Source organism: Rhizobium sp. 01N447_2, from assembly GCF_056399245.1.
Map to the genome: position 1 here is coordinate 1 of NZ_JBFTQY010000016.1, position 56,142 is coordinate 56,142.

Genomic DNA, 56,142 nt, shown 5'->3' on the forward strand with positions numbered 1-56,142 from the left:
GTCGAAAAGTGCCCAACGGAATAGCTGAACCGGAGTCGTCATCGGATTGAGGTAGTAAAACCATTGATATCGTTCGGGAACCTGGCTGAAAGCGTAGACGACGGGTGTCGCATACATCCAAAGCTGCGTAACGAAACCGACGGCATAAACCAGATCACGATATCTAACTGTCAGCGCGGAAACCAAGAGTCCCATTCCCACACCAAGCGTTGCAACATATAGCAAAATCAATGGTGTCGCGAAAACGAAACGCAAGCTGATCACTATAGCATCCTGGCTAAGCCAGAGAACAAAAGAGATCGTAAGTAGAAGCGTGAATTGGATAGCAAATGCGACCAGGCCGCTCATCGCAACTGCGAGTGGTACGACTAGCCGGGGGAAATACACTTTTCCAAACAAGTTCGAGTTTTTCGAAAATGTTTCTGAGTTATTGGTGAGGCAAGCTGAGAAATAATTCCAGATAATGGTGCCGGACATATAAAAGACAAGCGGGGAAATTCCATCGGTGGAGAGATTGGCAATCTTTCCGAAGACGATGTAATAGGTGATTGTCGTCAGTATCGGTTGTATAAGATACCAAACCGGCCCAAGCACGGTTTGCTTGTAGAATGTCGTGAAATCCCTTTTGAAGAACATCCAGATAAGTTCACGATATTTCCACGCGGTCGTCAGCCCGACGCTGATGGTGCCGGACGGCTTGATGACTATATCCCAGGGTTCGGTGCCGCTTTCCCTTTCCTGTTTTGTCACGTGACCTGTCATATTAATGCGCTCAAACTCTCCGTTAGCCGTTGCTCGTGCCATATTTTCTACGGCCTCAGGGGGCTGCATGGACCAACGCCATGTATCATGCGACTCGATCGAGGACACGCCCCAAAATTTCTCTCAGACGGTGGTCGAAATCTTCTTGCTTCCACAAGGAGGCTCTTTCAAGCCCCTTTTTGATCAAAGAGGAACGTAGGTCTTCATCTTCCCACAGGCGGCTCATTGCCCCTTGAATTTCCTCGACGGACTGCGGCGAGAAATAGAGAGCCGCGTCGCCGCACTGTTCCCGCATGCCATACTTGTCCGATATCAAGACGGGGCAACCGCACACCATCGCTTCAAGCGGCGGAATGTTTGTCGGCCCGAAAAAAGTTGGCATGACCAACCCTCGTGCACGATGATAAAACCCAGCCAGATCCGAATCCGGCACATAGCCGACGAAGTGAACCGCTCGGGATAGCCCAAGCTCGCTTGCCATCGCTTTGACGGCCGCATATTCGCGCTTTGTGTTGCCCGCCAAGACCAGTTCCATGTCCGGATGAGTCCTGCGCGCGGCTGCCAGCGCTTGTATGAGCCGCACATGGTTCTTGTGAGGCCAGAATTGCGCCGGATAAAAATAGAATTTTTCCGGAAGTCGGTAGTGTTCGGCGAAGGCGGACGTCTCAACCGAATCTGTCAGATAGTTCGGAGCGATATAAGGCAGCGGATATATGTGATCTTCTGGCGTGCCGTAGCTTTCCATGACATGCCGCCGCCCGGTTTCGGAATCGACGAGCATGGCAGCACTCTGGTTCGCAAGGTGACGGAACCGGCTTTCTCTCAGTTGAAAGCGCAACCAGCTTCCGGCTTCTGGAAAGCTGCGTTCATATCTGTGCATCAAATCGTGAACGGTTGCGATCGAGGGCTCCTTGATCTGCCAGGTCAGGGCGTCTTGAGCCGGAAAAATCCACAGATCACATTGGAGAGATGCCAATTCCCGCACGAGTGGGTTCACCCATCTCGCGACGACACGCGCTACGGAGCCGGGCAGAACCATGAACAGCTTGGCAAGTGTCTCGCCCCGCTTCCAGTGCTGCAGCGGGACGGCCTTCAGCGGGCCGGCATCAAGTTCAGAGCGCCAGGCTTCGTCCCCATAGGCAACGATGACCTCCACGTCCGTGCCGTCGATTGAAGACAGGGCCTGCACCAGGCTTTGCGCGTATTGGAACATACCACCGGCATGGCGGCCTACTCCGAGATAGAAACCAATCCTCTTCCGACGCAGGGTAATTCGGCTGTCCAAATGTATCGCCAACAGTCAGCCCGCGTTCTTGCGCGCTACGACACAGACGCCCCAGGTTTCAGTCCCCGGCGTCGAACTGGACATCCACTCTTCGGCAATCACACGGCTCATCCCCGCATTCGTCAGGAGGCGGTCAATCTCGTTCAGGAAGAGGTAGCGCATGCGGTGGGTTTCGCAAACCATTTCGGTCTTGGCGCTCAGCTTCTCCGTCGCGAAGATTGTGTAATTGACATCCACGATGTTCTCGGCGTCATGAACCACCGATTCTGCAACGCGAACGACGGAAATCTCATCGTTTTCCAAGCGTTTGACGCGGGTACTCGGCCGCTGCCAAAGGACTGCTGGTCCGTACCAGAAGTCGAATATGAAAATTCCGCCATCTTCGAGATGGTGGGAGACAGTCTCCATCATCGCTTCGAGATCGGCATCGGACGTCTGATAGCTCAGGACATGAAAAAGGGAGATGACCGCTTGGAATCGCCGATCCGTCCGGAATGTGCGTGCATCGCCCAGCGTGAAATCAAGTTTGCCGCCCGACTGTGCCGCCTTCGGCATGGCCGCCGCAAACATGGTTTCCGACAGCTCTACTCCCAGCACCCCAAATCCGGCTTCTGCGATCTTCTCGGCGTGAATGCCGGTGCCGGAGCCTAACTCCAGAATTTGCGCGATTGGGCCGGTGGCATAACGCTCCAGCAGAGCTTTCACATAAGCTGTTTCGCCCTCGTAATCCTTGTCCTTATAGAGAAGATCGTAATACTGGGAGTACAATCCGAAACTGGTCGTCAACGGATAACCTCCGCTACGATACCCGCGACTTCGCGAATTTGATCTTCCCTTAGCGCCATGCCGCTTGGAATATAGAAGCCGCGGCGCGCAAGCTTTGCGGCGATCGGAAGATCGGCCTCCTTGAAGAGTCCCATCTTCTGCAGAACGGGCTGCTCGTGCATCGGCCAGAAAAACGGACGGCAGCCTACGCCTTTTGCCGCCAATCGTTTCATCGCTTCGGCTGCGTCGAAATCGATCTCGTCCTTCAGCACGATGCCATAGACCCAATAGATATTCCGGGCGTAGCTTGTCTCGGGCAACGGCAGTTGAATGCCGGGCAGATCCTGCAGCAGCTCGGTATACAGTCTGCCCATCGCACGTTTGCGCTCGACGAATTCCGGAAGGCGCTCAAGCTGTGCGCAACCCAGAGCCGCCTGCATATTCGTCATCCGCATATTCCAGCCCAGTTCCTCATGAACGAAGCGGCGGCCGGGCAGGAAGCAGAGATTTCGCAGGCTCCGGGATCTGTCGGCAAGGGCGTCGGAATCGGTGACGATCATGCCACCTTCGCCTGTGGTAATGTGCTTATTGGGATAGAAGCTGAAAATGCTGACATCGCCGAAACTGCCGCAAGGCTGGCCGTTATATGTCTGTCCATGCATTTCTGCAGCGTCTTCGATGATCTTGAGGTCGTGGCGGCGGGCGATCTCGTTGATCGCGGTCATATCGCAGGGCAGGCCGTAGATATGTACCACCATGATGGCGCGGGTCCTCGGCGTGATAGCTGCTTCGATCTGCGTCGGATCGATATTCCAGGTGAGAGGATCCGAGTCCACCGCAACCGGCACACAACCCGCTCTCACGATGGCTGCGGCGCAGGAAATGATCGTGAAGGACGGCATGATGACCTCGGCGCCTTCCTCCAGGCCAAGCGCCATCATTCCAGCGTCGAGAGCCATCGAACCATTCGCAACGGCGATTGCGTGCTTGCGGCCGACAGTCGCGGCAAACTCACGCTCAAAACGTGTGATGAAGGGGCCTTCGGAGGAAATCCAGCCGGTCTCGATGCATTCCAGCAGATACTTGCTCTCGTTACCATTCAGCAGCGGTTCATTAACCGGAATCATTCGGCACCCTTTATCTTCAGTTCCTGCACCGACGGTACAAATCGCGTCTTGTCGGATTCCCCGGCGTAAGGCCCCTGCTTGACTTCGATGATTTCAGCTTCTTCGATAATTTCGAAACCATGTCCGCCGAAGGCAAGCAGTATGACGTCGCCTGCGCGCAGGATCGCGCTTTCGTAGTATTCCTGCGCGTCGGAATAGAAGTCCACGCGGACAACGCCCGACTTTATAAGCAGGACTTCCTTCGTATAGAGAACCTCGCGCGCGACGGCGTTGTGGACGTGGGGTTGGATGACATAGCCCGTCGGTCGCTTCATATAGGCGAGTTGCTGCGAAAATTCGTCCGGCGTGAAGAATTGGATACCATCGAACGTGTAGTTCGACCGCAATATCATGGCCTGCAACTCGCCACCGTTCGTGATCTTTTCTATCATGTTTCTCTTTCCCAAATCGATCGATGCGTCAGGATGCCGCCAAACCGACTACTTTGCGTATGCGCTTGACCCCGGCCGAGAATACGAGCTTGTAAAAATCATTCATCCGCTGGCGGCGCATCTTTGCGAAAAAGCCCAACACGCGCAGTCGCATTTGTTCGTTAACTTCAACGTCGATCTTTTGCAATTTCCCCGGCGCATGCCCAAGGCTGCCGGCGTAATAATCGACGTCGCTGCAGTGGACTCCGCTGTCGTCAAACCCTGAGTTCTCCACTAGGCTCTGGCGAGGGTAGAGAGTCAGCATATTGTCCAGATAAGCGCTGGCATGCCACCTGATCGCCCAAGACTGATTCTTGCCTTTGACTTGATTGCGCAGCATCGCCAGGAAAAAGGCGTTCCCACCGTAGTCGAAAGCTTTGGCAAGGCCTTTCTCTTTCAGGCCCATCAGAAGCTTGGTCCCATTGGGTTCGAAATGTTTCCATGCCCGGGCCCACGTGGCCCATCCCCAACAGTCCGCCCCACGTAGGAAATAGCTCTCGGGAGCATCGTCATTGGGAACTGGATAGGCGTAACCGTGAATGCTGGCGACGCGCTCCTCATCTGCATAAAGATCCAACCCCTGGTTCATATAGCGCAAGAAGTCAGGCGAGGTTATCAGGTCATCCTCGACGACGATGACGCGGCCATATTGTTCGCACAGACGGCCCACGCCATCGATGATAGAACCTGCAAGGCCATAGTTTTTTTCACGCTCGACGATAGTGACTGACTTGAAACCCGTTACCGTCTTTGCCTGTTCACGGACCTGGCGCACGCGCTCCGCTTCTTTTTCATTGCGCTGACCGTCGCAAAAAATGAACAGCGGCGTCTGTTCCGCCCATTCGTTTGCCTGCAATGCAGCGACGGTCCGTGCCATATGCATGGGACGATTGAAGACAAAAAGTATGACGGGTGCGCATTCCATGATTATTCCCAGCATTTCCTGCGTTGCGCAAATTGCTCGAGTCTATGTACGAATAGTGTCTCGGCTTCGAGCCGCTCCGTGTCGATCGCTTTTAGCTGCTTACGCCCTTTTTCGATCAGATCAACTGCCACCGCAGGATCCCGAATGCGCAACATTGCGTCGGCCCACTGCTCTGCGTCATTCGCGTCGGCAAACAACGCCGCATCGCCGACCTGTTCATTGAGGTGCGCCGAATAGACCAACGGGCGGCCGACTGCCCAGGCTTCCAACGGCGGTAGATTGGTCGGGCCAAAATAAGTCGACATCACGACGGCCAGAGCGCCTTCGTAAAGCGCGCGCATATGATCAACCGGCACAAAGCCGAGAAACGTCACATTGTCAGAGACGCCTAACCGCTGCGCTTGCTGCTTGATCCGGGCCAAATTACCGCGGTCCGCACCGGAAAAGACCACGTGTATGTCGGAATTAACGGCCGTCTTTTGCTTTAACAACGAGACCGCTTCAAGAATGCGTATATGGTTCTTATGAGGCCAGAATTGCGCCGGATAGAAATAATAGCCATCCCTCAGCCCGTAATTGCCGAGCACGGCTGTGCGATCGATCGAATGCGCTTCACTTAAGAACGGAGAGGGCTCGAACGGCATCGCAATCATGCGCTCTTCGTCAATTCCGTAGCGAACGACAATGCTCTTCAGGAGCTGATGTGATGCCACCATGACGGCGACGGCACGTGGCAGGCATGTGGAAAAGTGCCGCTCTCGTTCTTCGAATTTGCCATCGGAGCTCACTTCGGGAAATTCAAGATCGTCCCGATGACAGAGATCAAGGACGGTCGTGATGTAGTTGAGCTTGCGGAAATAGTTCGGAGTTGAGGAATGGGTAACGAAATACGCCAGATCCATGCCTGCTTTCAGCAGCGCATTTTCGATTTTGTTTGCCATCCACGCTTTGCCAATTTCCTTGCGGCTTAAGCGGCGCAACACGGCGAGTGCAATTCGAGATAGCCTTCCGGCGGCAGGCAGGTATTCTGCGGGAACTCCAAGCCGCTTGAGATGCTGCAGATTGGCTTTGATCGTCGTGAAAGCCACGACCTCATGCTGTTTTCCGATGATACGCTGGAGTTGTACGATCGCATTGATTGCTTGATTGAATCCGCCACCGACCTGAATCGGGTTTTCTAACAAGATGCCAATTTTCATGCTTTGACTAACCTCAGCCTCCGCGCCAGCAGACGGCTACTTCACATTTCGATCGGGCCGGAGAACCGCGTCGTTTTTCACGGATAATCTGACACAGCGGATCTCGCTCCTCAATTTCTCGTCCCCTTTGTAACAAGGGTCACAGCCAGCGGATGCTGTCACGAATTGATCGTCAGGGAGATCCGCAAAAGGGCGCTCTCACCAATTGGCGCGAGGGTCATCCGCGTCATCCATTCAGTTGCACCTAATTAATTCCTAGTATTTGCCTTAGCATATCCTGCGATCACGACAACACCCACAACGGCCCGGTCACAAGCAAAGTTGGACCTGTGTGGAGGGTGTCGTTGCAATCTTGAGACGGTGATCGACAATTTCTTCTATGGTGCTTGAATGGCCATCAAAACCTGGAGCGGGAAAGCAAACTGAAGGGCAAAATGACCCCTTGCCCGATGTGTGCCAGTCTCACGTCAACCGAAGAGATCGACGATGCTCATTTCGCCGGCCTGGCCGCAGTTACATGGGGGTTGCACTCGTTCGGCCGTTTCCATAAACACGACCCGAAGATTGTATCGAAAGACGATGTGAAAAAATGACAAAAACCGCGCTTATTACTGGGGTGACTGGTCAGGATGGTGCCTATTTGGCCGAATTGCTTCTGAGCAAGGGCTATACGGTGCACGGTATCAAGCGGCGGTCCTCGTCTTTTAATACCGGCCGCATCGAACATATCTATCAGGATCCGCATGAGGCACATCCTCGCTTCATTCTCCACTATGGCGATATGATCGACTCGACCAACCTGCTGCGGATCGTGCAGCAGACGCAGCCCGATGAAATCTACAATCTTGCCGCACAAAGCCATGTCGGCGTGAGTTTCGAGACGCCGGAATATACGGCCGACGCAGATGGGATCGGCACCCTCAGGTTGCTCGAAGCGATCCGTATCCTGGGGCTCGAGGCAAAGACCCGGTTCTACCAGGCATCGACCTCGGAACTCTACGGTCTTGTGCAGGAAGTGCCGCAGAACGAGAAGACGCCCTTTTACCCGCGTTCTCCCTACGCCGCAGCCAAGCTCTATGCCTACTGGATCGTCGTGAATTATCGCGAGGCCTACGGCATGCATGCGTCGAACGGCATTCTTTTCAATCACGAAAGCCCGCTTCGCGGCGAAACCTTCGTGACGCGCAAGATCACGATGGCGGTTGCTGCCATCCATCTGGGGCGGCAGGATAAGCTTTTCCTCGGCAATCTCGACGCCAAGCGTGACTGGGGCCACGCGCGTGAATATGTCGAGGGCATGTGGCGCATGCTGCAGCAGGACAAGCCGGATGACTACGTCTTGGCGACCGGTGAGACGACGAGTGTCCGCCAGTTTGTGGAGTGGGCTTTTGCCGACGTGGGCATTGCTTTGGAATGGAAGGGGTCCGGCGTCGATGAAAAAGGCTATGACGCCGCGTCCGGTGCGTGCCTTGTAGAAATCGATCCTCGGTATTTCCGCCCGACGGAAGTCGATCTTCTGCTTGGCGACCCGACCAAGGCACGTCAGAAACTCGGCTGGCAGCACAAGACGCCGGTTCGCGAGCTCGCCGCTGAAATGGTGCGGGAGGATGTCAAGCACTGGAAGGCTCAAAACAGCCGGAAAGAGATCTGAGTGTACGACCTGTCCAACAAGAAAATCTGGGTTGCCGGCCATCGCGGTATGGTCGGCAGTGCTCTTGTGCGCCGGCTTCAATCCGACGATTGCAACGTCATCACGGCCACGCGCCGGGAGGTCGATTTGACGCGGCAGGAGGAGGTCGAGAAATTTGCTGAAGCAACCCGGCCTGACGCGATCATTCTCGCCGCTGCCAAGGTTGGCGGTATCCTCGCGAATGACAGCTATCCCGCAGAATTTATCTATGACAATCTGATTATCGAAGCGAACATCTTCGAAGCCGCCCACCGGGCGGGAGTGGACCGGCTGCTGTTCCTGGGTTCAAGCTGCATTTATCCCAAGCTCGCTCCGCAGCCGATTCCCGAAGAGGCTCTGTTGACCGGTCCGCTTGAGCCGACCAACGAATGGTATGCGATTGCCAAGATCACCGGTATCAAACTCGCAGAAGCATATCGTAAGCAATATGGTCGGGATTACATTTCGGCCATGCCCACCAATCTATACGGCCCAGGCGATAATTTCGACCTGAGTTCCAGTCATGTGCTGCCTGCGCTCATCCGCAAGGCGCATGCCGCGAAACTTCGCAATGACCCGCATATGGTGGTCTGGGGCACAGGAACCCCGCGCCGAGAATTCCTTCACGTCGACGATTGCGCCGACGCGTTGGTGTTTCTCCTCAAAACCTATTCGGGCTCGCAGCACGTCAATGTCGGCTCGGGTACAGATCTCGAAATTATCGAATTGACGCGTTTGGTATGCCGCGTTGTCGGTTACGAAGGTGAGATCATTCATGATCTTTCCAAGCCCGATGGCACGCCGCGAAAGTTGATGAGCAATCAGAAGCTGCAGGACATGGGCTGGAAACCGCGCATTTCGCTTGAGGATGGTATCCGCGCTACTTACGCCTGGTTTCTTGAGTTCGAAAACAGATCTGATCCAGCGGTCTGATACCAGGCCGGTGATGACCGGCATTCTCTGTTCTAGGCTATCCCGTGAATGATGGCAGCAGACCCGCGCGGCAGCCGGAGCAAGGAATGCAGCGAATGACCTTTCCTTTTTGTCGTAACGGGTGGCGATGCACCGAAACTGCTTGAGCCGGCTGAACAGAAGCGATCTAGGCTTGCACGCCGGAATGGCCAGCAGGTCCGGAACGGCCTTGTAGCCTGAAGCTCCACCACCCGTCAGGATAAAGCCGGGAGGGCGCTTCGATCTGCAGTTTGCCGACCAGGAAGAGCAACTCGAATAACGTCGCGGCGGTCGGCAGGACAGTTCCGCCATTGAGGCGGGAGAGCCCGATAGGGCTAGCGCGGTAAGTATTGTGGAATATGCGAATATACGCATATTCTCCGGCTGGCGCTGCCGGACAAGACCGGTCGAGGGCCTCTGGGGGATCCCATGGAAACAATCGTCGAGGACGCCCATTCTGGCGTCGTGTCGCCCGAACTCGTGGTCGATGCACTGTTTGCATGCCGGAAAACGGCGGCGATCAGGGCGGCCATCGAGCTTGATCTCTTTACTCATATCGGCGAGGGCAAAACGGCAGCGTTGCTGGCGTCGGCAACAGGCGCCTCGGAGCGTGGGGTGCGCATCCTGTGCGACTACCTCGTGGTCCACGGTTTCCTGAGAAAGGAGAGCGGACAGTACCGAATGACGCCCTCGACCAGAATGTTCCTCGATCGCAATTCGCCAGCCTATATGGGCTCTGCCGTCGAGTTCGTCGCTGCACCCGAAATACTCGATAATTTTCTGCGCGATCCGGCCGCCGTCGTGCGAAACGGCGGTTCGGCCGGGCTTGCAAACATTTCGGCTGACAACCCCGTCTGGCTGAAGTTTGCGCGCGGCATGGGCTCTTTTACGGGGCTCAGCGCCAAAATACTGGCTGACGAAATCTCCGGCTGGACTAGGCACCCCAGGAAAGTTTTGGACATTGCTGCAGGTCCAGGCTTTTTCGGGATCGAAATTGCGAAGGCCCTTCTATCTGCGGAGATCGTCGCCGTCGACTGGGCCGCCGTGTTGGAGCTGTCGAGGCAGAATGCGGAAAATGCCGGCGTGTCTGACCGGTACCAGACAATTGCCGGCAGTGCCTTCGATGTGGAATGGGGCACGGGTTATGATCTTGTCCTGCTTCCGAATTTTCTGCACCATTTCGATCTACCGACGTGTGCCCAACTGTTACGTAAGATCGTCGCGAGCCTTGCAGAGGATGGTCGGATCGTCGCGGTGGATTTCGTACCGAACGAAGATGGCGTGTCGCCGCCTTTTCCTGCGGCGTTCTCTTGGGAGATGCTCGCCAGCACGCCGGCGGGCCAGGCTTATACGCAAAGTGAGCTGACTGAGATGGCAGGACTGGCCGGTCTTGCCGGCGTCATCGTCAAACCGTTGCCGCCAACTCCGGCAAGCCTCATTCTCTTTGAATAGCAGCAAGAGGTTGGCGTTCCCATCGTCCTCTATTACACGGGTGTACCCGTCAATGCTGGCAGATGAACGTCATTGACGCGATCCTGGGCTCTACCCCGCTGACGCTCAGGTGGGCGCTGCAGGGCAACGATGCGACCGCTGTCGGATCGAAGGTGACCCAAATGCACGCCAACTCGATCGAATTCACCGTCGTTCCCGGCGTCCGTCCGCTTAATCTCATGGAGAAGCGGAAGACGTTCGACCAGCGTTCGGCTGAGAACTTGCAGTTCGTTCGGATTGCCTGGCGTGCGGCGGTACCAGGAAATCGAGCAGACCGTCGCCCCGTAGGTCGGCGGTTCTCTTTTCCAGAATGTCACCAATCAGGGTCGTCAGAAATTCTGCTGTCAGATGGTTCCAGTCTGTGATGAACGGAACACCCCTGCTGCTCGTGAGGCATTTCTCCTTGTCGTAATCGCAGTGAAGCTTGACGATATCGACGTAGGTGAACGCTAGATCGGGTGGGAAAAATGGCAGTTGCTCTAAAGGCTGGTTGGCCGGCGGATAGGTCGCTTCCCGCAGGCATATAGAGGCATCGGATTTTCTCTGAAACATGAGCCCTAGGCACGAGTGTAATTCGTCGAGCTGGAAATAATTTCCGAAAACGAAAATTCGCGCGTCATCCGAGTGGCTTTTCATCCAGGAAAGAAGCTCAAACCTGAAGGGGTTGACGGTGTACTCAAAAGGCCGAAGGCTCGTAAGGAAAATCGCTTTCGTTCGGCTGAGCAATGACTTGTCGTTGATATATTTTTCAAAAGGAATGCAATATTTGTCGTAAATGCTGGCGCGAGAGGGGGCCTTAACAATATCGTTCTTGATCTCCACCATGCAGTTTAAGTAGCTGATTGCCACGATTTGATATCGGTCGGCATCGATGTAATTTTTCAGCGCGATCGACCAGTTTCTGGCGTGCGAGTCCCCAATTATGAAGATAATGGGCTTCCCAGCTTGAATGTTGTTGTTCAAGCTTAGAAAAGTGCTTTCGAGCCGTGCTTCGTTCGTCTGCGCGAGCGGTGGATAAATTTGATCCAACCTGTGAGGAAAACCGGCCATATAGACCGCTGACACAACAGCAGCCGTGATGGTTACAACTGATGAGCTTAGGTAGATCCAGAGCGCGCGGCTTCTCCTGGTGTGGCGAAGGGGCTTTTCGATAACGACAAAGCTGACCACCGCGACCAAGACCGTCGCTGCGATGGCAAGAATCTTATCGCCATTGTTGAAATTCAAGCTTGTCAGCCGCGCGAAGGCGAAGACCGGATAATGCCACAAATATAAAGAGTAGGATACTAATCCGGTGAGCGCCGCAGGTCGAGAAGCCAACAGGCGCCCGACCGCGTCCTGCTGACTGGTGAATGCGAGCACCAGACAGGTCCCAATGACTGGGATCACAGTTACCAGGCCAGGATGAACCGTGTCCTTTCTAAACAAGATGAGCGAACCAAGAACGAGGACAAGCCCGGCCGCCGCGAGTAACGGCCGAGGGCGAGTTCGTCCACGCCCCACCTCGTGATAGGCGAGAAGTGTTCCGGCCAGCAGTTCCCAGGCCCGGGTGAGTGGCGAGTAGAAGGCTTGTTGCTGATCATACCGTACCGTTACGACACACAATACAAAGCTGAGGGATGCCACAAGCAACACGCATGGCAAAAACCTTGATTTCAGGTATCGGCGCACGATCAGCAATAGGAGCGGAAACCCGATATAAAATTGCTCTTCGACGCTCAACGACCAGGTGTGAAGAAAAGGCTTGAGAAGGGTGTTGGGCTCCCCGTACTGGGCCGCCGTAAAATAGAAATAGATATTCGATCCAAATAGGAGCGACGAGCCTATGGAATTCGCGTAATCCAGGAGTTCAGATGGTAATAAAAGGTAATAAGCAAAAGGAATTGTCGCGAAAATGACTGCAAACAACGCAGGCAGAATTCTTCGCGCGCGCCGAGCATAGAATTTAAGGAAATCAATACGCCCCGTTGCTTCGATTTCTGTCAGCAGAATTTGGGAGATCAGAAAGCCGCTGATCACAAAAAACACATCGACGCCGATGTATCCGCCCCGCAGCAACGTGTGGCCGGCAACCGTGAGCTCGGCGTGATATAGAATAACCGCGATCACCGAGATGGCCCTTAAGCCATCGATCTCTGGTCTGTAAACCTTCAATGCTAGCGCCTGCCTTCAATATCCAGAGCGTAACGTTGTTGCGCCCAACATTGGCGCTTTTGGGCTGCCTAACACAGAGATCTTGGAGGGAGAACAGTATGGCCTGATAAAAGATTTGCGGGCGCGGCCGATTTCAATCTTTATTTTCTGCGCTGTTGTAAATCAGCATTCCGGAACCCTCATTAGTTTGCATTTGTTTTCCCAGTCGCTGACCAATTTTGTCTATGGCCGTTCCAGAAGCGAGAAGACGTCGGGCCGATGCCAATAGCGCCTACCATCGCTGCTCGCTACGGCGCGCCCGAAATCAACAAAATCGACATGGGCGCGTGTATGCGTAGATGCTGTAAGATGCTCGCCCGAGCCAGGATGTCGGATTCGCCGACATCCTGCGCCCGTCGATTTAAATGATCAGGGCAACGAAAAGGAAGCAGGCATTGGAGGAGGGGACGGGGAGGGCAGACACAAGCAAACCCGTTTTGCCGTAAAATCAATCGCTTAGTGAAATATTGGCTGGGGAACCTGGATTCGAACCAAGATTAACGGAGTCAGAGTCCGTCGTTCTACCATTGAACTATTCCCCAGCATAAGCGAACCGGCGGGCGGTCGGCTGGTGTGCGGCGCTTATAACCAAAAGCCGGGGGATTGCAAATAGCTGTTTTGAAAAAAATCGGTGCTGCCGGGGAAAGGTGAAATCGCTGCAAATCCCCTGTCCAAAAAAGAATTTGGCGATTTCGGCGGGCGCTGATATTCTTGCCGCAACGCAAAAATCGAATGAGCGCCTGCTGCATATCTCAAGACTTGCGCGGCGCGATGGAAAAACAACGTGGAAGACCCCGAAGGCGGCGCAAAGCCGCAATTTGACGGGGCGTCGGCGGCAGGGCGCAAGGACGGCAAGAAGTCCAGGCGCCGCAAGGGCAAACGTGGCGGGCAATCCCGCAACGCGGCTCATCCCGCTTCGCATGAGCCTTCCGGCGGTGCCGGACAGCCTGCGCGCCCGATGGAAGATGCAGCCGGCAATCCGGCTCGCAAGCGCAAGCGTCGCCGTCGTGGCGGCCACGGTGCTGTGCAGGACGGTTCACCTCAAACTCATGTGTTGGAACAGGCCGGAGCGGCAGATCATGCCGCCCGGTCCGATGGCGATTCGGCGCCGAGCCGTCGCAACCGCCGCAAGCATCGCGGCAAGCGCGGTCTGCAGGGACGGCCGCTGACATCGGCAAAACCAGCAGGTGCTCCGCAGCAGGAAAGCCGCGCGGAAGAGACGGCGCGCATTGCCGTCCCGCGCGAAACCCAGAACGGCGCAGCCGCCAACCGCAAGGGCCGCCAGGACAGCCATGCCCATGCCGGGCATCAGGGGGATCGCCAGGCCGGCGAGCATGTGTGGCCGGAGGAGCTCTATGCTGCCCTTGATCTCGGCACCAACAATTGCCGTCTTCTCATTGCCCAGCCGACCCGTCCCGGTCAGTTCCGCGTCGTCGACGCTTTTTCCCGCATCGTGCGCCTCGGCGAAGGCCTTGCGGCCAGCGGCCGTCTGTCCGACGAGGCGATGGAGCGGGCGATCGAGGCGTTGAGGATCTGCGCCTCCAAGCTCAGGAACCGGGAGATCCGCCGCATGCGGCTGATCGCCACCGAAGCGTGCCGCCAGGCGATCAATGGCGAGGAATTCCTCAGCCGGGTCGTTGCCGAAACCGGCCTGGCGCTTGAGATCATCGATCGCGAGACCGAAGCGCGGCTTGCCGTCTCCGGCTGCTCCTCGCTGGTCGGTCGCGAGACGCGCTCCGTCGTGTTGTTCGATATCGGCGGCGGTTCGTCGGAGATCGCCGTCATCCGTATCGGCGACAATCGCTTCAGCCGCCTCGCCAATCATATCACCCACTGGACCTCGCTGCCGGTCGGCGTCGTGACGCTGTCGGAGCGCCATGGCGGGCACGACGTCACGCCGGAAGCTTTCGAAGGCATGGTGCGCGAAGTCGAAGGCATGCTCGGACGCTTCGATTGCCCTGAGATCGAGGTCGCCCAGACCGGCGACTTCCATCTGATCGGCACGTCTGGCACGGTGACAACGCTTGCCGGCGTCCATCTCGACCTGCCGCGTTATGACCGGCGCAAGGTCGATGGCATCTGGCTGTCCGATGACGAGGTCTCCGCCATGCAGGCAAAGCTTCTCTCCTGGGATTTCGCAAGCCGTGCCGCCAATCCCTGCATCGGGCCGGATCGGGCTGATCTGGTGCTCGCCGGCTGCGCCATCCTCGAGGCGATCCGCCGCCGCTGGCCAAGCCCGCGCATGCGCGTTGCCGATCGCGGCTTGAGGGAAGGCCTGCTCACCGACATGATGGCCGATGACGGCGTGTGGCGGCGCCACCGCAACCGCCGCGGCCAGCGCGCGAGATAGGGAAAAGGCATGACCAAGGCACCGATCGCCGGAAACCGCACCGGCCGCAAGCTCGGCCAGCGCGTCAAGAACAAGAAGATGAAGGCCTCCTCCCGCCAATGGCTGGAGCGCCACATCAACGATCCCTATGTGCAGCGCGCCCAGCTCGAAGGCTATCGCGCCCGTGCCGCCTTCAAGCTGCTGGAGATCGACGAGAAACATCATATCCTGCGCGGCGCCAGGCGCATTATCGATCTCGGCGCTGCTCCGGGCAGCTGGTCGCAGATCGCCGCCAAAGTCACCGGCTCGACGGATGATGATATTCGTGTGGCTGCGATCGATTTCCTCGAAATGACCCAGCTGCCGGGGGTCAAGATCCTGCAGCTCGATTTCCTCGATCCGACCGCGCCGGAAAAGCTGTTGGAGGCCGTCGGCGGCACACCCGACCTTGTCATATCAGACATGGCAGCACCCACCACCGGCCACCACCGCACCGACCATCTGCGCACCATGCATCTGTGCGAAGTCGCGGCACATTTCGCCGTCGAAGTGCTCCAGGAAGGCGGCCACTTCCTCACCAAGACCTTTCAGGGCGGCACCGAGCGCGAACTGCTCGCCATGCTGAAGCAGAACTTCCGCCAGGTCGTCCATGTCAAGCCGAACTCGTCGCGCGCCGAATCGGTCGAGATGTTCCTGCTGGCCAAGGGGTTCAAGGGGCGCAAGGCCGAAGGTGAAGCAGAGGAAGCTTGATCTTTGGGCCGGTCCTGTCCGATGATGGCGATCGACTGCCTAATTCCTTAAATCGGAATCGATATAGGGATAAATTATGCAGCAATTGAAAGCGCCACAGCGTCCTTTGCGCGTCTCAAAGGAGGCGCGGCGCTGCAAGGATTTGAACCGCTGATCCCAATGCTTCTTTACGTCACGCTCGGAACCAACGATCTGTATCGCGCAGGGCATTTTTATGATGCCGTGCTGCCTGTGCTCGGTTATCGCCGCCAGCGCTCTTCGGAGGAGGAAATCGGCTATGCCGCCGAGGGCGATACGCGCTGCCGCTTCTGGGTGGTGACGCCGTTCAATCGCCGCCGGGCGACCTCAGGCAATGGCGCCATGGTGGCGCTTGCAGCCGAAACACGGGCGGATGTCGACGCCTTCCATGCGGCAGCGATCGCGGCAGGCGCCGTGGATGAGGGCAGGGCCGGCCTGCGCTCCTACCATGCCCATTTCTACGCCGCCTATGTGCGTGATCTCGACGGCAACAAGCTCTCTGCCGTCTGCGAAAACCCGGAGTAACGGTTTCCAAAAGCGCGTCGCAATCTTTCAGATTCGCTCTCGCGCTTTAGTCTTTATTTCCAACGCATGTCGTTATCGCAAAACCGCTCCACACTTTTGCGCGACACGCTTTATTTCACCGCGTGCTGTTCAGCTTCAACAGTTGCGGCCGTCATCGTCTTCAAGCGGTGTCCGGAAACGAGCGCGCCGGCATTGCGGTCCATCCGGATGAAGGGAATGGTCGCAATAACCGTCAGTCCGGCAATGATGTAGAAGGCAAGGTGGAAATCGGCCACCTGTAGCGCTTCGCCGCTGATATAGATCGAGCTCTCCAGGATGGCGGCGGCGACCGCAACGCCGAGCGCCAGGCTGACCTGCTGCATCACCGAGCTCATCGATGTCGCCTGGCTGGCTTCGGCATCATCGATATCGGCGAAGGCAAGCGCATTCACCCCGGTGAACATGAAGGAGCGGGAGAAGCCGCCGAGCAGCAGCACGCCGATGATGACGAGGTGCGGCGTCGACGGCGTGAAAAGGCCGGTGATGACAGTCACCAGGGTCGTTACCCCGGCGGCGCCGAGAAGCGTCGTGCGGAAGCCGGCAGCGGCGAAGACGCGCTTTGCCATGAACTTGGTGGTGATCGCCCCGATCGCGCCTGCAAAGGTGATGAGGCCGGATTGAAACGGCGTCAGCCCGAAGCCGAGCTGCAGCATCAGCGGCGTCAGGAAGGGCATGGCACCGACGCAAATGCGAAACAGCATGCCGCCCAAAGTGGAGGCCCGAAACGTCGGGTTCTTGAACAGGTTGAGATTGAGGATCGGCGCCGGATGCCGCTTGGCATGGCGCCCGTAGAGGACGCCGCAGATGAGGCCGATCAAGGTGGCGGTGACGCCGATGATCGGGGGCAGGGCTGGCAGACTGACCACCGACAGGCCGAAGACGACGCCTGCGGCCGAAAGCGAGGTCAGCACGAAACCGGTGAAATCGAGCCGCGGCGGCGCCGTCGCTTCCACCTCCGGCAGAAAAATCGTCGCAAGCCAGATGCCGATGATGCCGACCGGCACGTTGATCAGGAAGATCCAGTGCCAGCTGAAATAGGTGGTGATGAAGCCGCCGAGCGGCGGGCCGGTGAGCGGGCCGACAAGGGCGGGGATGGTGAGCAGCGCCATGGCCGAGACCAGATCGCTGCGCTGTGTCGTGCGCACCAGCACGAGGCGGCCGACCGGTGTCATCATCGCGCCGCCCATGCCCTGCAGGAAGCGGGCAAACACGAATTCGACGAGGTTGGACGAGACGGCACAGAAGATCGAGCCGATGACGAAGACCGAGATGGCAAGGCGGAAGATCTTCCTGGCGCCGAACCTGTCGGCCATCCAGCCGCTGACCGGGATGAATACCGCCAGCGCCACCATGTAGGAGGTCAGCGCCAGCTTCAGCGTGATCGGCCCGACATGCAAATCCGCCGCGATCGCCGGCAGCGCCGTCGCAATGACGGTGGAGTCCATCTGTTCCATGAAAAGGGCGACGGCAAGGATCAGCGGGACGATGCGATTCATAGGCGGGAGCCTTGATGGGGCAGCGGATCGAAGCTGGAAAGGCCCGTGCTGTTTAGTCCCAGCTGCGGGCTATGCCAATCCCCAAATCCGGGTCGACGACACGTTTGCTTCACGTCTGCGTGAGACGGCTTGCGCATCAACGTCGCCTGTCAAGATTGACATATGTTTACCTGGCCGGGGCAAGAAATCCGGCCGCGGAATCGACACCGGGGGCCGTGCGGTGACGCACCTGCACGTCATGAAGGCCTGCACGTCATGAAGGATGGACATATGACAATTTCGTCGGGAATAAAGCGGCGCACCCTTTTGCCGCAGGCCTTGGCCTGCTGGCGGCGCCGGCAATTTTTAAAGAGAAGGCCGAAGCGGCCGCAACTGGAGAGCGCAATCATATGGATGGAACGCCTTTGCCCGAGATCAATCAATTTAAGCTTGGTTCCTATAAATTCACCGTCGTCCGCGACGGCACCAGCATTGTCGAAAAGCCCTATGAAACCTTCGGCACCAATCAGGATCCCGAAACGGTCAAGGCGTTGCTGACCGCAAACTTCCTGCCGGCCGACAAGTTCATGAATGGCTATACGCCGGCTCTCATCGATACCGGTTCGGATGTCATCCTCGTCGATACCGGCTTTGGCGCCAGCGGCCGCGCACGCGGCGCCGGCCAGCTGACCGAAGGCCTGAAGGCGGCAGGATATTCGGCCGACGACGTCACCTTGGTGGCGCTGACCCATCTCCACGGCGATCATATCGGCGGTCTGACGGAGGACGGCGCGGCTGCCTTCAAGAATGCCCGCTATGTCGTCGGCCAGGCGGAATATGATTTCTGGTCGGACAAGGCACGCGAGGGCACGCCCGCCGAGGGCGGCCACAAGGCGGTGCTCGCCAATGTCGTGCCGCTCGCCGAAAAGACCACCTTCGTCAAGGATGGCGATAGCTTTGCGTCAGGCGTAACGGCGATGCTGGCGTCCGGCCACTCGCCGGGCCATATGGTGTTCCACGTCGAATCCGAGGGCAAACGCCTTGTGCTCACAGGCGATACGGCCAACCACTATATCCTGTCGCTGCTGCGGCCGGATTGGGAGGTGCGTTTCGACATGGACAAGACGCAAGCGGCAGTCACGCGCCGCAAGGTTTTCGAGATGATTGCGAGCGAGAAGATCGCCTTCCTTGGCTACCACATGCCGTTCCCGGCGGTCGGCTTCGTCGATCGGCAGGATGGCGGTTATCGCTTCGTGCCGAAGACCTATCAGTTCGACATCTGATCTGGAACGGTTCAGCCTTTCACGGAAGTGCTGTGCCGCTCTAACTTCTTGTTTTTATGCAATTCCGAACGGAAAAGTGCTTGGCGCTTTTGCCGAAATGCTCTGGGCGCATGGCACCCATGCCGAGCCTGGCGGACATGCCGGGCTTTTTGCTATTTCCTTCCTGTCATAGACGTGTTACCAGCCCTCGCCAACTTCCAAGCAACCCATGCAGACCGCCGGGGCGGACGATTCGTTTCCGGACAGGGTCGCATTTTTATTAAACGAAGGAATTTGGCCATGGCACGCATCATTGAAACGGCAACCGGCGCAGACGCGCTTACCTTCGACGACGTGCTGCTGCAGCCGGGACATTCCGAGGTCATGCCGGGCCAGACGAATATCTCCACCCGCATCGCCCGGGATTTCGAGCTCAACATCCCGATCATTTCATCAGCCATGGATACCGTCACCGAGAGCCGCCTGGCGATCGCCATGGCCCAGGCCGGCGGCCTCGGCGTCATTCATCGCAACCTGACGCCGATCGAGCAGGCCGAGCAGGTCCGGCAGGTGAAGAAGTTTGAAAGCGGCATGGTCGTCAATCCGGTGACGATCGGCCCCGATGCGACGCTTGCCGATGCGCTCGGGCTCATGAAGTCCTACAGCATTTCCGGCATCCCTGTCGTCGAGAAGTCCGGCCGCCTTGTCGGCATCCTGACCAACCGCGACGTCCGCTTCGCTTCCGATCCGGAACAGAAGATCCACGAGCTGATGACAAAGGACAGTCTGGTCACCGTCAAGGAAAACGTCGATCAGCAGGAGGCCAAGCGCCTGCTGCATTCGCATCGCATCGAGAAGCTTCTGGTGGTCGATACCGAAGGCCGCTGCGTCGGCCTCATCACCGTCAAGGATATCGAGAAGTCGCAGCTGAATCCGAACGCTTCCAAGGATGCGCAGGGCAGGCTTCGTGCCGCTGCCGCCATCAGCGTCGGCGATGATGGCTTCGAGCGCGCCGAGCGGCTGATCGAGGCCGGCGTCGACCTTCTGGTCGTCGATACCGCCCATGGCCATTCGCAGCGCGTCCTCGATGCGGTCACCCGCGTCAAGAAGCTCTCCAACTCGGTGCGCATCATGGCCGGCAACGTCGCCACCTATGACGGCACCAGAGCGCTGATCGATGCCGGTGCGGATGCCGTCAAGGTCGGCATCGGTCCGGGCTCGATCTGCACGACGCGCATCGTCGCCGGTGTCGGCGTGCCGCAGCTCGCCGCGATCATGTCGGCGGTTCAAGCCGCGAATGACCAGGACGTGCCCGTCATCGCCGATGGCGGCATCAAATTCTCGGGCGACCTTGCCAAGGCGATCGCCGCCGGCGCTTCCGCCGTCATGATCGGCTCGCTGCTTGCCGGCACCGATGAGAGCCCGGGCGAGGTCTATCTCTACCAGGGACGCTCCTTCAAGGCCTATCGCGGCATGGGCTCCGTCGGCGCCATGGCCCGCGGCTCGGCCGATCGTTACTTCCAGGCCGAGGTGCGCGACACGCTGAAGCTCGTGCCTGAGGGCATCGAAGGTCAGGTGCCGTATAAGGGCCCGGTCTCGGGCGTCATCCATCAGCTCGCTGGCGGCCTCAAGGCGGCCATGGGCTATGTCGGCGGCAAGGACCTCAAGGATTTCCAAGAACGGGCCACGTTCGTGCGCATCTCCGGCGCCGGTCTTCGCGAAAGCCATGCCCATGACGTGACGATCACCCGCGAGAGCCCGAACTATCCGGGCGCCGGCCTCTGATCATGAAGGCGGGCAGCGGGATTCCTCTGTGGGTCGTCGCGCTGCTCGCAGCCCTCTGCCTTGCCGTGCTCGCCTGGACAACCTTCGGCTTCGTCGTTCCGTTCAAGCACGAAACCGGCCAGGCGGTGCTCGATACCTACTTCGCCGGTTACGACGAGTCGGCGGTTTTCCACATGCAGAAGCTGCTTGATGAGAACGAGACGGCGACCAGATTACTGCGCGCCATGTATTTCGGGCCGGAGCTGATCTTTCCGGCCTTGCTGACGGCACTGCTGTTCCTTGCCTTCCTCAAGCTCGGTCCCGGTGGCGCATGGTTCGGCCGATCGGCGCATCCGCTCGTTGGCAAGGCGGTCTACCTGCTGCCGTTCATCTACGGCATCGCCGACTACGGCGAAAACATCTCGAGCCTGATCGCCTTCGGCGATGGTGCGTCCTCAGGCCTTGCAACACAGTTGCTGCCGTGGATGACGCGGCTGAAATTCGCAAGCCTTGTCATCTGCTTCATCCTCATCGCCCGGCTTGCCGTCATGCGCTGGCTCTCTTCGCGTGACCCCTGAAGCGGCGGTCAGCCCCGCCATCGCCAGGCCGGATTTGAAAGTCTTGCCACCATGAAATCGGAAAGGACCTCGACCTTCGCAGGTCGGCTCCGAGCAGAAGGGGTGACGAAATACAGTGCGCCGGCAGGCAGCGCCCAGCCGGAAAGGATTGGCTTCAGCCGGCCGTCGGTGAGATAGTCATAGGCGAGAAATTCCGGTAGTTCGATGATCCCGAGGCCGCGCAGCGCCATCGGTACCAAGGCTTGCGAATTGGTGGCCCTGAGGGCGCCACTTGGCACTATGACCTCCTCCTTGCCTTCATTGTTACGCAAGCGCCAGACGTCTTGGCGCGGCCTGTAGGCGTATCCGAGGCAATGGTGAGCAGCAAGCTCGCGAGGGTGTTCCGGCACGCCATGTCGATCGATGTAAGCGGATGCAGCGAGAATGAAGCGATCAACCGGCGTGAGCCTGCGCGCGACCAATGATGAATCCGGCAGTACCGCAATACGAAGCGCCGCATCAAAGCCGTCTCCCACGATATCGACGACGGCATCGCTCATATGCAGGTCGATGGAAATGTCCGGATAGAGCTCGAAAAAATCGGGCAAGATCGGGGCCAGCCAGCGTGTGCCGAAGTCCATTGGCGCGGCAAGCCTGATGAGGCCCCTCGGTCGGGTAGCAAGCTCGCGGGCTGTGTTTTCTGCCGCCTCGGCCTCAGCATAGATCCGTGCGGCGCTGTCGATCAGTCGCAGGCCAAAATCCGTCAAGGCGAGCTGCCGCGAAGTGCGGTTGAAAAGCCTTGCGCCCAGCCTCTGCTCAAGCCGGCTCACGGCACGCGAAACGGTCGGCACGGACACCCCAAGTGTTTGAGCAGCCCGCGCGAAAGAACGTTCTTCGGCGACTTTTGCAAACATCGCCAGGCCTTCGAAATCCGGAAATTTAGTCATGTCATTCCTGAAACGATAGCTTTCAATTCTTTCTATTTCGAAACGGTTCGGCCGTCCATATCTCAGCTCCAGTCGAACAAAGGAGACAACAATGACACAAAGACTGGATGCAAAGATTGCGGTCATCACCGGCGCCACCTCGGGCATTGGTCTTGCAACAGCGAAGCGCTTCGTGGCCGAGGGCGCGCGGGTTTTCATTACCGGCCGTCGCAAGGCTGTTCTCGATGCAGCCATCGCTGAGATCGGCGGTGGGGTTGTCGGCATTCAGGCTGATTCGGCCAATCTTGCCGACCTCGATCAACTCTATGAGCGGGTGAAGGCAGAGGCCGGGCGAATTGACGTGCTCTTCGTCAACGCGGGCGGAGGATCCATGCTGCCCCTCGGCGAAATTACCGAAGAGCAGTATGACGATACTTTCGATCGGAATGTGAAGGGGGTTCTCTTTACGGTGCAGAAGGCCCTGCCACTGCTTGCCCGAGGATCATCGATCATATTGACGGGATCGACAGCAGGCTCGACCGGCACGCCCGCCTTCAGTGTTTATGCCGCATCGAAAGCTGCTTTGCGCAGCTTTGCGCGCAACTGGATCCTTGACGTGAAGGATCGCGGCATTCGGATCAACACACTCAGTCCTGGTCCGACGGAGACGACTGGACTGGTCGAATTGGCGGGTAAGGACCCAACCCAACAGCAGGGCTTGCTTGATTATCTTGCGGCCCAGGTACCAATGGGCAGGGTCGGGCGTGCCGAGGAAGTTGCCGCCGCCGCGCTCTTCCTTGCCTCGGATGATTCCAGCTTCGTCACCGGTGCCGAACTCTTCGCCGATGGCGGCAGCGCGCAGGTCTGATGAAACCGGGCGGCCCGCCATATTCTGATGGCGGGCGGCCGACGCTGGTATCCTTTTCTCCTTTCGGCTACTGCTCGCAACGAATGCGAAAGCGGAAAGGAAACGGCCATATGACCGGCTATCAAATCTTCTGGCCACTCCTTGCCCACGTGGCCCTGGTCCATGGTCTTTACGCGCTTCTTGGGCTTCGGCGGGCAAAAATGATCCGTGCCGGCAGCATCGCGAAATCGGATTATCGCGAAAACCGCGGCGAGCCGGCCGAAAGCCTTGCGGTCAAGAACTGCCTCGCCAACCAGTTCGAACTGCCGGTGCTCTTCCATGTCTGCTGCATTCTTCTTTATATCACCGACGCCGACAATATCGTCACCGTCGGTCTTGCCTGGGCCTTCGTCGTCCTGCGTTATGCTCACGCCGCTGTCCACGTCACCAGCAACGAATTGCGATATCGCAGCCCGATCTTCGCTGCCGGTTACCTGGTGCTTGCCGCCATGTGGATCTGGCTTGCCGCATGGATGCTGATGAGCTGAGGCGGCAGGCGCTACCGCCCCATCATTTGCCCGCCACCTGCTACATAATTCCTTAAATCGGGATCGATCTAAAGACAGGATCTGCAGCAATTGAAATGCTGCAGGCCGACGACGGAACATGCCGACATCGGCGGCAAGATGGCCCCCGGACGTTGGGCCATTCCCAAGATCGCAGACAACGCGCAGCAGAATGGGGTCAAAGCGGCGCTGTCGGTGAAATTCTGACACGATATGCTTGACGGCGCCGTGTGTCTTTTTCAGGCGTACACAGGACGGTGTAACAGTTTGAATTGTACGGTAGCGCACCGTTTTCACACGCTTTTCCCGGCCGTTAAAATGCGAACGTTTCCATTTACGGCGGATGAAGACCTGCATGTCATATCGACCCGACGCGGTGGTTTGGCGCATGCCTTCCGCCGCGAACGATAAGAATGGGAACGACATGGGCGCGGAAAGCATGGATCGGATAGGCCTGCGCAGGAAGCCGAAGCAGGAGCGCAGCATCCAGAGGCTGGACCTTATTCTCGCCGCCGCCGCCAAGATCATCGCCGAAAAGGGCGTCAGCGCCATGCGGATGACGGAGCTCGCCGCCGCCGCCAAAGTGCCGATCGGTTCGGTTTACCAGTATTTCCCGGAGAAGGCGGCGATCGTCAAAGCCCTGTTCGACCAGCACGCCGCGGCGATCCAGGCGAAGATGGCGGCGATGTTTGCCGACGTACGGTCACTTGACCAGGCGTTGGACGTCGTCTGCGCCACCATCGACTGGTATTACGATTCCTACCACAACGATCCTGTCTATCTCGGCGTCTGGATGGGAACGGAGACCGATCAGGATCTGTTGCAGCTGAATATCGAGCATAGCGGTCGCGTCGCCGGCATTTTCCATGACGCCGTGCGCCAGTTGGCTCCCGACCTTTGCGACGAAGAAATGTATGCGCGGACTTACCTGTTCAGCCACCTGATCGGCGCTGTCATCCGACTTGCCGCCGTGAGCGAGGATGCCTTAGCGCAGCGTATGCTTAATGAGTGGAAGCGCGTCATCCGCGCCTCCCTTTTCACCACGACCCTGCCGCGCGCCGCCTGAGAGCGACTACCAGCTTGGGACCATATTGGCCGCCTTCAGCCGCGGATAAAGGCGCGCCTGGGCGGATTTGACGTCCGCCTCGAGGCTGTCGTCGACGACAGTGGGCGTGATATTGTCGAGGCAGGCGGTGATGTGCGCCGTGATCGCGTTCATCAGCGAGAGCGAAACGCCCGGCCGCTTCATGATGCCGATCTGCACCGGCGGCAGCGCCGGAAAGCCGTCCGCCTGGCTTAGCACCTTCATGCCCGTCCGCAGCGCCGATTCCGGCATCACCGAAACCGCCATGCCGGCAAGCACGGCAGCGGCAACGACGGTGCAGGACCAGCTGGTGAACAGGATCTGGTGCTCGCGTCCCACCGCATCGAGCGCCGAGCAGGCGAGCTGGCGCCACTGGCAGTCGCGCCGGCCGACGGCAAGCGGCACCGGCGCGTCGTCGCGGATCGGATGGTTGGCCGAGCCCACCCAGCAGAGCGGCTCGGTTCTCACCACATCGGACATGCGCTCGCGCGGATTGTGGGTGACGAGCGCGATGTCGAGCTCGCCCTTATGCATGCGTTCGGCAAGATCCACCGAGGGCTCGCAGACGATATAGAGCTCGACATTCGGATGCGTCTTGGCGAAGCGGCCGATGATTTCGGGCATGTAGCGGTCGGCATAATCATCAGGCGTGCCGATCCGCAACGTCCCCTCCAGCCTGTTGTCGTCGAAGGCGGCGATCGCCTCATTGTTGAGGCGGATGATGCGCCGGGCATAGTTGAGCAGCTTTTCGCCCTCGACCGTCAGCCGGTTGCCGCGGCCGTCCTTGATGAACAGCTGCTTGCCGATGCGCTCCTCGAGACGGCGCATCTGCATGGAGACGGCCGATTGGGTCTTGTAGACCCTGTCGGCGGCCTTGGTGAAGCTGCCGGAATCGACGATGGCGATGAAAGTCTGCAATTGGTCGAGATCAAGAGGCGCGGACATGTTGTCACCCATAAAGATAGCTGATGATAATCATTAGAAACATTCGTTGGACTGATCAATAGGTCTTTGGCATCTTCGGGATGCAAATCAAGCAAAGTGAAGGACAGACACCCTGCCTGTCCGAGCCAATTCAGCCTTGCTCCTTCCCGTGCGACCTCGCGGGAGGGGTGGGTTGTTGCGCGCCTAAAAGAAAATCGAAAGAAAGGAGAGTCCCATGCGGATGACAGACAGAACAATAGAACTCGACTGCGGCAAGCTCACCCCGACGTTTCCCCAGCGTCTGGCAGCAGGCCTCGCACCGTTGACCTCCCTCTTTCGCGGGTTCCGCAATCGAATGGATATCAACACGCTGCACGATCTGAGCGACGCTCAACTGAGGGACCATCTCCGGGTTTTTTTATGCCCTAGCGCATCGGCCCGAAAATCGGACTCGATTTTCGGAAAGCACGATGCGAGGATTGAAAGAGTTAGAGCGTCCTTTGTGCGTCCGAAAGGACGCACGGCGCTCTAATGCGCCGCATTCGGGGTTATTCGCTCGTCTTGGACGAGGGCTTCGGCCGATAGGTTTCGAAGATCGCTTCCAGGTTCCTCTGGTAGTTCTTCTGCACTTCCAGTCCGCTGTCGAACATGGTGTTCAGCATCTCGGTATAGCTGTCGGCATTGACCTTCGCCTCTTCCTTCGGCGCCTCCGGCGTCTTGGTCTTAGTCTGGGCCGACGGCTGTTGGCCAAGCCCGCCCATCATCTCCTGGAAGGCTTTGGCGAAGGGATTGTCGAGGAAGGGGTTCGGCTGCGATGTCGCTTCCGGCTTCGGCACCGAAAACATCAGCTGCATCGCCTGCGTGAAGGGATTGTCGAAGATGCTGGGTTCCGGAGCTGTCTTCGGCTTCGGCGCAAAGCCGGTGCTTTCCAGCCATTTCTGGATGGTCTCGTTCATCGCGGTGTTGACGAAGGGGTTGACCGGCGAGGCCATCTGGCCGGTCGTTTGCTTGAAGAGCCCGCCCATCAGCGTATCGGCCAGCACCGGCAGCATCCGTTTGTAGATATCCTGGCCGATGCCGGTCATCTGTGCGGCCTGGGCGGCGACCGCGCGCGAAACCTCCTTCGAGCCGAAGAGTTGGGCAAGGATGTTGTTGCCGTCGGAAATACCCTCCGGCGTAAAGGCCCGGCTCATATCTTCGAAATATCGGGCGTAGTTTCCGGAGGAGACCGCCTGCATCAGCCCGACGAAATCATAGGGATTGCTGGTGCTGCGTTTCAGCCCGGCGGAAAAGGCCGGCATCAGCGCCGCCATCGCCTTCGTCGCCTGTTCCTGCGCGAGGTTGAACTGCCGGGCGATCGCCTCCATCGCGGCGCCGTTCTGCGCCTGCATCATCATGTCGAAGAGTGGCAGCATGGAAGTCCCTTTCCCCGGGTCGTGACGCGTTGTAACGCCACTATAACCGGAAATGGCAATGCGCAAACGGCTTTTTGCCATAAGAACTTAGGGAGGAGTTTCGCTAAAGCATGTCTCGCAAAAGTGAGCAGCGGTTTTGCGATAAAGACATGCGGAAAAGCAAAGATCTAGAGCGCGGCAAACGAATCTGAAAGATCGCGACACGCTTCGCGTGGAGCACCACCTGGCCGGCCTTCACTTCCGCTGCTCGGAGACAGTCGAAAAAATGGGGGCTGTCAGAGCAATTCCATGAAAAGCTGAACCGCTCTAGCTCAGGCTCAGTACTGATAGTCCTCGAAGACCGGTTCCACGGAGCCGTGCCAGCGGCCGTGATAGAGCGACAGCAGATCCTCGGCGAGCGTCGCCTTCTTGGCGAGCACCTCGTCGAGCGGCGCCAGGAAGATGCTCTCGTCCTGGCCTTCCCGGTTGAGCTTGCCACGCGCCTTGAGACCGGCCCTTGATATGCCGACCACCTCGCGCGCCATGTCGAAGAGCGGATGTCCGCGAAATTGCGCCTTCAGCCCTTCGGCGGGAACGGCATTGCGCAGGGCGCTGATCTCGGCAAAGGTCCAATCCTTCGTCAACTCGTCGGCAGCATCGAGTGCCGCATCATCGTAGAGCAGGCCGACCCAGAAGGCCGGCAGCGCACAGATGCGGCGCCACGGGCCGCCATCGGCGCCGCGCATTTCGAGAAAACGCTTCAGCCGCACGTCGGGGAAGAGTGTCGAAAGATGGTTCGTCCAGTCACCCATCGTCGGCGCCGGATCGGCGACCTCGCCCTTCAATGCGCCGTTCATGAACTGGCGGAAGGTGACATGGGTACAGTCGTGATAGCGGCCGTCGCGGACGATGAAATACATCGGCGCATCGAGCGCCCATTCGGCATAGTCGCGGAAGCCGAAGTCGTCGCGGAAGGTGAAGTCGAGCAGGCCGGCCCGCCGGTTGTCGACGTCGCGCCAGATATCGCCGCGCCAGGAGAGCAGCCCGTTCGGCTTGCCCTCGGTGAAGGGCGAGGATGCGAAGAGGGCGGTCGCCAGCGACTGCAGCTTCATCGAGACGCGCATTTTCTTGCGCATGTCGGCTTCCGAGGAGAAGTCGAGGTTCACCTGGATCGTGCAGGTGCGGTACATCATGTCGAGACCCTGGGTACCGACCTTCGGCATATAGCGGGTCATGATCTCGTAGCGTGATTTCGGCATTTGCGGCGTTTCCGCATAGGTCCATTTCGGACTGCCACCGATACCGAGGAAGCGGATGCCCATCGGCTCGGCGATTTCGCGCAGCGTCGCCAGATGCTGGTTCGATTCCTTGCAGGTCTCGTGGATCGTCTCCAGCGGTGCGCCGGAGAGTTCGAACTGGCCGCCGGGCTCGATCGAGATCGCGCCCATGCCGTTCTGCTCGGCAAGGCCGATGATGTTGCCGCTGTCGGTGATCGGTTCCCAGCCGCTTTTTTTCTGCAGGCCGGTTAAAAGGGCCGAAATGCTGGCATCGCCGAAATAGGGAACCGGGCTGTTGTCGGCGCGGAAGAAGGCGAATTTCTCGTGTTCGGTGCCGATCCGGAAGCGCTCCCGCGGCTTGTTGCCGGCGGCGATATAATCGGTCAGATCCTGGACCGAAGAGAGCGGTGTCTGGTCGGTAGTGTCGCGGGCCATGCGGGATACCTGTATTCAAAAAGGCGCCCAGGGGGCCGGGCAATTGGAAGGCTGATTAGGACCCAAGCTACCCATGTTGCAAGTGAAATTCTTTCAACGACGCATCAAAAAAATAACAGCGATTTCCATGTCAACCCGTTTTCGACCTTAGTTCCAGTCACCGATCGCCGCCTGGACCACCGCCAGGGCCGCAACGGCTGCCGTATCGGCCCGCAGGATGCGTGGTCCGAGCGGAATGGCGGTGACGAAATCGAGGCTTCGAAGCCGCGCCCGCTCTTCTTCCGAAAAGCCGCCTTCCGGCCCGACGAGCAGGGCGAGATGTCTTTCCCTGATCGCTGACAGCACCGGCAGCGGGTTCTGCCCGGCATCGCCCTCGTCGCAATAGATGATGCGGCGCTCGGTTGGCCAGCGGTCGAGCAGGTCGAGAAGCCTCACCGGTTCGGCCACATCGGGGATGCCGAGAATGCCGCATTGCTCTGCCGCTTCGATGACATTGGCGCGCAGCTTGTCGAGATTGGTGATCTTGCCCTGGACGTGCTGGGTCATGACCGGCTGCAGCAGGCCGGCCCCCATTTCGACCGCCTTCTGCACGAGATAGTCCATGCGGCCGACCTTGAGCGGCGCAAAGAGATAATGCAGGTCGCAAGGCTGCGGCTGTGGCCGCGTTTCTTCGGTTGCCGTCAAAAGGATGCGTTTGCGCGTGGGGAAGGTAAGGGTCGCCTTCCACTCGCCGTCGCGGCCGTTGAAGAGCAGGATCTCTGCACCTTCCTCCATCCTCAGCACATTGCCGAGATAGTTGAACTGATCGGCATTCGCCTCCACGACGGCACCGCGCGTAAGCGGCGCGTCGACGAAAAGCCGTTGCATGCGGAAATTGGCGCGCATTCAAAAACTCGAAGTCTTGAAGCATGTCTCGCAAAACTGTGCAGCGGTTTTGCGATCATGACATGCCAGAAAATAAAGACCTAAAGCGCGGCACGCGGATCTGAAAGATCGCGACGCGCTTTAGACGAAGAGCGCGAACATAACCCAATAAATCATTGCCGCAAGCGCTGCCGAAACCGGCACGGTGACGATCCATGCGGCGACGATCGTCATGAAATGCGAACGGCGCACGAGATAGCGCCGCCGTGTCTCGTGGATATTCGGCTCTTCCGGCTCGTCGATATCAAAGCTCTCGGCCTTGCGCCTTATATAGGCGATGCGGCGCTTCGAATGGCGCGTATACCATTCGCGGAAGAATCCGACGCCGAAGACCGAACCGACGGCGATATGCGTGGTGCTGACCGGCAGGCCGAGCCAGGAGGCGACGATGACGGTGAAGGCGGTCGACAGCGCGACGCAATAGGCCCGCATCGGATTGAGCTTGGTAATTTCCTCGCCGACCAGGCGGATCAGGCGCGGGCCGAAGAGCAGGAGGCCGACGGAGATGCCGAAGGCGCCGATCAGCATCACCCAGAGCGGCGGATGCCCGATGCCGCCGCCGCCACCGATGCCGACCGAATGGACGATCGCCGACAGCGGCCCGACCGCGTTCGAAACGTCGTTTGCGCCATGCGCGAAGGACAGCAGCGCCGCAGAGCCGATCAGCGGCAGCCGGAACAGCGTCCGCAGCGAGCTGTTGCGGTTTTCGAGAGCCCGCGCTTGGGCGACAACGAGCGGCCGGGCGGCAAGCCAGCTCACCAGCCCGATGCCGATCCCGATGAGGAGGACGGTCAGCGGCGGGAACCTGCCCGGGGGCGAGAGCTGCAGCACCATATAGGCCATGAAGCCGCCGGCCATCACCGCGACCAGCACCGGCACCCAGCGCTGTGCGGCCGCGACCTTGTCCTCGCGGTAGATGATCAGGGTCTTGACGAGATAAAGCAGCCCGGCGGCGATCAGCCCGCCGATCAGCGGCGAGGTGATCCAGCTCGAGGTGATCTCCAGCATCACCCGCCAGTTCACCGGCTCCGGTCCGACGGCTGAGACGCCGGCGCCGATCACCGCGCCGACGATCGCATGGGTGGTGGAAACCGGCGCGTTCATCCAGGTTGCGAGGTTGATCCAGAGAGCTGCGGCCATCAGCGCCGCCATCATGATCCAGCCGAGCAGCGCCGGTGGTACCTGGACGGCGTCGACGATGTTTGCGGAAATCGTCTTGACGACGTCGCCGCCACCGACCGTGGCGCCAAGAACTTCGAAAATCGCAGCGATGACCAGTGCCTGGCCCATCGTCATGGCGCGCGCACCGACGGCGGCACCGACATTGTTGGTCACGTCATTGGCGCCGATGTTCAGCGCCATATAGCCGGCAAGGGCTGCCGCCGCGACGACGAGCACTGCTCCCGGCCGGTCGAACACATAGACACCGGCAAAGAGCATGGCCAGACCGAGGAAGATCAGCCCGAGTCCAGGCGTCACCAGCCGCCGCAAAACATGCTTCGCCACGTCCTCGGCATGGGTGATCTTGTCGAGGTCCTTGTCGAGCGTACGTTTTGTGAGGACTGCGGGACGTGGCGGCATTCTTGTTCCTGAGGATGAATCTGCTTCTACGCTGCTTTCCTAGCAGTGCAAGATGGCAGGATTCATTCCGCCGGAATTTGTTTCACTTCTGGAATTTGCTTCGCCGCCTTGGCCGCAAGCCTGTCGCCCATCCTTTGCTTGAAGGCGAGGAAAAGGTGGCGGAGCTCCGGTTCACGCACGCGCCCGGCCGCTTCGTCGAATGAAACCCATTCGATCCGGCGCTCGCCTTTTTCCTTGAAGTTCTTCGCCATGTCGGTGGCTTCGAGCGCATAGACCTGCACTTTGCAGATCACTTGCACCCCGTCGCGCAGCACCTTCGAATAGGTGTAGGCGCCAAGCGTTTCCGTTTCGACGACGCCGCGGACGCCGGCTTCCTCGAAGGCTTCCTGCATCGCGACCTCATGGGCGCATTTGCGCGTCATCGGCCAGCCCTTGGGAATGACCCAGCGGCCGGTGTCGCGGCTCGTCATCAACAGCACCTCGACCTCACCGCTCTTCTTCTTCACCCGATAGCAGAGCGCACCATATTGCTGTCGCGGCGGACGCCGGAACATCAGCTGCACATCGGAAGCCAGTCGGGCAAAAAGAGTCAATGGTCGGGTCACCTTCGCAGTCGTCGTTAGGAATCACTCATATACGTATATCACGGAAAGCTTACGCAATTCAAAAGGCGCAGTATGACTCGAAACGCGATCTGATCGCCGTTCATAGGGGAAATCGAGGTGGGACAGGTTCGGAAAATCCGTCACACCCTGTCTCGAATGCGTCATATTGCACAGCTGTACAATATGGCGTGATCTTGCCTTTCGTTCAATGGCGAGATCTAGTGATCCACTATGATTTTGTGAATGTCGTCCCCATGCGTCTTCCACCGCTCAATGCCGTCCGCGCCTTCGAGGCCGTCTGCCGTCACGGCAGCATTCTGAAGGCTGCCGAAGAGCTGAAGGTGGTGCGCGGCGCCGTACGCCAGCAGATCGCAACGCTGGAGAATCACTTCGGCCGCAAGCTCTTCACGCGTGACGGCCGCAGGCTGGTCCCGACCCCGCAGGCCAGCGCTTTCGCCCAGGCTTCGAGCGCGGCTTTCGACATTCTGCTGCGCGCCGCTTCGGAACTCGAAGGCGTCGTGCCGGGCCGCATCCGCCTTGGCGTGCCCTCCGCCTTCGCGGTCTGGTGGCTGATGCCGCGCGTGGCAGGCATGCAGGCGAGCCTCGGCGATACCGTCGACATCGTGCCGATGACCATGGTCGAGCCACTGCAGATGCACCCCGAATTGGACGCTGTGATCATGGGCGGCGAATATCGGCCGGCCGCAGGCATCGCCGCGCTGCGATTCATGGCGGACGAGTTCGGCCCGGTCGCCACCCCGGCGCTTGCCGCGACACTGTCCAAGGACCCAGCGGCGATGGGCGCGCTGACGATGCTCGCCAGCCGCAGCGTTCCGAGGCTCTGGGACGAATGGTTTGCCGAAAGCGGCACGCCGCCGGTCGTCTTTTCCCGCGCCCAGGAATTCGAGGATCTGCTGCTGGCGCTGGGTGCCGCCCGCTCCGGGCTTGGCATCGCACTTGCCCCGCGCGCGTCGATCGAGGACGATCTTCAGCGCGGGCATCTGGTCGCGCCCTACGGTTTCATCTCCCGGCCGTCCGGTTACAGCCTCTGTTGCCGGACGCCGGATGCGAAACGGCCAGCCTTTTCGGCCTTGTCCGGTTGGCTGCTTCGTTGCGGGACACCGGCCTGAAAGGGCAGATTTTCTGCCCCCTCGCCAGAATTACTTCCATACTCGCAGCCCTGTTGCTCCGCTAAAAACGGCACCAACACTCACGTAGGAAAGAGATGATGGAAAAGACCGCAATGCGCATCGAGTGGATCGGCAATAGCTGCCGGCTGCTCAAGGCAACGGCCGCCGAATTCGAGCGGACGCGTCCCTTCGAAGGTCTGTCGATCGGCACCGGCATTCATCTCGAGCCGAAGACGGTGGCGTTGCTGATGACGCTTCGCGCCGGCGGCGCGCGTCTCGTCTGCACCGGCAATCTCAACAGCACCCAGCCTTCGACGGTCGAATTCCTGCGTTCCCAAGGCATCACGGTCTTCGCGACGCAGACGACCGATCCCGCCGCGCATCACCAGAGCCTCGAAGCGGTCATCGCGGAAAAGCCGGATCTGCTGCTCGATAATGGCGGCGATCTCTTCGCCATTGCGGCGGAAAAGCCCTACGCCAATCTCCGCGGCGGCACCGAGGAAACCACCTCTGGCCGCACCCGCCTGCTGCCGCTGCGCGAGCGGCTGAACATGCCGATCCTCGTCATCAACGACAGCCCGATCAAGCAGTTCGCCGAAAACAGGCATGCCGTCGGCCAGAGCCTGTTTGAAAGCTACCTGCGCTTCAGCAACCGCTCCACCAACGGCAAGCGCGTGACGGTCTTCGGCTACGGCGCCTGCGGCAAGGGCACGGCTGCCTGTTTCCGCAATGCCTTTTCCACCGTCAGCGTCGTCGATATCGATCCGGTGACGACGCTCGAAGCTCATCTCGATGGTTTCGTCACGCCGCTGCGCGACGCAGCGATCCGCTCGGCCGATATCATCGTCACCGTCACGGGTTTTGCCGGTATCGTGACGGCGGCCGACCTGCCGCTCGTCAAGGACGGCGCGATCCTGATGAATGGTGGCCATTTCCCGCATGAGATCGATGTCGAAGCCTTCCGCCGCCACCCCGATGTCATCGGCATCGACCGCTATGAGGCCGATCATATCGAGACCTTCCATCTGAGCGACGGCCGTTTCTTTCATGTGCTGGGCGGCGGCCACATGGCCAATCTCGCCGGACCGCGGCCACTCGGCAATACGGTCGAATCGATGGATCTCGGCTTCACCCTCCAGGCCCGTTGCCTGGAGCGCATCGCCAGGGGTGAGGCCGATCCCCAATCCTGCATCGTGCCTGTGCCCCGTGATATCGATGCGATGGTGGCGAACGCCTATCTCGATCTGGCGCGCTGATTCCGCCGATGGATTAAGAGCCGACGGATTAAGATCAGTCGATCTCGACGACGAGCTTTCCGTCCGCCTGCCGGTCTTCGATCAGCCGATGCGCCTCATCTGTATCGGCAAAGGTGAAGCTGCGCGGGTCGAGCTTCGGCATCACCTTGCCGGCTTCGACGAGCTTCGTCATCTCCCGCATAATCTCACCGTGATGGGCGCGTCCTTCGCCGGTCAGAAGCGGCAGCAGCGTGAAGACGCCGGAATAGGTGGCGGCCTTGAAGGAGAGCGGCGCCAGCGCGTGGCTTCCCCAGCCAAGGCAGCTGACGACGTGGCCGAACTGGCTGACGGCTCGGAATGCCGTATCGAGCCCCTGGCCGCCGACGGTATCGTAGACCAGTTCGAAACCCTTGCCGCCGGTGTGTCTTGCGACATAGGTTTCCACCGTTTCCGCGTCACGATCGATCGGCGTTGCGCCAAGGCCGGCGAGATAGTCTGCTTTCGACGCGCCGTCGACCACATAGACCTCGGCTCCGGCAGCCTTGGCGATCTGCGCGACGATATGGCCGACACCGCCGCCGCCAATCACCAGAACCTTCTGGCCGGCCTTGACCCCGGCGCGGTCGACCAGCCCCTCCCAGGCGGTGATCGAGATCAGCGGCAGGGCGGCTGCCTCGCGCATCGACAGATTCTGCGGCTTTGGCGCCAGCAGCGCGGCATCAACAGCTGCAAATTCGGCAAGCGATCCCTGAATGCCGCCGACCCCGCCGGTCATGCCGTAGACCGCGTCGCCGCGGCGAAAACCGCTGACGCCAGTTCCGACCTCTTCGACAACACCGGCCATATCGATACCGACAATGGCGGGAAGCGGATGGCGGGCATGGGCCGCATTGCCGGCCCGGATCTTGAGGTCGAGCGGATTGACGCCGCTTGCCTTGATGCGCACCAGGACCTGGCCTTCGCCGGGCACCGGTTTTGAAATATCGGCGATGCGCAATGGTGAATTCGGTGCTTCAGCCAACAGCGCTTTCATCGTTGATTGTACAGACATGGAACTCTCCTTCGTTCGCGGTGCGGCGTCGGTAGGAACACCGCAATTGGCGTGGAAGAAAGATGCTTCATTGAAACTCGAATGAAAATGAAAGATAACGACTGAAGTCCATGCATTTTTGTTTGGCGGATGCTAGAGCCTTTCCGGGTTAGATTGAAGCATTCTGTTGGCTCAAACGGAGTCGGATGGTCGACCGACCGGCGCGCGTCGTAGCCCAGTTCTACGGCCAAGCCGGCCGGTCGATCAGCCGGCCCGTTTCAGCCAACCCGAAGGGCCGGGCATCTTTCCGCCAGGATCAGAGGCGATCGGCTCGGACGTACCAAAAGGTATGCCCTTCGCCGATCGCCTCTGCCCCGACGAAATCTGCTCCGGCAGAATGCTTCAATCTAACCCGGAAAGGCTCTAGCGATGGAATGGAGTGACCTCAGGCTGTTTCTGGCGATCGCGCGGTTCGGCACGCTGGGGGCAGCAGCCCGCAACCGCGGGCTGACGCAGCCGACGATGGGCAGACGGCTGCGTGCCCTTGAAGCCTCTCTCGGCCAGACGCTTTTTCAGCGCACGACCGATGGCTTCGTCCTGACCGACGAAGGCGCAGCCGTGTTCGCCGGCGCCGAACGCATCGAGGAGGAGGCGCTCGCCATGGAGCGGAGCCTTGCCGGCGGCAGCCGTCAGCTCGATGGTTTACTCAGGCTGTCCTCATCCGACTGGTTCGGCGCGCACGTGCTTTCGCCTGTGTTGGCGGAATTCTCGCAAGTTCATCCGAAGGTGGTGGTCGAATTGCTGACTGACAGCCGGCTTCTCAGTCTGTCGCGACGCGAAGCCGACCTCGTCTTTCGCATCCAGCCTTTTACGGAAGCGGAGATCGTATCGCGCAAGCTTATCCATATCGAATACGGCCTTTACATCAGTCGCGGCGCACCGCACCCCGAAGCCGGCGACGGCGCGGGCGCCCGCCTTGTCACCATGGACGAGGCTTTCGGCGAGATGCCGGATGTCGGCTGGCTGTGGCGCCTGTTGCCGCAGGCCGACATCGTCACGCGCAGCAACAGCCGCGACGTGCAGGCTGCGCTCTGCGCCAACGGAGCCGGGCTCGCCGTCCTGCCGCGGCCGCTCGGCGATTCTCTTGCGGCCATCGAACTGGTCGATCTCGGTGAACCGCCACCCGGCCGCGACACCTGGGTCGGCTATCACCGCGACATGAAGCGGTTAGCGCGGCTGCGCGCCCTGCTGGACCTTGTCATCGAGAGGCTGGCGCGCTGAATCGGTGATGCCGTCAGCGCTCCCAATAGGGGACGGGACCATAAAGCTCTGCCAGATAGTCGATGAACAGCCGCACCTTGGCCGGCAGGAACTGCCGGCTGGGATAAACGGCCGACAGCGCGACATTGTGCGAGCTCTCATAGGCCGGCAGCACCTGCACCAGCCGGCCGGCCTTGAGCTCTTCACCGATATCCCAGGTGGAGCGCAGCGCGATCCCGAGCCCGGCGATGACCGCCTCGCGGATCACCTCGCTGGAATTGGTGACGAGCAAGCCTTCCGGCCTGAGACTCAGCGCCCCGTCCGGCCCGTTCAGCCGCCAGGTGTCGTTATTGTGGGCCGGCAGGCAGCGATGGCGTTTCAGCTCGTCGATGTGCTTCGGCTCGCCATGCGACGCAAGGTAATCCGGCGAGGCGCAGAGCAGCCGGCGCACCGGCGCCAGCCTTCGGGCAACGAGGCTCGAATCGGTGAGTTCGGCAATGCGGATCGCCAGATCGAAGCCGCCGCCGACGATGTCGCTGAATTCGTCGGTCAGCACCAGGTTGATCGCAAGCTCCGGATGCGCCTCCATGAAATCCTTCAGATGCGGCGCGATATGCATGCGCCCGAAGGAGGTCGGGGCCGAGATCTTCAGCGTGCCGTGCATCTGCGCCGAGCGGCCGGAAATATAGAATTCTGCCTCTTCGAGCCCGGCGAGAATGCCGAGAACGCGGTCGTAGAAGCCCTGTCCGGCCTCCGTCAGCGAGATCTGCCGTGTCGTGCGTTGCAGAAGCCGGGTGCCGAGCCGGTCCTCCAGCCGCTTGATCCGTTTGGAGACGACGGCCGGCGAAAAGCCGAGCGCCCGCCCGGCGAGCGACATGCTTCCGGTCGAAACGACCTTGGCAAAGATTTCGAGATCACCCAGATTGGTCATACGGTTTTGTGACTTTTTCCCCTTTTGGCATAAGTGCTTAGCATTTGCGCCACTTTCGGGAAAGTGCTAAGCCGGTTTATCGGCGGCAGGGAGGTCGCGGCCGGTTTCGTTGTCATCTTCCCGCTGTCATTCCCCGTCGTCAGGGCCAGGGAGAACGCCATGTCCGACGCCATTTCGTTTCTCGAGCCGCGCGCCGAAGTGCTGGCGCGCCGAGCCCAGATCGTCGCCGATCTGACCGATCTTCTGCCGTCGGAATGCCTGGTGCATGAGGCGCGCGAGCTGGTGCCGTTCGAAACCGACGCCTTCGTGTCCTACCGCCGCCTGCCGCTCGCCGTCGCCCTGCCGCGCACCACGGCCGAGGTTTCGGCGGTCATGCGTTATTGCAATCGCTACGGCATTCCCGTCGTGCCGCGCGGCGCCGGCACCTCGCTCTCCGGCGGAGCCATTCCGCAGGAGGATGCCGTCGTGCTCGGCCTGTCGAAGATGAACAGCATTCTCGAAATCGATCTGCCGAACCGGGTCGCCGTGGTCCAGGCCGGCGTCACCAATCTCAATATTTCCGAATCCGTCTCCGCGGACGGCTTTTTCTATGCGCCTGACCCGAGCTCGCAGCTTGCCTGCACCATCGGCGGCAATATCGGCATGAATTCCGGCGGCGCCCACTGCCTGAAATACGGCGTCACCACCAATAATCTGCTCGGCGTCAGGATGGTGCTGGTTGACGGCACGGTGATCGAGCTTGGCGGTAAGGCGCTGGATGCGGCAGGCTACGACCTGCTCGGCCTCGTCTGCGGTCATGAAGGCCAGCTCGGCATCGTCACCGAGGCAACGGTGCGGCTGATCGCCAAGCCGGAAGGCGCGCGCCCGGTGCTCTTTGGCTTCGAGAGCTCGGAGGAGGCTGGCGCCTGCGTTGCCGATGTCATCGCCGCCGGCATCATCCCGGTTGCGATCGAATTCATGGACAAGCCGGCGATCGAGATCTGCGAGGCCTTCGCCCATGCCGGATACCCCCTCGATGTCGGTGCGCTTTTGATCGTCGAGGTCGAGGGGTCGGAAGCGGAAATGGACGCCGCGCTGAAGGACATCGTCGAGATCGCCCGCCGGCACGCTGTCAAGACCGTGCGCGAATGCCAGTCGGCGACCGAGGCGGCACTGATCTGGAAGGGCCGCAAATCCGCCTTCGGCGCCACCGGCCGCATCGCCGATTATATCTGCATGGATGGCACCGTGCCGCTCAGCCAGCTCTCCCACGTGCTGAAGCGGACCGCCGAGATCGTCGATCATTACGGCCTGCGTGTCGCCAACGTCTTCCATGCCGGTGATGGCAACATGCATCCGCTGATCCTCTTCAACGCCAACGATCCCGAAGATGCCGCCCGTGCCGAGGCGGCCGGCAACGATATCCTGAGGCTCTGCGTCGATGCCGGCGGCTGCCTGACCGGCGAACATGGCGTCGGCATCGAGAAGCGCGACCTGATGCGCCACCAATATTCCGAAGCCGATCTCGCCCAGCAGATGGCAGCGCGCGCCGCCTTCGATCCCGGCTGGATCCTCAACCCGTCGAAGGTCTTTCCGCTCGAGGGACGTCCCGCCGCATGATCGATCTGATGCCGACGAGCGAGGAAGAGGCCGCCGGGATCGTCCGTGCCCATGCGGAGGCAGGCCGGTCGCTTGATATCCGCGGCGGCGATACGCGCTCGGGCTTCGGCAATGCGGTTTCCGCCGAAGACCGGCTGCGCTCGACCGGGCTTTCCGGCATCGTCGCCTATAATCCCGGCGAAATGGTCATGACGGTCCGATCCGGCACGCCGCTTGCCGAGGTTGAGACGGCACTTTCGGAGAGCGGCCAGATGCTCGCCTTCGAGCCGATGGATCATCGCCCTGTGATGGGCACATCGGGCGAGCCGACCATCGGTGGTGTCTTCGCTGCCAATGTCTCCGGTCCGCGCCGGCTGATCGCGGGCGCTGCCCGCGACAGCCTGCTCGGTGCGCGCTTCGTCAACGGCAAGGGCGAGATCATCAAGGCCGGCGGCCGGGTGATGAAGAATGTCACCGGCCTCGATCTCGTCAAGCTGATCGCCGGCTCGCACGGCACGCTGGGTATTCTCACCGAAGTCACCTTCCGTGTGCCGCCGCGCCCGAAGACGGAGCGGACGGTGGTGCTATCAGGCCTCAACGACGCCGAGGCGGCGAACGCCATGGCGGCGGCGATGGCCCTGCCGGTCGAAGTCTCGGGTGCGGCGCATCTGCCGCTGACGGTGACCTGGAAATTCCTCGCCGGCAAATTGCCCGAGGGCGAGGCGACGGTTCTGCGCATCGAAGGCCTGCCGGGCTCGGTCGACGTGCGCATCGAAAAGCTTGCGGCGGCCATGTCGGCCTTCGCCACGGTCACGCGGCTGGAACAGCCGGAAAGCTCCAGGCTCTGGCAGGAAATCCGCGAGGTCCTGCCCTATGCCGACGGCACCACGCGGCCGGTCTGGCGCGTCTCGGTCGCCCCTGGCACCGGCCATCAGCTGGTTGCAGCCCTCCGCCTTGGGGCCGGCGTCGACGCCTTCTACGACTGGCAGGGCGGCCTCGTCTGGATGCGCATGGAGGCAGGCCCCGAAGCCGAGCAGGTCCGTCGCTACATCAAGGCGCTCGGCGGCGGCCACGCGACGTTGATCCGTGCCTCCGATGAGGCGAGGGCGGTCACCGCTGCCTTCCACCCCGAGCCCGAGGCGGTGGCGATGCTGTCGCGCCGGGTGAAGGAGAAATTCGATCCGGCCGGCATATTTAATCCCGGGAAGATGGGATGAGGGATAAGATGGGGCTGACGATACCTGGCATCCTCCCAAAGCGGAGATCTCGCTAGATGCAAACCAATTTCACCCTGACCCAGCTCCTCGACCCCGATGTCGCTGAATCCGAGCAGATCCTGCGCAAGTGCGTTCACTGCGGTTTCTGCACCGCCACCTGTCCGACCTATGTGACGCTCGGCAACGAGCTCGACAGCCCGCGCGGCCGCATCTACCTGATCAAGGACATGCTGGAAAACGGCCGCCCCGCCGACGCTGAGGTCGTCACCCATATCGACCGCTGTCTCTCCTGCCTTGCCTGCGTGACCACCTGTCCCTCCGGCGTCGATTACATGCATCTGGTCGATCACGCCCGCGCCCATATCGAAAAGACCTACAAACGCCCGTTCATGAACCGGCTGACGCGCGCCATTCTTGCCGGCGTGCTGCCCTATCCCGGCCGCTTCCGCCTGGCGCTCAATCTCGCCCGCCTCGGCCGGCCCTTCGCCGGTCTGATGCGGGGTGGCGCGCTGAAACCCTTCGCCGCCATGCTGGCGCTTGCGCCGCGCCGCATCCCCGCTGCTTCGCCCTTCGCAAAACCCGGCAGCTACCTGCCCGAGACGGAACGGCGCGGCCGGGTGGCGATCCTTTCCGGCTGCGCCCAGCCGGTGCTCGATCCCGGCATCAACGCGGCGGCGATCCGGCTGTTGACGCGGCTCGGCGTCGAGGTCGTGCTGCCGGAAGGGGAGGTCTGCTGCGGCTCGCTGGTCCATCACATGGGCCGCGCCGAACAGGCGCTCGAAAGCGCCCGCGCCAATGTCGATATCTGGACGCGCGAGATCGACGGGCAGGGCCTCGATGCGATCATCATCACCGCTTCGGGCTGCGGCACGACGATCAAGGATTACGGCCACATGCTGCGCCTCGATCCCGCCTATGCCGCAAAGGCGGCGAGGGTCTCGGCACTGGCCAAGGACGTCACCGAATATCTTGCAACCCTCGATTTGCCGGCGCACGTGCCGAAGGGCATCACGGTCGCCTATCATTCCGCCTGTTCCATGCAGCACGGCCAGCGGATCACCCTGGCACCGAAGCAATTGCTGAAAGCGGCGGGCTTTGCGGTGCGCGATCCGGCCGAAGGCCATCTTTGCTGCGGCTCTGCCGGCACCTATAACATCATGCAGCCGGAGATCTCGGCTGCGCTGAAGGCGCGCAAGGTCAAGAACATCGAGGCCACCAAGGCGGATGTCATTGCCACCGGCAATATCGGCTGCATCACCCAGATCGCTACCGGCACTGGCATTCCGATCCTGCACACGGTCGAACTGCTCGATTGGGCCTACGGCGGCGCTGTGCCGGAAAAATTAACAGGTTTGCCGTTAGGTTGAAGCTTACGAAGGCCCATCGGGCCGGTCTCGGGAGTTTAGACGATGTGGAGGGGAATGATTGTGCTTGCGGGACTGCTCGGTGCGGCAGGCACCGCCCATGCAAATAGCCGCTATTTCTGTTCCGCCGATGACAAGGAAGCACGCTTCACGCTCGAAAGCGGTTTCGAAAGCGATGCCGGCCACAAGCTCAACCATTTCCGCGGCGCGCTGATCGTCAAGGATGAGGCCCAATCGACAGTATTCGGAAAGCGTGTTTTCGAATCGCAGCACCTGACCAATCACTGGTCGCGCGACGGCGAACTGCTTATGGAGGTCTTTGACGGCGGCAGTGACGATACCGACGGAGCAACGCTGGATCTGGTGGTCGTCGCGGGTGAGCGCGGCAAGCCGTCGGCAAATTTCAGCGGCACATATTCCCTGACGATAGCAGGCGGCGAAAAGCCCTATGCCGTCGAGGGCAAGGTCAGCTGCGGCACCAAATAGCGCCGCAGCCGAAATTTATTCTTACCAGTGGAATGAAACGCCGACGTTGACGGCATTCGTGAAGATGTTGGTCTTCAGGTCCACGCCGCTATCGATCGGAACGTCGATGCGCGAATAGGTGCCCTTGTATTCGACGAAGGTCGACCAGCGCTCGGTCACCTTGAAGTCGACGCCGGCCTGGGCCTGCAGCGTCACGCCGCCGAATTCATAGGCCCAGGTCTTGCCCTCTGGGCGAATCACTTCGACATGCGGAATGTTCACGCCGATACCGGCGCCGAGATAGGGCGTCCAGCGGCGGGTCGGATCCTGGAAGCGATAGAGACCGTTCACCGTGATCAGGTTCAGGCCGTCGGTGAATTCGAAATGCGACCAGCCGGTCTTGGCCAGCGTATCGTCGTCGGCATAGACCTTGTCATGGGTATAATCGAGCGAGATACCCCAGTTCGGCTTGTTGAAGTTCTCGAGCCACCAGGTGACGCGGCCGCCGTAATAAGGCGGGCTGCCGAAGGACTTGCCTTCCCAGCCGGCGGTGAAATGCGTGCCGTCGGAAAGATCGACGCCGCTGTGCGGCGCGGTCTGGTAGCCGCCGTAGACGGAGAATTGCAGATCTTCCGCCGAGGCGGAGGCTGCCGAACAGATAGTGAAAAACGCGATGCCCGCAAGCAGTGAAGCGGAGGAACGCAGCGCATATGTCATTGAATAGCCCCGATATTGCAAATGTGTCGACTCTTAGGCAGGTTTGCCAGCTTTCGGCCGCAAAGTCTAAGCAAAACAAAAGGCGCGTCAAAATGCGCCTTTCGTTTTTTTTGAAAGTGTTGCTCAGCCGCCAAACATCGTGCGCAGCACGTCGATGCCCCGGTCTTCAAACGCGACCTTGCCCTGCCGGTTGCCGGGGCCGATGACGATCACCTTGGTGCCGACAGGCGCGCGATCGTAGAGATGCGTCACATCCTCGTTCATCATCCGGATGCAGCCGGAAGACATGTTGAGGCCGATCGTCCAGGGCTGGTTGGTGCCGTGGATCCGGAAGATCGTGTCGCGGCCGCCCTGGTAGAGATACATGGCGCGGGCGCCGAGCGGATTGTCCTCGCCGCCTTCCTGGAATGCGGGGATCATGTGTCCTTTGGCGGCCTCGCGGCGGCGCATCTCGGCCGGCGGCGTCCAAGCTGGCCATTCGGCCTTGCGGCCGATCTTCACGACCCCGGACCAGCCGAAGCCATCGCGGCCGACGCCGATGCCGTAGCGGGTGGCGCGGTTGTTGCCTTCGACAAGGTAGAGATACTTGTTGTTGGTATCGATGATGACGGTGCCGGCCGCTTCCGTCGTCACCAGGCGCACTTTCTTGCGCTTGAACTGCGGCTTCACGTATTTCGGCATCTGCGCCACGCGCACGATCTGTGCCGGGGCCTGTGCATTGTCGGGCGCGGAGCCGGCAGGCGCTGCAAAGGCGGATGTAGACATCAAGGACAGGACAAGTCCGGCAGCAGCCAGACCCGGCATTAGTTTGATCATGATCGATTCCCCTCAAGCAAATCCGCTCGAAGCTACATGAACTTCTGCCTGATTCAAGATCGGCGTGGCCGGATACAGCAATTTTGGAGAAGGGGAGCCGGCTGTTCTTGCGGCTCCTACTGCATAATTTATCCTCAAATCGGAATCGACTTTAGGAGAAATTATGCAGCAATTTAAAGGTTACAGCGTCCCTTTCGCATCTGAAAAGACGCGCGGCGCTGTAAGTATTGGCCCACCTTTACATGACGATGACGCGGGTTCCGACGCTGACGCGGTCGTAAAGGTCGACGACGTCTTCGTTGCGCAGGCGGATGCAGCCGGAGGAGACGGCGCTGCCGATCGACCAGGGCGCGTTGGTGCCGTGGATGCGGTAAAGTGTCGAGCCGAGATACATGGCGCGGGCGCCGAGCGGGTTTTCTGCGCCACCGTCCATGCGCGCCGGCAGGTAATGGCCCTTGGCGGCTTCGCGGCTGATCATCTCGGAAGGCGGCGTCCAGTCCGGCCATTCGGTCTTGCGGGTGATCTTGTGGGCGCCCGCCCATTCGAAGCCAGGCTTGCCGACGCCGACGCCGTAGCGGCGCGCTTTGCCGCCTTGCATCACCAGATAGAGGAAGCGGTTGTTGGTATCGATGACGATCGTGCCGGGCTTTTCCGTGGTGTCGTAGTCGACCATCTGCGGCAGGTATTGCGGTTCGATCGGATGGCGGATCGACGGGATGCCGGGATTGATCGCCGAAACGGTCTGCGGTGACACCTGCGGCGCCCGGCGGATGATCCGACGCTGGAAAAGGCCGCGCTGCTGCGGCTGGATGACCGGCCGCTGATAGACGACGGGACGAACCGTGCCGCCGCCCAGCTGGTTGATCCAGGGCGCCGTCAGATCGGGGCTGAGCACGACGGGCGGGCGAGTGGCGTAGCGGTCGTCTGCAAGGGCGGCCGTGGAGAAAATGCCGAAGAGGGCTGCGGCAAGAACAAGCTGTTTCATCATCGGACGAACTCTCTACAAATGACCGAAAATGCGCTGGCGGGACATGTCCGCCCGGGAAGACGCTGCCACCCAATCCGCCAGCGAATGGTAAAGATCGATTCATGAAAAGCCGACCGATCGGATAAACTTTTCGTCAGGGTTACCGTTCGGTTTGGAAAGACGGTTTGCAAATGGTAAAGCCGGAATCAAGACCGGAGAACGAAGCGGACCCCCGCAGAATGAAGGATCATGAGCGCGACAGGCATCATCATCGGCGAGGACGGCAGGAGCCGCTGCCACTGGCACGCCAATCTGCCCGACTATCTCAGGTATCATGACGAGGAATGGGGCCGCCCCGTCACCGACGACGTCCGCCTCTTCGAGAAGATCTGCCTCGAAGGTTTCCAGTCCGGCCTTTCCTGGCTGACGATCCTGCGCAAGCGCGAGAATTTCCGCGCCGCCTTTTCAGGTTTCGATTTCGAGAAAGTCGCCCGCTTCGGCGAAGGCGATGTCGCGCGCTGCCTTGCCGATGCCGGCATCATCCGTCATCGCGGCAAGATCGTCTCGACCATCAACAATGCCAAGCGTGCAATAGAGCTCAGGGACGAATTCGGCTCGCTCGCCCATTATTTCTGGCGCTACGAACCCGGCCATAACGAGCGGCCGGCAGTGGTCGACCGTGATCACATCGTCGCCAATCCGACGACGCCGACATCCGTGGTCATTTCGAAGGATCTGAAGAAACGCGGCTGGACCTTTGTCGGCCCGACCACAGTTTATGCTTTCATGCAGGCGATGGGTCTCGTCAACGATCATCTGGAAGGCTGCTTCTGCCGGCCCGAGGTCGAGGCGATGCGCACCGCCCTGGATCGCCCATGAAAGATCACTCCGTGAGAACATTGATCGCCGCCGCCGCCCTTTTCCTCCTGACCGTCTCCGCCATGGCGCAGACGCCGCAGCTCGACCCTGGCGAGAAGCTGGAGAAGCTGCAGTTTCCGGCCGTCACCATGCAGTTGAAGGGCTGGACGAAGTTCGGCAATGGCCATGTCTATACGCTGCCGGTGCGCGCCGGCCAGCACATGAAGATCAGTTTTTCCAGCAAGAGCAAATTTGCCTTCCTGGCGATCTTCGACCTGTCGAAACCGGATGACGAGGCCTTCTTCGGTACCGACGAGGACGGCACGAGCTTCGAGACGACGGTCAAGGAAAACGCGACCTGGCTGCTGCGTCCCTATTATTCCAAGGTCTCGCCGCGCCGCGGCCTCGGCGCTCCCTTCAGCATCCTGATCGAGCCGTTGGCGGCTGCCCCCCAGCAGCCGAAACCGCCGGCCGAGCCGGAGCGCCCGTCGCTCTTTCCAAAGGCGCCTGCCAAGCAATAGGACAAGGACTGCGAACTGAGCTTAGCCGAGGCGGTCGATCAGGTCGCGCAATTCGCCGAGGTGGCCGATCTTGCGGAAACGCGGCGCCTCTTTCGGCTCGTCGACATGTTCCAGTACCCAGGTCAGTTCGTGCGGTACGAAGACGCCGTAGCTGCCGGCGGCGATTGCCGGCACGATGTCCGATTTCAGCGAATTGCCGACCATCATCGCCCGCTCCGGCCCGTCGCCGACCTTGGCGAAGATGCGGCGATAGGTGACGGCCGTCTTGTCGGAGACGATCTCGACGGCATCGAAGAAGTCGCCGAGCCCGGATTGGGCGAGCTTGCGCTCCTGATCGAAGAGATCGCCCTTGGTGATCATGACCAGCAGGTACTTGCCGGCAAGCGCCTCCAGCGTATCGCGCACATGCGGCATGGTCTCGACCGGATGGTTGAGAAGATCCCGGCCGGTATCGAGGATCTTGGCGATCACGCTCGCCGGGACCTTGCCCTCGGTGATCTCGATCGCGGTTTCGACCATCGACAGCGTGAAGCCCTTGATGCCGAAGCCGTAGTGGCGAAGGTTGCGTTTCTCGGCTTCCAGCAGCCGTTCGGAAATCTTCGGTCCTTCGGCGAAATCGGCAAGCAGCCCGGTGAAATGCGCTTCCGTCAGCCGGTAATATTGTTCGTTCTGCCAGAGCGTATCGTCGGCATCGAAGCCAATCGTGGTCAGTGGTCGCGTCGTCATATGCGCACCTCTTAAAATATGGCCGGCAATCTATCGGCTGCCTGTGTCGAGACAAGGGCATCCGCCTCCGCACAGCCAAGGCGCGGCGTTGAAAAGCGCCGCCGCCGCACTACATGAAAATCGCCTCACCTTTGCAGCCAGCCACGGCTGTGCCTGTCATTTGCAGGCCAATAATCAAAAAATGAAGTTCAGTAGTTCGCAAGCCCCTCTTGCGGCAGACACAAAGGAATTTTTCGACCATGCGTTACAATCAACTCGGAAATACGGGACTTTTCGTTTCGGAAATCTGCCTGGGCACGATGACCTTCGGCGAAGCCAAACAGGGCAGTATGTGGGGCGCCATCGCTGACGTCGACCAGAATGCCGCCGACCGGATCGTCGAGCGCTCGCTTGCATCAGGCGTCAATTTCATCGACACGGCCGACGTCTATTCATCCGGCGAGTCCGAAAGGCTGCTCGGCCAGGCGCTGAAGAATCTCGACATCCCGCGCAAGGACGTCGTCATTGCCACCAAGGTCTACGGCGTCATGGGCGACAAGCCGAACGATCGCGGCGCCTCGCGTGGCCACATCATGGATTCGGTCGAGGCGAGCCTCAAGCGCCTGCAGACCGATCATATTGACCTCTATCAGATCCACGCGACCGATACGGTGACGCCGATCGAGGAGACGCTGCGCGCCTTCGACGATCTCGTTTCCCGTGGTCTCGTGCGCTATATCGGCGTCTCCAACTGGCAGGCTTGGCGCATTTCCAAGGCACTCGGCCTGTCGGAACGGCGCGGCTTCGCCCGCTTCGAAACGGTGCAGGCCTATTACTCCATCGCCGGCCGTGATCTCGAACGTGACATTGTGCCGATGATGCAGGAGGAAAAGCTCGGCCTGATGGTCTGGTCGCCGCTCGCCGGCGGTCTGCTCTCCGGCAAGTATGGTCCCGGCGCGCCCGGCAACGGCGAGGGCCGCCGCGCCAGTTTCGATTTCCCGCCCGTCGACAAGGACAAGGCCTGGGCCTGTGTCGCCGTCATGCGCGAAGTCGCCGAAAAGCACGACGTCAGCGTCGCCACCGCGGCGCTCGCCTATATCCTCGCCAAGCCCTTCGTCACCACAGTCATCATCGGCGCCAAGCGGGTCGATCAGCTCGACCAGAACCTTGCCGCCGTCAAGCTGAAGCTCGATGAAGACGATATGAAGAGGCTCGACGAAGTGAGCGCGCTTGCTTCGGAATATCCGGGCTGGATGCTGGCGCGACAGGGCGCCGGCCGCCGGCCGGCCGATTTCGAGCCGAAGGACTGACCTCGCCAACATAAGTCTTGGGGAACGCCGGATTTCTCCCGGCGTTCCCTTTTCACGAGTGATCGATTACTTGCCGTGGGTCTTGAGCCAGGCGTTCATCTCGGCGATCTCGGCTTCCTGCGCCTTGACGACGGCTTCGGCGAGCTTGCGGATATCGGGATCTTTTCCGTATTGCAGCTCGATCTTGGCCATATCGATCGCGCCCTGATGGTGCGGGATCATGCCGCGGACGAAATCCGCATCGGCATCGCCGCTATACTCGATCATCATATCCTTGTGCATCTTGGCGTTCGCCTCGTTGAAGGCGTGGCTCGCCGCATCGTGGTTGCCCATCGGCTTGCTCATGTCCATCGGCTTGTCTTCGGCAAGGACGGGAGCGGCGACGATAGCGAGCATTGCGGTGAGGGTGATGATTTTCAAAGACATGAGAGTTCCTTCCTCTGTCTGACAATAGGTCTTCCAGGCGGCCGGGCCGCCGATTCTGCATGGATAGGCGTTGTCTCAGGACAGTCGGGGAGGGGGCGGCTGCGGTACCGGCTTATCGCCGTCCAGGGCGCGGGCAGGCGCCGGGGTGGGGTAGCCGAAAATGGATTTTCCGCTGGCCATGACCGTCACCGCCGGTGGCAGCAACAGGCAGGCGGCGCAAAGCGGCATATGTGCGGAATTGCCGCTGGCGCAGGGGCCTTTCGAGGGCTCAGTCTTGCCCACCGCCTCGGACATAGCCATGCCGTGCATTTCGTGGTGCATGCCGGTTTCGACGGCAACCGGTGCATTCATCGACGCACATGTCGGACAGCCTGCCCATGCGGACATGGCGCTGTAGACCAGCCAGCCGAGAAACATCGTGATGAGAGCGAGCGTGCGCATGCTGTTTTATAGGCGAAGGCCGGATAGAAGCCAAGCCGGCGGTCACATCCCGGTCACCAGGCGGCAATGACCTTGTGCTCGATCCTATAATCCTTGCTCTCTTCACCGAGTGGCGCGACCGGCCATGTCCAGGCGGCTTTTGCCGGCGGCGGCAAAACGCCATGCAGCAAGTCGGCCTCTTCATGCGTCCTGCCGTTGCGGTCGATGACGGCATAGGCGATGTCGGTCACCAGGCAACTGCGGCAGGGAAGACCCGAAAGCCCGGCAAGATGTGCCGCGATCAACCTTTCAACCGTGTCTTCAGGCATTCGCCCGGCCTCGGCCTCATGGCGCCGTTTCACGCCGCGACCGATCTGCGACAAGAGGTTGGCGGAAACCACGAAATCGAGATAGGGCACGCCGCGCAGGAAGCCGAGCGGTTCGGGTTCGCGGCCGGCGGCAAGTTCATCATAGCCGGAGAGATCGCGCTCGATCAGCCGGACATTCCGATAGAACTTGGCCGACAGCCACAGGCGCACCGAGGCGAGATGAACGAGATCGACCAGGACGACGGTGTCGAAATCTCGCGCCAACACCTCGATCGACACGTCGCGCAACAGGCCGGAGCCGAGGACGACGGCGGTCCGCTTCTGCCTGAGGTCCGCCGTTGCCGCCAAGATCGCCTTCCGGCTCATCTCCTCATGTTCGGCCCAATCCGCCGCGCAGCGCCCGGCCCGCGACCAGAGATTGACGGAATAGCGGATGAACTTTCGATGCGGCTTGCCGGTCAGCGGCAAGGTCGCGGCATAGAGAAGCGCCTCAGTGATCATGAGCATATCCGCATTTCTGATGGATGCCTTTTCGTTCAATCGATTCCGGTCTAGAGCAATTCCAGCAAAAGTGCGCAGCGGTTTTGCGTTCGGAATTGCGTGAAAACAGAGAGATAGAGCATTTCCGTGACTCCGAGAAAAACGGGAATGCTCTTGAGATCAAGGGCCTTCGCCCTTGCCGCTCCCCGCCCAATCCGCTAGGAAACCGCCACTGTCACAGTCAGTGGAATTCCCGGAAATGAACGACAAGCAGAAGAAACCGCAAAAGCTCAAGGCCCGCCTGCCGCGCGGCTTCGTCGACCGAACGGCCGGCGATATCCGCGCCGTCAACGAGATGACGGCAAAGATCCGGGAAGTCTATGAGCATTATGGTTTCGATCCGCTCGAAACGCCGCTGTTCGAATATACCGATGCGCTTGGCAAGTTTCTGCCCGATAGCGACCGGCCGAACGAAGGCGTCTTCTCGCTGCAGGACGATGACGAACAGTGGATGTCGCTGCGTTACGACCTGACGGCGCCGCTCGCCCGTCATGTCGCCGAGAATTTCAACGAGATTCAGCTGCCCTATCGCACCTATCGCGCCGGTTATGTTTTCCGCAACGAGAAGCCGGGCCCCGGCCGCTTCCGCCAGTTCATGCAGTTCGATGCCGATACCGTCGGTGCGCCGGGTGTTCAGGCCGATGCCGAAATGTGCATGATGATGGCCGATACGCTGGAAGCCCTCGGCATCAAGCGCGGCGACTATGTCATCCGCGTCAACAACCGCAAGGTTCTGGACGGCGTGCTCGAGGCGATCGGTCTCGGCGGCGACGACAAGGCCGGCCAGCGGCTCAACGTGCTGCGCGCCATCGACAAGCTCGACAAGTTCGGCCCGGAAGGAGTGGCCCTGCTGCTCGGTCCCGGCCGCAAGGATGAATCCGGCGACTTCACCAAGGGCGCCGGTCTCGACAAGGAGCAGATCGACAAGGTGCTGTTCTTTGTCGGCATCACGGACTATGCCGAAAGCGCTGTCCGTCTCGCCGAGCTGGTTGCGGGAACCGCCAGGGGTGGCGAAGGCGTCGAGGAGCTGAATTTCATTGGTGCGTTGGTGACCAGCGCCGGCTATGGCCCTGACCGCATCAAGATCGACCCCTCCGTCGTGCGCGGCCTCGAATATTATACAGGCCCGGTCTATGAGGCCGAACTGACCTTCGACGTCACCAATGAAAAGGGCGAAAAAGTCGTCTTCGGTTCGGTCGGGGGCGGCGGTCGTTATGACGGCCTCGTCTCCCGCTTCATGGGTCAGCCGGTTCCGGCGACGGGCTTTTCGATCGGCGTCTCCAGGCTGATGACGGCACTGAAGAACCTCGGCAAGCTTGGTGCCACCGAGGTCATAGAGCCGGTGCTGGTGACCGTCATGGACGGCGATGTCGAGGCGATGGGCCGCTATCAAAGGATGACCCAGGAACTGCGCGCCGCCGGCATCCGCGCCGAGATGTTCCAGGGCAACTGGAAGAAGTTCGGCAACCAGCTGAAATATGCCGATCGCCGCGGCTGCCCCGTCGCCATCATCCAGGGCGGCGACGAGCGCGCCGAAGGCGTCGTGCAGATCAAGGATCTGATCGAAGGCAAGCGGCTCTCCGGCGAGATCGAGGACAATGCCAGCTGGCGCGAAGCGCGCGTGGCGCAGGAGACGGCGCCGGAAGCCGACCTCGTCGCCAAGGTCAGGGAGATCCTGGCTGCGCAGGCCGAGGATCGGAAAAGGGCTAGCTCCGGCTTCGAAACTCCATATGATCCCGCTCAAGCCGGTGACACAGATGACGACGTTTGAGAGAGATCTCCCCTTCTCCCCTCGGGGAGAAGGTAGCCCGAAGGGTCGGATGAGGGGGCGGCATGGCAGAAGCTGTCCTTCGCTCGCCGCTCAGGACATTCGTCGTTTACACTCCTCATCCCCCTCATCTGCCCTGTCGGGCATCTTCTCCCCGCTGGGGAGAAGAGGGAAGTCAAGCCAATGCCCCTGATCAACCTCCCCGACTTCGCTGACGACCTGCTTGCCGAATTCGACGCGCGCAACGCCGAGCGCATCGACACGCCTGTCATTCAGCCGGCCGAACCTTTCCTTGATATCGCCGGCGAAGATCTGCGCCGCCGCATCTTCATGACGGAGAGCGAAACCGGCGCCAGCCTCTGCCTGCGTCCCGAGTTCACGATCCCCGTCTGTCTGCGCCACATCGAGACGGCGACCGGCACGCCGAAGCGTTATGCCTATCTCGGCGAAGTTTTCCGCCAGCGTCGCGACGGCGCCAACGAATTCTATCAGGCCGGCATCGAGGATCTTGGCGATATCGACCTATCAAACGCCGACGCCCGCGCCATCGGCGATGCCACCGGCATTCTCGCCCGCCTGCTGCCGGGCCGCCGCCTGTCGGTGACGCTTGGCGATCAGGCGGTGTTCGAGGCGGTCGTCCAGGCGCTCGGCCTGCCGCTTGGCTGGCAGAAGCGTCTGATCCACGCCTTCGGCAATATGACGCAGCTAGAGGCGCTGCTTGCCAGCCTCGTCAGCCCGCAATTCGTCACCGGGCTCGACGACGATATCGCCAGGCTGGTCGCATCGGGCGACGAGCAGGCGCTGGTCGCCCATCTTGAGCGGGAGATGCAGAAGACCGGCTATTCGACGAATGCCGGCCGCTCAGCCCTGGAGATCGCCCGAAGGCTCAAGGAAAAGCTCATCCTGTCCGAAACGCGCCTCGATGATGCAGCCTTCCACGTGCTGGAAGAGTTCCTGTCGCTCGACGTGCCGCTGGTCAATGCTTCCGCAGCCCTTTCCGGTTTCGCCGATGCTGCCGGCCTGAAACTCGGCAATGCGCTTTCCCGTTTTAATGGCCGCGTTGCAGCACTTTATAATGCCGGCGTCGATCTTTCCTGCCTCGACTACCGCGCCGCCTTCGGACGGCCGCTCGACTATTACACCGGCCTCGTCTTCGAGGTGACGGTGGAGGGCTCGACCGCGGTGCTCGCCGGTGGCGGCCGTTTCGACCGGCTCCTGACCTTTCTCGGTGCGACGGACCGTATTCCGGCCGTCGGCTTCTCCTTCTGGCTCGACCGCATCGAAACCGAAAGGGCAGCCGCATGACCATCACCATCGCGCTTCCCTCCAAGGGCCGGATGAAGGAGGACGCTTCGGCGATCTTCGAACGTGCCGGCATGACGATTTCCGCGGTCGGCAACGACCGCTCCTATCGCGGCCGCGTCGAAGGCTGGGATGATGTGGAGATCGCCTTCCTCTCGGCTTCCGAAATCTCCCGTGAAATCGGCAACGGCACCGTCGATTTCGGCGTCACTGGCGAGGATCTGATGCGGGAAGGTTTTGCCGAGGTCGACAAGCGCGTCGAATTCTGCGCCCGGCTCGGCTTCGGCCACGCCGATGTCGTCGTTGCCGTGCCGGAGATCTGGCTCGATGTCGACACCATGGCCGATCTCGTCGATGTCGCCGCCGATTTCCGCGCCCGCCACGGCCGACGCCTTGCCATCGCCACCAAATACTGGCGGCTGACCCAGCAGTTCTTTTCGAGCCAGCACGGCATCCAGCTTTATCGCATCGTCGAAAGCCTGGGCGCCACCGAGGGCGCTCCCGCCTCCGGCTCGGCCGATATCATCGTCGATATCACCTCCACCGGCTCGACGCTGCGCGCCAACCACCTGAAGGTGCTCCAGGACGGCGTCATCCTGCATTCGCAGGCCTGCCTGGTGCGCGCCCGCAAGGAAAACCACGCCGGCGAACCCGCTGTGCAGGCGATCATCGACGCGGTGCGCGCCGCCCTCTGATATCAGCCGTCTAGACACAAGAAAAACCCGCCGTCGGATGACGGCGGGTCAGACTGCTGACAAACCCCTGGCACCGTCCAGGGGTTTGTGATTCATTGGGACATGTTGAAGAAACCTGCCCCCACCCAGACGGCTCTTGAGATGGTGACGCTCGACAGCCTGGTGCCAAAGGATCACGTGCTTCGCAAGATCGATGCGGTGATCGACTTTTCCTTCATCCATGGCCGGGTTGCGGGGCTTTATTGCGCCGACAACGGCCGCCCGCCGCTCGATCCGACCTTGATGTTCAAGGCGCTGTTCATTGGCTACCTGTTCGGCATCCGCTCGGAGCGTCAGCTGGTGCGCGAGATTGAGGTCAACGTCGCCTATCGCTGGTTTCTGCAGATGAAGCTGACGGATGGTGTGTTTGACGCCTCGACGCTGTCGCAAAACCGCCGCCGGCGCTTCAACGACACCTCGGTTGCACAGGACATCTTTGATCATATCGTTGAGCAGGCGATCCGTCATGGCCTGGTGGATGGCACGGTGCTTTATACGGATTCAACGCATCTGAAGGCGAATGCCAACAAGGGCAAATATGATCTTGCGATGATCGAAAAGTCGCGTTCCGATTACTGGGCCGACCTCGACCGGGCGATTGAGGCCGAGCGGGCACTCCACGGCCAGAAGCCCTTGAAGGAAAAAGAGCGCGAGCCGGAGGTGAAGGAAACCAAGGTGTCGCGCACCGATCCCGACAGCGGCTACATGGTGCGCGACGGCAAGCCGAAGGGCTTCTTCTACCTCGATCACCGCACGGTGGATGGCAAGCTGGCGATCATCACCGACACCCATGTCACGCCCGCCAATGTGCATGACAGTATCGTCTATCTCGACCGGCTGGACCGGCAGCGTGAGCGGTTCGGCTTCGAGGTCGGTGCTGTCGGGCTGGATGCCGGCTATGCGACATCCGGCATCGCCAAGGGTCTTGAAGACCGCACCATCCTCGGTGTCACCGGCTATCGCAATCCGACCCCGCCCAGAGCCGGCATGATGCGCAAGTCGAAATTCGGCTATGAGCCCGAGACAGACGGTTACCGCTGCCCCGAAGGCCAACTGCTCGCCTATGCCACCACCGACCGCAACGGTTATCGCCACTATCGTTCGGATCCTGCCATCTGCCGCGATTGTCCGTTGTTGGCCTCCTGCACCAATAACGCCACGGCGACACGTACCATCACCCGCCATGTCTGGGCCGATGCCCGCCAGCGCACCGATGCCAACCGCCTGACCCCTTGGGGCAAGGCAATCTACAAGCGGCGAAAGGAGACGGTCGAACGTTCCTTCGCCGATGCCAAGCAGCTTCACGGGCATCGCTATGCCCGCTTCCGAAGTCTCACCCGAGTCTCATGCCAGTGCCTGTTGGCTGCGGCCGCCCAAAACATCAAGAAGATCGCAATGGCGCTCACCACAGCGTCAAAACCAGCCATGGCGTGAGCCGATACATCCTTCTTCACCTCCGCCAAAACACTACCGCCAAAAAAATCCAATCCGCAAAAACAAAACCCGCCGAAAAATCGACGGGTTTGTCAGCGGTCTGACCCGCCGTCGGATGACGGCGGGTTCTGTATGTCCGGGAGGATGTTCTGCTGGCGTTATGCAGCCGCGTAGGCGCCGCGGCGGGCGTCGAGCGAGTAGGCGCCTGCGCCGTTGGTTGCGAGCATGATATAGGCGCCGGCGAGCGTGATGTTCTTCAGGAAGTTGACGAAGTTCAGGCCGTTGATCCAGCCGTTGGCGGCAGCCGGGAAATCCGGAACGTTGACCGGCGCAAGGTGGAAGACGACGCCGGTGAAGACACAGAAGACGGCCAGCAGCCAGCCGACGATGCGGACCTGGAAGCCGACGAGCACGGCAATGCCGGTTGCGAGTTCGAAGAGGCCGGCGAGATAGGTCAGCGCGGTGGAAGCCGGAAGGCCGGCACCGGCGATCATGCCGGCGGTCGCTGCCGGATCGGTCACCTTGCCGAAGCCGGCAAAGATGAACATGAAGGAAAGAAGAATACGGGCAATCAAGATGATGACGTTGTTCGACATGGACGTTGTCTCCGTTTGAAGGACTCTGGAGATCTTGGTGCCCCGGCACCGGTTCGACCTCGGATGCCTCTATGTCGCTCTTTTCTTGCGTTGTGGAAAGATAAACGGAAGGGGACACTTCGTTCACTAATATGGAACGATCTCCAAAGCGCGTCGCGTTCGACCGCATTCAAGCGACGCGCTTGGATCTTTTGTTTTCATGTAGGTCGTTGTCCCAAAACCGCTGCGCACTTTTGGGCGACATGCACTGGCTGCCCACGCTTGCCTTTGCCGAGCCCGGTTTTTATGGTCGGCGCCCAACATGGAGAATCCGATGGCAGATCTTTCCGCATTTCCGATCACGACGCGCTGGCCGGCGAAAAATCCCGAC

At 60.3% G+C, this 56,142-nt stretch carries 51 protein-coding genes, 1 tRNA gene and 4 pseudogenes (1 of these 56 only partly in view); 28 read left to right on the forward strand and 28 right to left on the reverse strand.

The window, feature by feature from the left end:
• The 7 genes from AC1ECN_RS12955 to AC1ECN_RS12985 all read right to left on the reverse strand — a co-directional run.
• Window positions 1-762: ABC transporter permease (locus tag AC1ECN_RS12955; RefSeq protein WP_477953188.1), on the reverse strand; the 762-nt coding region annotated here is incomplete at its 3' end.
• A gap of 85 nt (window positions 763-847) precedes the next feature.
• Window positions 848-2,047, reverse strand: a complete 1,200-nt coding sequence (locus AC1ECN_RS12960) for a glycosyltransferase family 4 protein (protein WP_226307086.1) — start codon at window positions 2,045-2,047, stop codon at window positions 848-850.
• Between the two features lie 15 nt (window positions 2,048-2,062).
• Complete coding sequence (locus AC1ECN_RS12965) at window positions 2,063-2,833, reverse strand: class I SAM-dependent DNA methyltransferase (RefSeq protein ID WP_113547234.1); 771 nt, start codon at window positions 2,831-2,833, stop codon at window positions 2,063-2,065.
• Window positions 2,830-3,939 carry a DegT/DnrJ/EryC1/StrS family aminotransferase gene (locus AC1ECN_RS12970; protein WP_075224341.1) on the reverse strand — a complete coding sequence of 370 codons (1,110 nt, stop codon included), beginning with the start codon at window positions 3,937-3,939 and terminating at the stop codon, window positions 2,830-2,832. Before AC1ECN_RS12970 ends, AC1ECN_RS12965 begins: the two co-directional genes overlap by 4 nt.
• Entirely contained in the window at window positions 3,936-4,370 is a 435-nt protein-coding gene (locus AC1ECN_RS12975) for a hypothetical protein (protein WP_024321380.1), read from the reverse strand. Before AC1ECN_RS12975 ends, AC1ECN_RS12970 begins: the two co-directional genes overlap by 4 nt.
• A 28-nt stretch (window positions 4,371-4,398) precedes the next feature.
• On the reverse strand, window positions 4,399-5,334 hold the full coding sequence (locus AC1ECN_RS12980; protein ID WP_130671985.1) for a glycosyltransferase family protein: 936 nt from the start codon (window positions 5,332-5,334) through the stop codon (window positions 4,399-4,401).
• A gap of 2 nt (window positions 5,335-5,336) precedes the next feature.
• Entirely contained in the window at window positions 5,337-6,533 is a 1,197-nt protein-coding gene (locus AC1ECN_RS12985; RefSeq protein ID WP_130660954.1) for a glycosyltransferase family 4 protein, read from the reverse strand.
• Window positions 6,534-7,122: 589 nt separating this feature from the next.
• Between AC1ECN_RS12985 and gmd the strand changes: the two genes are divergently transcribed.
• Both gmd and fcl read left to right on the forward strand, forming a co-directional pair.
• The gene (gene gmd / locus AC1ECN_RS12990) at window positions 7,123-8,184 is read left to right on the forward strand and encodes a GDP-mannose 4,6-dehydratase (RefSeq protein WP_130671986.1); all 1,062 of its coding nucleotides are present in this window, start codon (window positions 7,123-7,125) and stop codon (window positions 8,182-8,184) included.
• Window positions 8,185-9,135 (forward strand): GDP-L-fucose synthase, encoded by a 951-nt coding sequence (gene fcl, locus AC1ECN_RS12995; RefSeq protein WP_024321376.1) that lies wholly within the window; start codon window positions 8,185-8,187, stop codon window positions 9,133-9,135. It begins immediately after the preceding gene.
• A 60-nt stretch (window positions 9,136-9,195) separates the two neighbouring features.
• Here the strand turns inward: fcl and AC1ECN_RS13000 are convergent.
• Window positions 9,196-9,390 (reverse strand): annotated as a pseudogene (locus AC1ECN_RS13000) (IS5 family transposase); the annotation flags it as partial.
• Between the two features lie 192 nt (window positions 9,391-9,582).
• Here AC1ECN_RS13000 and AC1ECN_RS13005 point away from each other — a divergent pair.
• The gene (locus tag AC1ECN_RS13005; RefSeq protein WP_075224346.1) at window positions 9,583-10,605 is read left to right on the forward strand and encodes a class I SAM-dependent methyltransferase; all 1,023 of its coding nucleotides are present in this window, start codon (window positions 9,583-9,585) and stop codon (window positions 10,603-10,605) included.
• A 216-nt stretch (window positions 10,606-10,821) separates the two neighbouring features.
• Here the strand turns inward: AC1ECN_RS13005 and AC1ECN_RS13010 are convergent, their stop codons facing one another.
• Together AC1ECN_RS13010 and AC1ECN_RS13015 are read right to left on the reverse strand one after the other, a co-directional pair.
• Complete coding sequence (locus AC1ECN_RS13010; RefSeq protein ID WP_130660956.1) at window positions 10,822-12,798, reverse strand: acyltransferase family protein; 1,977 nt, start codon at window positions 12,796-12,798, stop codon at window positions 10,822-10,824.
• Between the two features lie 507 nt (window positions 12,799-13,305).
• Window positions 13,306-13,379, reverse strand: a tRNA-Gln gene (locus AC1ECN_RS13015).
• A gap of 242 nt (window positions 13,380-13,621) precedes the next feature.
• Between AC1ECN_RS13015 and AC1ECN_RS13020 the strand changes: the two genes are divergently transcribed.
• The 3 genes from AC1ECN_RS13020 to AC1ECN_RS13030 all read left to right on the forward strand — a co-directional run bounded on the left by AC1ECN_RS13020 (window position 13,622) and on the right by AC1ECN_RS13030 (window position 16,459).
• Entirely contained in the window at window positions 13,622-15,187 is a 1,566-nt protein-coding gene (locus AC1ECN_RS13020; RefSeq protein WP_130672012.1) for a Ppx/GppA phosphatase family protein, read from the forward strand.
• 9 nt (window positions 15,188-15,196) lie between these two features.
• Window positions 15,197-15,916 carry an RlmE family RNA methyltransferase gene (locus AC1ECN_RS13025; RefSeq protein ID WP_018497452.1) on the forward strand — a complete coding sequence of 240 codons (720 nt, stop codon included), beginning with the start codon at window positions 15,197-15,199 and terminating at the stop codon, window positions 15,914-15,916.
• A 159-nt stretch (window positions 15,917-16,075) separates the two neighbouring features.
• Complete coding sequence (locus tag AC1ECN_RS13030) at window positions 16,076-16,459, forward strand: VOC family protein (RefSeq protein WP_018497453.1); 384 nt, start codon at window positions 16,076-16,078, stop codon at window positions 16,457-16,459.
• 110 nt (window positions 16,460-16,569) lie between these two features.
• On the opposite strand, the gene AC1ECN_RS13035 is transcribed toward AC1ECN_RS13030, so the two are convergent.
• Window positions 16,570-17,994, reverse strand: coding sequence for a DHA2 family efflux MFS transporter permease subunit (locus AC1ECN_RS13035; protein WP_130660958.1), 1,425 nt, complete (start codon window positions 17,992-17,994; stop codon window positions 16,570-16,572).
• Window positions 17,995-18,264: 270 nt separating this feature from the next.
• Between AC1ECN_RS13035 and AC1ECN_RS13040 the strand changes: the two are divergent.
• The 3 genes and pseudogenes from AC1ECN_RS13040 (at window position 18,265) to AC1ECN_RS13050 (ending at window position 21,577) form a co-directional block, all read left to right on the forward strand.
• A pseudogene (locus AC1ECN_RS13040) lies at window positions 18,265-19,256 on the forward strand (MBL fold metallo-hydrolase).
• Between the two features lie 279 nt (window positions 19,257-19,535).
• Window positions 19,536-21,020: an IMP dehydrogenase gene (gene guaB, locus AC1ECN_RS13045; protein WP_018497456.1), complete on the forward strand. Its 1,485-nt coding sequence runs from the start codon at window positions 19,536-19,538 to the stop codon at window positions 21,018-21,020.
• A 2-nt stretch (window positions 21,021-21,022) separates the two neighbouring features.
• On the forward strand, window positions 21,023-21,577 hold the full coding sequence (locus tag AC1ECN_RS13050) for a hypothetical protein (protein WP_130660959.1): 555 nt from the start codon (window positions 21,023-21,025) through the stop codon (window positions 21,575-21,577).
• Window positions 21,578-21,585: 8 nt separating this feature from the next.
• On the opposite strand, the gene AC1ECN_RS13055 is transcribed toward AC1ECN_RS13050, so the two are convergent.
• Entirely contained in the window at window positions 21,586-22,503 is a 918-nt protein-coding gene (locus tag AC1ECN_RS13055) for a LysR family transcriptional regulator (RefSeq protein ID WP_477953158.1), read from the reverse strand.
• A 91-nt stretch (window positions 22,504-22,594) separates the two neighbouring features.
• On the opposite strand from AC1ECN_RS13055, the gene AC1ECN_RS13060 reads away from it, so the two are divergent.
• From AC1ECN_RS13060 to AC1ECN_RS13070, 3 genes are all read left to right on the forward strand, one after another.
• Window positions 22,595-23,350 carry an SDR family oxidoreductase gene (locus tag AC1ECN_RS13060; RefSeq protein ID WP_130660960.1) on the forward strand — a complete coding sequence of 252 codons (756 nt, stop codon included), beginning with the start codon at window positions 22,595-22,597 and terminating at the stop codon, window positions 23,348-23,350.
• Window positions 23,351-23,460: 110 nt separating this feature from the next.
• Window positions 23,461-23,877, forward strand: coding sequence for an MAPEG family protein (locus AC1ECN_RS13065; protein WP_130660961.1), 417 nt, complete (start codon window positions 23,461-23,463; stop codon window positions 23,875-23,877).
• Window positions 23,878-24,319: 442 nt separating this feature from the next.
• A complete protein-coding gene (locus tag AC1ECN_RS13070) occupies window positions 24,320-24,961 on the forward strand; it encodes a TetR/AcrR family transcriptional regulator (RefSeq protein ID WP_130662736.1) in 642 nt (213 codons plus the stop codon).
• Between the two features lie 6 nt (window positions 24,962-24,967).
• Here AC1ECN_RS13070 and AC1ECN_RS13075 read toward each other — a convergent pair whose 3' ends face one another.
• Window positions 24,968-25,924, reverse strand: a complete 957-nt coding sequence (locus AC1ECN_RS13075; protein ID WP_032986695.1) for a LysR substrate-binding domain-containing protein — start codon at window positions 25,922-25,924, stop codon at window positions 24,968-24,970.
• Window positions 25,925-26,138: 214 nt separating this feature from the next.
• On the opposite strand from AC1ECN_RS13075, the pseudogene AC1ECN_RS13080 reads away from it, so the two are divergent.
• A pseudogene (locus tag AC1ECN_RS13080) lies at window positions 26,139-26,306 on the forward strand (DUF1127 domain-containing protein); the annotation flags it as partial.
• 145 nt (window positions 26,307-26,451) lie between these two features.
• On the opposite strand, the gene AC1ECN_RS13085 reads toward AC1ECN_RS13080, so the two are convergent.
• The 5 genes from AC1ECN_RS13085 to AC1ECN_RS13105 all read right to left on the reverse strand — a co-directional run bounded on the left by AC1ECN_RS13085 (window position 26,452) and on the right by AC1ECN_RS13105 (window position 32,107).
• Window positions 26,452-27,318, reverse strand: coding sequence for a DUF937 domain-containing protein (locus tag AC1ECN_RS13085; protein WP_130660962.1), 867 nt, complete (start codon window positions 27,316-27,318; stop codon window positions 26,452-26,454).
• 317 nt (window positions 27,319-27,635) lie between these two features.
• A complete protein-coding gene (locus AC1ECN_RS13090; RefSeq protein ID WP_130654706.1) occupies window positions 27,636-29,009 on the reverse strand; it encodes a glutamate--cysteine ligase in 1,374 nt (457 codons plus the stop codon).
• A gap of 147 nt (window positions 29,010-29,156) precedes the next feature.
• Entirely contained in the window at window positions 29,157-29,894 is a 738-nt protein-coding gene (locus AC1ECN_RS13095; protein WP_130660963.1) for a 16S rRNA (uracil(1498)-N(3))-methyltransferase, read from the reverse strand.
• Between the two features lie 120 nt (window positions 29,895-30,014).
• Window positions 30,015-31,514 (reverse strand): inorganic phosphate transporter, encoded by a 1,500-nt coding sequence (locus AC1ECN_RS13100; protein ID WP_130654708.1) that lies wholly within the window; start codon window positions 31,512-31,514, stop codon window positions 30,015-30,017.
• A gap of 62 nt (window positions 31,515-31,576) precedes the next feature.
• Window positions 31,577-32,107 carry an NUDIX hydrolase gene (locus AC1ECN_RS13105; protein ID WP_018497468.1) on the reverse strand — a complete coding sequence of 177 codons (531 nt, stop codon included), beginning with the start codon at window positions 32,105-32,107 and terminating at the stop codon, window positions 31,577-31,579.
• A gap of 233 nt (window positions 32,108-32,340) precedes the next feature.
• On the opposite strand from AC1ECN_RS13105, the gene AC1ECN_RS13110 reads away from it, so the two are divergent.
• Both AC1ECN_RS13110 and AC1ECN_RS13115 read left to right on the forward strand, forming a co-directional pair.
• Window positions 32,341-33,249: a LysR substrate-binding domain-containing protein gene (locus AC1ECN_RS13110; RefSeq protein ID WP_130660964.1), complete on the forward strand. Its 909-nt coding sequence runs from the start codon at window positions 32,341-32,343 to the stop codon at window positions 33,247-33,249.
• A gap of 92 nt (window positions 33,250-33,341) precedes the next feature.
• Window positions 33,342-34,505, forward strand: a pseudogene (locus tag AC1ECN_RS13115) (adenosylhomocysteinase); the annotation flags it as partial.
• Between the two features lie 34 nt (window positions 34,506-34,539).
• Here AC1ECN_RS13115 and AC1ECN_RS13120 read toward each other — a convergent pair.
• Complete coding sequence (locus AC1ECN_RS13120) at window positions 34,540-35,535, reverse strand: zinc-dependent alcohol dehydrogenase family protein (protein ID WP_130660965.1); 996 nt, start codon at window positions 35,533-35,535, stop codon at window positions 34,540-34,542.
• Between the two features lie 408 nt (window positions 35,536-35,943).
• Here AC1ECN_RS13120 and AC1ECN_RS13125 point away from each other — a divergent pair, with 408 nt between their 5' ends.
• Entirely contained in the window at window positions 35,944-36,795 is an 852-nt protein-coding gene (locus AC1ECN_RS13125) for a LysR family transcriptional regulator (RefSeq protein ID WP_130725816.1), read from the forward strand.
• 13 nt (window positions 36,796-36,808) lie between these two features.
• On the opposite strand, the gene AC1ECN_RS13130 is transcribed toward AC1ECN_RS13125, so the two are convergent.
• Window positions 36,809-37,705, reverse strand: coding sequence for a LysR family transcriptional regulator (locus AC1ECN_RS13130; RefSeq protein WP_012756185.1), 897 nt, complete (start codon window positions 37,703-37,705; stop codon window positions 36,809-36,811).
• Window positions 37,706-37,864: 159 nt separating this feature from the next.
• Here AC1ECN_RS13130 and AC1ECN_RS13135 point away from each other — a divergent pair, with 159 nt between their 5' ends.
• The 4 genes from AC1ECN_RS13135 to AC1ECN_RS13150 are packed head-to-tail and all read left to right on the forward strand — an operon-like array spanning window position 37,865 to window position 42,350.
• Window positions 37,865-39,304 carry an FAD-linked oxidase C-terminal domain-containing protein gene (locus AC1ECN_RS13135; RefSeq protein WP_130672014.1) on the forward strand — a complete coding sequence of 480 codons (1,440 nt, stop codon included), beginning with the start codon at window positions 37,865-37,867 and terminating at the stop codon, window positions 39,302-39,304.
• Window positions 39,301-40,500, forward strand: a complete 1,200-nt coding sequence (gene glcE, locus AC1ECN_RS13140) for a glycolate oxidase subunit GlcE (protein ID WP_130672015.1) — start codon at window positions 39,301-39,303, stop codon at window positions 40,498-40,500. Before AC1ECN_RS13135 ends, glcE begins: the two co-directional genes overlap by 4 nt.
• Before the next feature lie 56 nt (window positions 40,501-40,556).
• On the forward strand, window positions 40,557-41,867 hold the full coding sequence (gene glcF, locus AC1ECN_RS13145) for a glycolate oxidase subunit GlcF (protein WP_075224361.1): 1,311 nt from the start codon (window positions 40,557-40,559) through the stop codon (window positions 41,865-41,867).
• Between the two features lie 42 nt (window positions 41,868-41,909).
• Complete coding sequence (locus tag AC1ECN_RS13150; RefSeq protein WP_075224362.1) at window positions 41,910-42,350, forward strand: hypothetical protein; 441 nt, start codon at window positions 41,910-41,912, stop codon at window positions 42,348-42,350.
• Window positions 42,351-42,371: 21 nt separating this feature from the next.
• On the opposite strand, the gene AC1ECN_RS13155 is transcribed toward AC1ECN_RS13150, so the two are convergent.
• The 3 genes from AC1ECN_RS13155 to AC1ECN_RS13165 all read right to left on the reverse strand — a co-directional run bounded on the left by AC1ECN_RS13155 (window position 42,372) and on the right by AC1ECN_RS13165 (window position 44,850).
• The gene (locus tag AC1ECN_RS13155; RefSeq protein ID WP_018070175.1) at window positions 42,372-43,046 is read right to left on the reverse strand and encodes an outer membrane protein; all 675 of its coding nucleotides are present in this window, start codon (window positions 43,044-43,046) and stop codon (window positions 42,372-42,374) included.
• A gap of 123 nt (window positions 43,047-43,169) precedes the next feature.
• Window positions 43,170-43,862, reverse strand: coding sequence for a L,D-transpeptidase (locus AC1ECN_RS13160; protein WP_075224363.1), 693 nt, complete (start codon window positions 43,860-43,862; stop codon window positions 43,170-43,172).
• Window positions 43,863-44,100: 238 nt separating this feature from the next.
• On the reverse strand, window positions 44,101-44,850 hold the full coding sequence (locus AC1ECN_RS13165; RefSeq protein WP_027689601.1) for a L,D-transpeptidase: 750 nt from the start codon (window positions 44,848-44,850) through the stop codon (window positions 44,101-44,103).
• A gap of 228 nt (window positions 44,851-45,078) precedes the next feature.
• On the opposite strand from AC1ECN_RS13165, the gene AC1ECN_RS13170 reads away from it, so the two are divergent.
• Both AC1ECN_RS13170 and AC1ECN_RS13175 read left to right on the forward strand, forming a co-directional pair.
• Window positions 45,079-45,708, forward strand: a complete 630-nt coding sequence (locus tag AC1ECN_RS13170) for a DNA-3-methyladenine glycosylase I (RefSeq protein WP_027689602.1) — start codon at window positions 45,079-45,081, stop codon at window positions 45,706-45,708.
• Window positions 45,705-46,208, forward strand: a complete 504-nt coding sequence (locus tag AC1ECN_RS13175) for a hypothetical protein (RefSeq protein WP_018070171.1) — start codon at window positions 45,705-45,707, stop codon at window positions 46,206-46,208. Before AC1ECN_RS13170 ends, AC1ECN_RS13175 begins: the two co-directional genes overlap by 4 nt.
• A 21-nt stretch (window positions 46,209-46,229) precedes the next feature.
• Here AC1ECN_RS13175 and AC1ECN_RS13180 read toward each other — a convergent pair whose 3' ends face one another.
• Window positions 46,230-46,934, reverse strand: coding sequence for an HAD family hydrolase (locus AC1ECN_RS13180; RefSeq protein WP_018070170.1), 705 nt, complete (start codon window positions 46,932-46,934; stop codon window positions 46,230-46,232).
• A 239-nt stretch (window positions 46,935-47,173) separates the two neighbouring features.
• Between AC1ECN_RS13180 and AC1ECN_RS13185 the strand changes: the two genes are divergently transcribed.
• Window positions 47,174-48,223, forward strand: a complete 1,050-nt coding sequence (locus AC1ECN_RS13185) for an aldo/keto reductase (protein WP_130672016.1) — start codon at window positions 47,174-47,176, stop codon at window positions 48,221-48,223.
• 66 nt (window positions 48,224-48,289) lie between these two features.
• Here the strand turns inward: AC1ECN_RS13185 and copM are convergent, their stop codons facing one another.
• From copM to AC1ECN_RS13200, 3 genes are all read right to left on the reverse strand, one after another.
• Complete coding sequence (gene copM / locus AC1ECN_RS13190; protein ID WP_018070167.1) at window positions 48,290-48,649, reverse strand: CopM family metallochaperone; 360 nt, start codon at window positions 48,647-48,649, stop codon at window positions 48,290-48,292.
• Between the two features lie 75 nt (window positions 48,650-48,724).
• Window positions 48,725-49,090, reverse strand: coding sequence for a hypothetical protein (locus AC1ECN_RS13195; RefSeq protein WP_018070166.1), 366 nt, complete (start codon window positions 49,088-49,090; stop codon window positions 48,725-48,727).
• Window positions 49,091-49,143: 53 nt separating this feature from the next.
• Entirely contained in the window at window positions 49,144-49,905 is a 762-nt protein-coding gene (locus tag AC1ECN_RS13200) for a hypothetical protein (RefSeq protein WP_026170759.1), read from the reverse strand.
• A gap of 232 nt (window positions 49,906-50,137) precedes the next feature.
• On the opposite strand from AC1ECN_RS13200, the gene hisS reads away from it, so the two are divergent.
• The 4 genes from hisS (at window position 50,138) to AC1ECN_RS13220 (ending at window position 55,176) form a co-directional block, all read left to right on the forward strand.
• Window positions 50,138-51,709 carry a histidine--tRNA ligase gene (hisS, locus tag AC1ECN_RS13205; protein ID WP_018070164.1) on the forward strand — a complete coding sequence of 524 codons (1,572 nt, stop codon included), beginning with the start codon at window positions 50,138-50,140 and terminating at the stop codon, window positions 51,707-51,709.
• A 180-nt stretch (window positions 51,710-51,889) separates the two neighbouring features.
• The gene (locus AC1ECN_RS13210) at window positions 51,890-53,011 is read left to right on the forward strand and encodes an ATP phosphoribosyltransferase regulatory subunit (protein WP_018070163.1); all 1,122 of its coding nucleotides are present in this window, start codon (window positions 51,890-51,892) and stop codon (window positions 53,009-53,011) included.
• A complete protein-coding gene (gene hisG / locus AC1ECN_RS13215; protein ID WP_018070162.1) occupies window positions 53,008-53,703 on the forward strand; it encodes an ATP phosphoribosyltransferase in 696 nt (231 codons plus the stop codon). The genes AC1ECN_RS13210 and hisG overlap by 4 nt, the downstream gene beginning before the upstream one ends.
• 102 nt (window positions 53,704-53,805) lie before the next feature.
• The gene (locus AC1ECN_RS13220; protein WP_075226224.1) at window positions 53,806-55,176 is read left to right on the forward strand and encodes an IS1182-like element ISRle11 family transposase; all 1,371 of its coding nucleotides are present in this window, start codon (window positions 53,806-53,808) and stop codon (window positions 55,174-55,176) included.
• A gap of 158 nt (window positions 55,177-55,334) precedes the next feature.
• On the opposite strand, the gene AC1ECN_RS13225 is transcribed toward AC1ECN_RS13220, so the two are convergent.
• Window positions 55,335-55,772, reverse strand: coding sequence for a DoxX family protein (locus AC1ECN_RS13225; RefSeq protein ID WP_018070161.1), 438 nt, complete (start codon window positions 55,770-55,772; stop codon window positions 55,335-55,337).
• 313 nt (window positions 55,773-56,085) lie between these two features.
• On the opposite strand from AC1ECN_RS13225, the gene AC1ECN_RS13230 reads away from it, so the two are divergent.
• Window positions 56,086-56,142, forward strand: the start of a protein-coding gene (locus tag AC1ECN_RS13230) for a glutathione binding-like protein (protein ID WP_024321324.1). It continues 654 nt past the right edge of the window; only the first 57 of its 711 coding nucleotides appear in the window; the start codon lies at window positions 56,086-56,088; its stop codon lies off the right edge, out of view.

What these genes read in the sequence shown, in the direction of transcription:
- AC1ECN_RS13185 (WP_130672016.1), top strand. Translation starts at nt 47,174, where the DNA reads ATGCGTTACAATCAACTCGGAAATACGGGACTTTTCGTTTCGGAAATC.
- AC1ECN_RS13175 (WP_018070171.1), top strand. Translation starts at nt 45,705, where the DNA reads ATGAAAGATCACTCCGTGAGAACATTGATCGCCGCCGCCGCCCTTTTC.
- AC1ECN_RS13170 (WP_027689602.1), top strand. Translation starts at nt 45,079, where the DNA reads ATGAGCGCGACAGGCATCATCATCGGCGAGGACGGCAGGAGCCGCTGC.
- glcE (WP_130672015.1), top strand. Translation starts at nt 39,301, where the DNA reads ATGATCGATCTGATGCCGACGAGCGAGGAAGAGGCCGCCGGGATCGTC.
- AC1ECN_RS13135 (WP_130672014.1), top strand. Translation starts at nt 37,865, where the DNA reads ATGTCCGACGCCATTTCGTTTCTCGAGCCGCGCGCCGAAGTGCTGGCG.
- AC1ECN_RS13180 (WP_018070170.1), bottom strand. Translation starts at nt 46,934, where the DNA reads ATGACGACGCGACCACTGACCACGATTGGCTTCGATGCCGACGATACG.
- AC1ECN_RS13160 (WP_075224363.1), bottom strand. Translation starts at nt 43,862, where the DNA reads ATGATCAAACTAATGCCGGGTCTGGCTGCTGCCGGACTTGTCCTGTCC.
- AC1ECN_RS13060 (WP_130660960.1), top strand. Translation starts at nt 22,595, where the DNA reads ATGACACAAAGACTGGATGCAAAGATTGCGGTCATCACCGGCGCCACC.
- hisG (WP_018070162.1), top strand. Translation starts at nt 53,008, where the DNA reads ATGACCATCACCATCGCGCTTCCCTCCAAGGGCCGGATGAAGGAGGAC.
- AC1ECN_RS13150 (WP_075224362.1), top strand. Translation starts at nt 41,910, where the DNA reads ATGTGGAGGGGAATGATTGTGCTTGCGGGACTGCTCGGTGCGGCAGGC.
- AC1ECN_RS12980 (WP_130671985.1), bottom strand. Translation starts at nt 5,334, where the DNA reads ATGGAATGCGCACCCGTCATACTTTTTGTCTTCAATCGTCCCATGCAT.
- AC1ECN_RS13225 (WP_018070161.1), bottom strand. Translation starts at nt 55,772, where the DNA reads ATGTCGAACAACGTCATCATCTTGATTGCCCGTATTCTTCTTTCCTTC.
- AC1ECN_RS13200 (WP_026170759.1), bottom strand. Translation starts at nt 49,905, where the DNA reads ATGCTCATGATCACTGAGGCGCTTCTCTATGCCGCGACCTTGCCGCTG.
- AC1ECN_RS13195 (WP_018070166.1), bottom strand. Translation starts at nt 49,090, where the DNA reads ATGCGCACGCTCGCTCTCATCACGATGTTTCTCGGCTGGCTGGTCTAC.
- AC1ECN_RS13065 (WP_130660961.1), top strand. Translation starts at nt 23,461, where the DNA reads ATGACCGGCTATCAAATCTTCTGGCCACTCCTTGCCCACGTGGCCCTG.
- AC1ECN_RS13025 (WP_018497452.1), top strand. Translation starts at nt 15,197, where the DNA reads ATGACCAAGGCACCGATCGCCGGAAACCGCACCGGCCGCAAGCTCGGC.
- guaB (WP_018497456.1), top strand. Translation starts at nt 19,536, where the DNA reads ATGGCACGCATCATTGAAACGGCAACCGGCGCAGACGCGCTTACCTTC.
- AC1ECN_RS12970 (WP_075224341.1), bottom strand. Translation starts at nt 3,939, where the DNA reads ATGATTCCGGTTAATGAACCGCTGCTGAATGGTAACGAGAGCAAGTAT.
- AC1ECN_RS13125 (WP_130725816.1), top strand. Translation starts at nt 35,944, where the DNA reads ATGGAATGGAGTGACCTCAGGCTGTTTCTGGCGATCGCGCGGTTCGGC.
- AC1ECN_RS13165 (WP_027689601.1), bottom strand. Translation starts at nt 44,850, where the DNA reads ATGATGAAACAGCTTGTTCTTGCCGCAGCCCTCTTCGGCATTTTCTCC.
- AC1ECN_RS13035 (WP_130660958.1), bottom strand. Translation starts at nt 17,994, where the DNA reads ATGAATCGCATCGTCCCGCTGATCCTTGCCGTCGCCCTTTTCATGGAA.
- glcF (WP_075224361.1), top strand. Translation starts at nt 40,557, where the DNA reads ATGCAAACCAATTTCACCCTGACCCAGCTCCTCGACCCCGATGTCGCT.
- AC1ECN_RS13120 (WP_130660965.1), bottom strand. Translation starts at nt 35,535, where the DNA reads ATGTCTGTACAATCAACGATGAAAGCGCTGTTGGCTGAAGCACCGAAT.
- AC1ECN_RS13055 (WP_477953158.1), bottom strand. Translation starts at nt 22,503, where the DNA reads ATGACTAAATTTCCGGATTTCGAAGGCCTGGCGATGTTTGCAAAAGTC.
- AC1ECN_RS12975 (WP_024321380.1), bottom strand. Translation starts at nt 4,370, where the DNA reads ATGATAGAAAAGATCACGAACGGTGGCGAGTTGCAGGCCATGATATTG.
- AC1ECN_RS13100 (WP_130654708.1), bottom strand. Translation starts at nt 31,514, where the DNA reads ATGCCGCCACGTCCCGCAGTCCTCACAAAACGTACGCTCGACAAGGAC.
- copM (WP_018070167.1), bottom strand. Translation starts at nt 48,649, where the DNA reads ATGTCTTTGAAAATCATCACCCTCACCGCAATGCTCGCTATCGTCGCC.
- AC1ECN_RS13030 (WP_018497453.1), top strand. Translation starts at nt 16,076, where the DNA reads ATGCTTCTTTACGTCACGCTCGGAACCAACGATCTGTATCGCGCAGGG.
- gmd (WP_130671986.1), top strand. Translation starts at nt 7,123, where the DNA reads ATGACAAAAACCGCGCTTATTACTGGGGTGACTGGTCAGGATGGTGCC.
- AC1ECN_RS12985 (WP_130660954.1), bottom strand. Translation starts at nt 6,533, where the DNA reads ATGAAAATTGGCATCTTGTTAGAAAACCCGATTCAGGTCGGTGGCGGA.
- AC1ECN_RS13210 (WP_018070163.1), top strand. Translation starts at nt 51,890, where the DNA reads ATGCCCCTGATCAACCTCCCCGACTTCGCTGACGACCTGCTTGCCGAA.
- AC1ECN_RS13085 (WP_130660962.1), bottom strand. Translation starts at nt 27,318, where the DNA reads ATGCTGCCACTCTTCGACATGATGATGCAGGCGCAGAACGGCGCCGCG.
- AC1ECN_RS13155 (WP_018070175.1), bottom strand. Translation starts at nt 43,046, where the DNA reads ATGACATATGCGCTGCGTTCCTCCGCTTCACTGCTTGCGGGCATCGCG.
- AC1ECN_RS13070 (WP_130662736.1), top strand. Translation starts at nt 24,320, where the DNA reads ATGGGCGCGGAAAGCATGGATCGGATAGGCCTGCGCAGGAAGCCGAAG.
- AC1ECN_RS13075 (WP_032986695.1), bottom strand. Translation starts at nt 25,924, where the DNA reads ATGTCCGCGCCTCTTGATCTCGACCAATTGCAGACTTTCATCGCCATC.
- AC1ECN_RS13095 (WP_130660963.1), bottom strand. Translation starts at nt 29,894, where the DNA reads ATGCGCGCCAATTTCCGCATGCAACGGCTTTTCGTCGACGCGCCGCTT.
- AC1ECN_RS13005 (WP_075224346.1), top strand. Translation starts at nt 9,583, where the DNA reads ATGGAAACAATCGTCGAGGACGCCCATTCTGGCGTCGTGTCGCCCGAA.
- hisS (WP_018070164.1), top strand. Translation starts at nt 50,138, where the DNA reads ATGAACGACAAGCAGAAGAAACCGCAAAAGCTCAAGGCCCGCCTGCCG.
- AC1ECN_RS13050 (WP_130660959.1), top strand. Translation starts at nt 21,023, where the DNA reads ATGAAGGCGGGCAGCGGGATTCCTCTGTGGGTCGTCGCGCTGCTCGCA.
- AC1ECN_RS13220 (WP_075226224.1), top strand. Translation starts at nt 53,806, where the DNA reads ATGTTGAAGAAACCTGCCCCCACCCAGACGGCTCTTGAGATGGTGACG.
- AC1ECN_RS13090 (WP_130654706.1), bottom strand. Translation starts at nt 29,009, where the DNA reads ATGGCCCGCGACACTACCGACCAGACACCGCTCTCTTCGGTCCAGGAT.
- AC1ECN_RS13130 (WP_012756185.1), bottom strand. Translation starts at nt 37,705, where the DNA reads ATGACCAATCTGGGTGATCTCGAAATCTTTGCCAAGGTCGTTTCGACC.